The 43122-nt window shown below is 51.9% G+C and carries 34 protein-coding genes and 1 tRNA gene; 15 read left to right on the top strand and 20 right to left on the bottom strand.

The window, feature by feature from the left end; genetic code table 11:
- Positions 1-163: 163 nt before the first annotated feature.
- The 3 genes from hldE to BSPA111_RS21660 form a co-directional block, all read right to left on the bottom strand.
- Positions 164-1594 (bottom strand): bifunctional D-glycero-beta-D-manno-heptose-7-phosphate kinase/D-glycero-beta-D-manno-heptose 1-phosphate adenylyltransferase HldE, encoded by a 1431-nt coding sequence (hldE, locus tag BSPA111_RS21650; protein WP_183273209.1) that lies wholly within the window; start codon positions 1592-1594, stop codon positions 164-166.
- 55 nt (positions 1595-1649) lie between these two features.
- The gene (gene glnE / locus BSPA111_RS21655) at positions 1650-4502 is read right to left on the bottom strand and encodes a bifunctional [glutamate--ammonia ligase]-adenylyl-L-tyrosine phosphorylase/[glutamate--ammonia-ligase] adenylyltransferase (protein WP_183273210.1); all 2853 of its coding nucleotides are present in this window, start codon (positions 4500-4502) and stop codon (positions 1650-1652) included.
- Positions 4503-4720: 218 nt separating this feature from the next.
- Complete coding sequence (locus BSPA111_RS21660) at positions 4721-6019, bottom strand: inorganic triphosphatase (protein WP_183273211.1); 1299 nt, start codon at positions 6017-6019, stop codon at positions 4721-4723.
- A 243-nt stretch (positions 6020-6262) separates the two neighbouring features.
- Here BSPA111_RS21660 and BSPA111_RS21665 point away from each other — a divergent pair, with 243 nt between their 5' ends.
- Together BSPA111_RS21665 and BSPA111_RS21670 are read left to right on the top strand one after the other, a co-directional pair.
- Entirely contained in the window at positions 6263-6883 is a 621-nt protein-coding gene (locus tag BSPA111_RS21665) for a TIGR04211 family SH3 domain-containing protein (protein ID WP_183273212.1), read from the top strand.
- A 67-nt stretch (positions 6884-6950) separates the two neighbouring features.
- Positions 6951-8198 (top strand): multifunctional CCA addition/repair protein, encoded by a 1248-nt coding sequence (locus BSPA111_RS21670; RefSeq protein ID WP_183273213.1) that lies wholly within the window; start codon positions 6951-6953, stop codon positions 8196-8198.
- Positions 8199-8271: 73 nt separating this feature from the next.
- On the opposite strand, the gene ptsP is transcribed toward BSPA111_RS21670, so the two are convergent.
- The 7 genes from ptsP to folB form a co-directional block, all read right to left on the bottom strand.
- Positions 8272-10752, bottom strand: coding sequence for a phosphoenolpyruvate--protein phosphotransferase (gene ptsP, locus BSPA111_RS21675; RefSeq protein WP_183273214.1), 2481 nt, complete (start codon positions 10750-10752; stop codon positions 8272-8274).
- A complete protein-coding gene (locus BSPA111_RS21680) occupies positions 10746-13358 on the bottom strand; it encodes a glycoside hydrolase family 38 C-terminal domain-containing protein (protein ID WP_183273215.1) in 2613 nt (870 codons plus the stop codon). The genes ptsP and BSPA111_RS21680 overlap by 7 nt, the downstream gene beginning before the upstream one ends.
- A 177-nt stretch (positions 13359-13535) precedes the next feature.
- Entirely contained in the window at positions 13536-14663 is a 1128-nt protein-coding gene (locus BSPA111_RS21685; protein WP_183273216.1) for a PTS fructose transporter subunit IIC, read from the bottom strand.
- On the bottom strand, positions 14656-14970 hold the full coding sequence (locus BSPA111_RS21690) for a PTS fructose transporter subunit IIB (RefSeq protein WP_183273217.1): 315 nt from the start codon (positions 14968-14970) through the stop codon (positions 14656-14658). The genes BSPA111_RS21685 and BSPA111_RS21690 overlap by 8 nt, the downstream gene beginning before the upstream one ends.
- On the bottom strand, positions 14952-15452 hold the full coding sequence (locus tag BSPA111_RS21695; RefSeq protein ID WP_183273218.1) for a hypothetical protein: 501 nt from the start codon (positions 15450-15452) through the stop codon (positions 14952-14954). The genes BSPA111_RS21690 and BSPA111_RS21695 overlap by 19 nt, the downstream gene beginning before the upstream one ends.
- 148 nt (positions 15453-15600) lie before the next feature.
- Positions 15601-16425: an undecaprenyl-diphosphate phosphatase gene (gene bacA / locus BSPA111_RS21700; RefSeq protein ID WP_183273219.1), complete on the bottom strand. Its 825-nt coding sequence runs from the start codon at positions 16423-16425 to the stop codon at positions 15601-15603.
- Positions 16426-16531: 106 nt separating this feature from the next.
- Entirely contained in the window at positions 16532-16900 is a 369-nt protein-coding gene (gene folB, locus BSPA111_RS21705; protein ID WP_183273220.1) for a bifunctional dihydroneopterin aldolase/7,8-dihydroneopterin epimerase, read from the bottom strand.
- 107 nt (positions 16901-17007) lie between these two features.
- On the opposite strand from folB, the gene plsY reads away from it, so the two are divergent.
- Positions 17008-17625 carry a glycerol-3-phosphate 1-O-acyltransferase PlsY gene (gene plsY / locus BSPA111_RS21710; RefSeq protein ID WP_183273221.1) on the top strand — a complete coding sequence of 206 codons (618 nt, stop codon included), beginning with the start codon at positions 17008-17010 and terminating at the stop codon, positions 17623-17625.
- A gap of 34 nt (positions 17626-17659) precedes the next feature.
- On the opposite strand, the gene tsaD is transcribed toward plsY, so the two are convergent.
- On the bottom strand, positions 17660-18673 hold the full coding sequence (tsaD, locus tag BSPA111_RS21715) for a tRNA (adenosine(37)-N6)-threonylcarbamoyltransferase complex transferase subunit TsaD (protein WP_183273222.1): 1014 nt from the start codon (positions 18671-18673) through the stop codon (positions 17660-17662).
- A gap of 247 nt (positions 18674-18920) precedes the next feature.
- On the opposite strand from tsaD, the gene rpsU reads away from it, so the two are divergent.
- The 3 genes from rpsU to rpoD all read left to right on the top strand — a co-directional run bounded on the left by rpsU (position 18921) and on the right by rpoD (position 23040).
- Entirely contained in the window at positions 18921-19136 is a 216-nt protein-coding gene (gene rpsU / locus BSPA111_RS21720; RefSeq protein ID WP_001144069.1) for a 30S ribosomal protein S21, read from the top strand.
- Between the two features lie 165 nt (positions 19137-19301).
- Complete coding sequence (gene dnaG, locus BSPA111_RS21725; protein WP_183273223.1) at positions 19302-21047, top strand: DNA primase; 1746 nt, start codon at positions 19302-19304, stop codon at positions 21045-21047.
- 154 nt (positions 21048-21201) lie between these two features.
- The gene (gene rpoD, locus BSPA111_RS21730; protein ID WP_183273224.1) at positions 21202-23040 is read left to right on the top strand and encodes an RNA polymerase sigma factor RpoD; all 1839 of its coding nucleotides are present in this window, start codon (positions 21202-21204) and stop codon (positions 23038-23040) included.
- Positions 23041-23088: 48 nt separating this feature from the next.
- On the opposite strand, the gene mug is transcribed toward rpoD, so the two are convergent.
- Positions 23089-23577 (bottom strand): G/U mismatch-specific DNA glycosylase, encoded by a 489-nt coding sequence (mug, locus tag BSPA111_RS21735; protein WP_183273225.1) that lies wholly within the window; start codon positions 23575-23577, stop codon positions 23089-23091.
- Between the two features lie 147 nt (positions 23578-23724).
- Here mug and BSPA111_RS21740 point away from each other — a divergent pair.
- Positions 23725-23800, top strand: a tRNA-Ile gene (locus BSPA111_RS21740).
- A 258-nt stretch (positions 23801-24058) separates the two neighbouring features.
- Here BSPA111_RS21740 and BSPA111_RS21745 read toward each other — a convergent pair.
- Both BSPA111_RS21745 and BSPA111_RS21750 read right to left on the bottom strand, forming a co-directional pair.
- Positions 24059-25504: a tagaturonate reductase gene (locus BSPA111_RS21745; RefSeq protein ID WP_183273226.1), complete on the bottom strand. Its 1446-nt coding sequence runs from the start codon at positions 25502-25504 to the stop codon at positions 24059-24061.
- A gap of 13 nt (positions 25505-25517) precedes the next feature.
- Complete coding sequence (locus BSPA111_RS21750) at positions 25518-26540, bottom strand: zinc-binding alcohol dehydrogenase family protein (protein ID WP_183273227.1); 1023 nt, start codon at positions 26538-26540, stop codon at positions 25518-25520.
- 160 nt (positions 26541-26700) lie between these two features.
- On the opposite strand from BSPA111_RS21750, the gene BSPA111_RS21755 reads away from it, so the two are divergent.
- Both BSPA111_RS21755 and BSPA111_RS21760 read left to right on the top strand, forming a co-directional pair.
- Positions 26701-27615 (top strand): GntR family transcriptional regulator, encoded by a 915-nt coding sequence (locus tag BSPA111_RS21755; protein ID WP_183273228.1) that lies wholly within the window; start codon positions 26701-26703, stop codon positions 27613-27615.
- A 213-nt stretch (positions 27616-27828) separates the two neighbouring features.
- Positions 27829-29190: an MFS transporter gene (locus tag BSPA111_RS21760; protein ID WP_183273229.1), complete on the top strand. Its 1362-nt coding sequence runs from the start codon at positions 27829-27831 to the stop codon at positions 29188-29190.
- Between the two features lie 26 nt (positions 29191-29216).
- On the opposite strand, the gene BSPA111_RS21765 is transcribed toward BSPA111_RS21760, so the two are convergent.
- Positions 29217-30131, bottom strand: a complete 915-nt coding sequence (locus BSPA111_RS21765; protein ID WP_183273230.1) for a LysR family transcriptional regulator — start codon at positions 30129-30131, stop codon at positions 29217-29219.
- 152 nt (positions 30132-30283) lie between these two features.
- On the opposite strand from BSPA111_RS21765, the gene speB reads away from it, so the two are divergent.
- The 6 genes from speB (at position 30284) to nepI (ending at position 38407) form a co-directional block, all read left to right on the top strand.
- The gene (gene speB / locus BSPA111_RS21770) at positions 30284-31261 is read left to right on the top strand and encodes an agmatinase (protein ID WP_183273231.1); all 978 of its coding nucleotides are present in this window, start codon (positions 30284-30286) and stop codon (positions 31259-31261) included.
- 91 nt (positions 31262-31352) lie between these two features.
- Complete coding sequence (locus tag BSPA111_RS21775; protein WP_183273232.1) at positions 31353-32864, top strand: aldehyde dehydrogenase; 1512 nt, start codon at positions 31353-31355, stop codon at positions 32862-32864.
- Positions 32865-33007: 143 nt separating this feature from the next.
- Entirely contained in the window at positions 33008-34516 is a 1509-nt protein-coding gene (locus BSPA111_RS21780) for a cytosine permease (RefSeq protein ID WP_183273233.1), read from the top strand.
- Between the two features lie 36 nt (positions 34517-34552).
- Positions 34553-36241 carry a choline dehydrogenase gene (gene betA / locus BSPA111_RS21785; RefSeq protein ID WP_183273234.1) on the top strand — a complete coding sequence of 563 codons (1689 nt, stop codon included), beginning with the start codon at positions 34553-34555 and terminating at the stop codon, positions 36239-36241.
- Positions 36242-36358: 117 nt separating this feature from the next.
- Entirely contained in the window at positions 36359-37129 is a 771-nt protein-coding gene (locus BSPA111_RS21790; RefSeq protein ID WP_255459321.1) for a DUF2461 domain-containing protein, read from the top strand.
- Positions 37130-37222: 93 nt separating this feature from the next.
- A complete protein-coding gene (gene nepI, locus BSPA111_RS21795) occupies positions 37223-38407 on the top strand; it encodes a purine ribonucleoside efflux pump NepI (protein ID WP_183273235.1) in 1185 nt (394 codons plus the stop codon).
- A gap of 85 nt (positions 38408-38492) precedes the next feature.
- On the opposite strand, the gene tauD is transcribed toward nepI, so the two are convergent.
- From tauD to BSPA111_RS21820, 5 genes are all read right to left on the bottom strand, one after another.
- Positions 38493-39341, bottom strand: coding sequence for a taurine dioxygenase (gene tauD, locus BSPA111_RS21800; RefSeq protein WP_183273236.1), 849 nt, complete (start codon positions 39339-39341; stop codon positions 38493-38495).
- A complete protein-coding gene (gene tauC / locus BSPA111_RS21805) occupies positions 39338-40165 on the bottom strand; it encodes a taurine ABC transporter permease TauC (RefSeq protein ID WP_183273237.1) in 828 nt (275 codons plus the stop codon). Before tauC ends, tauD begins: the two co-directional genes overlap by 4 nt.
- The gene (gene tauB / locus BSPA111_RS21810) at positions 40162-40929 is read right to left on the bottom strand and encodes a taurine ABC transporter ATP-binding subunit (RefSeq protein WP_183273238.1); all 768 of its coding nucleotides are present in this window, start codon (positions 40927-40929) and stop codon (positions 40162-40164) included. Before tauB ends, tauC begins: the two co-directional genes overlap by 4 nt.
- 10 nt (positions 40930-40939) lie before the next feature.
- Positions 40940-41911 (bottom strand): taurine ABC transporter substrate-binding protein, encoded by a 972-nt coding sequence (gene tauA / locus BSPA111_RS21815; protein WP_183273239.1) that lies wholly within the window; start codon positions 41909-41911, stop codon positions 40940-40942.
- 269 nt (positions 41912-42180) lie between these two features.
- Positions 42181-42654, bottom strand: coding sequence for a VOC family protein (locus tag BSPA111_RS21820; RefSeq protein WP_183273240.1), 474 nt, complete (start codon positions 42652-42654; stop codon positions 42181-42183).
- Positions 42655-43122 lie beyond the last annotated feature (468 nt).

Raw genomic sequence — 43122 nt, forward strand, 5'->3', positions numbered from 1 at the left:
AGTCGTAACGTGAAACGAGATCAAGAGCCTGCCCGATATGCATAAAAAAATCCGGAAACGAAGAACATTTCCGGATTCTTACACAGCTACTGGATCGATCAACTGATCCTTAACTGATCGGCATTACCCCAAATTTGGGGCGTTTTTTATTATCCGTAACCGCTTATGCGTCGTGGCTTTGAATCTTCTTAATGATGTTGGTTGTTGAGCAACCATCTTCAAAATTCAGCACCATCACTTCACCACCGTTGGCCCAGACCTCTTTACTCCCGGCAATATCATCCGGTTTGTAATCGCCGCCTTTAACCAGCAAATCAGGCAGAATCTCGCCGATCAGGCGTTGTGGCGTGTCTTCTTCAAACAACACCACCCAATCCACGGCTTCCAGCGCGCCGAGCACGATCATGCGTTGATCTTGCGGATTCACCGGGCGAGTTTCGCCTTTCAGGCGTTTGGTTGACGCATCACTGTTGACCGCAACGATCAAGCGGTCGCCAAGCTTACGTGCATTTGCCAGATAAGAAACATGACCAGCATGAAGAATATCGAACACGCCGTTGGTCATGACGACCTTCTCACCGCGTTTACGCGCCGCAGCCACAGCCACTTTCAACTCAGCTTCGGTCATCACACCAAAACCTGAATCAGCACGCCCACGCACCGCATTTTCCAGTTCGATAGGTGAAACGGTAGATGTACCCAGTTTTCCCACCACAACCCCTGCTGCCGCATTCGCAAAGTAGCACGCTTCTTCAAGCGAGTTACCCGCCGCAAGCGTCGCCGCCAGCACGCCAATCACCGTATCGCCAGCACCGGTCACGTCATACACTTCTTGTGCCTGGGTTGGCAGATGGAACGGCTTAATACCCGGTTGTAATAGCGTCATGCCATGTTCAGAACGGGTAATCAGTAGCGCAGAAAGTTCGTATTCAGCAATAAGCTTCATACCACGTTCCACCAGCTCTTCGTCGTTCTTGCATTTGCCGACCACCGCTTCGAACTCAGACAGGTTGGGTGTCAGCAGCGTCGCGCCACGGTAACGGTTAAAGTCTGTGCCCTTAGGGTCAATCAGCACCGGAACATTGGCCTTACGCGCAAGGCTAATCATTTGCTGAACGCTCGCCAATGCACCTTTTGCGTAGTCAGAAAGCACCAACGCGCCAATGTGTGGCAGCGCCTGGCTAATGCGTTCATGAATTGGCTCTGGATCAACGCCTTCGAAACCTTCTTCGAAATCGAGCCGAATCAGTTGCTGATTGCGGGAAAGTACACGCAGTTTGGTGATTGTCGGGTGCGTCGGCACCGAGACGAAATCGCATTTAACGTTCACGCCAGCCAGTGTTTGGCTGAGTGCACGCGCCGCATCGTCAATCCCCGTCAGACCCACCAGACGCGAATTCGCGCCCAACGAAGCAATGTTCATTGCCACGTTTGCAGCACCGCCAGGGCGTTCTTCAATGGTATCGACTTTCACGACCGGCACCGGCGCTTCCGGGGAAATGCGGCTTGTAGGGCCATACCAGTAGCGATCCAGCATCACATCACCCACTACCATGACGCCTGCACGGCTGTATTCGGGCAGCGTTACTTTCATTCCTGACTCTCCAGAGAGGGATAAAATTTTGTCGCGAATAATATCACAATTAATCTTATGCGCGTGTTTGCGGCTCAATCAGCCACGTTTGCCAGCTTTTCATTACCTGCTCGCGCTCTTGAATGAAAGTATCCATTGCCACATTCCCGGGCAGCTCTTGCAATGCAAGGTGATGAAGTTCATCACGTAACGTGACATAAGCATGTGTCAACGCTTTCGCTTCGTCATCACTCATAATGTCGTTTTGCGCCATTAATTCCAGAATGCGTACATTGTCAGACCAACGCGTCAGTTTTGGAGCCTGCGCCGCATAACGCAAAACCAGATACTGGGTGATAAACTCAATATCGGTAATACCGCCTTCATCGGCTTTTATATCAAAGCGTTCACGACTTTTGCCACCCAAATGCGCGCGCATTTTTTCACGCATTTCTCGCACTTCGGTCTGGAGTTTTTCGCCTTCACGCGGAACACACAAAATGCTGCGGCGAATAGCATCAAACTCCTGCGTCAATTGCGGATCGCCATAGACAACACGCGCACGAACCAGGGCCTGATGCTCCCAGGTCCAGGCTTCATTCTGTTGATAATCGCCAAACGCTTCGGCAGTCGTGACCAACATGCCCGCAGCACCAGAAGGGCGTAAACGCATGTCCACTTCATACAAAATACCTGATGAAGTTCGGGTGCTAAACAGGTGCACTACTCGCTGTGCGAGCCGCAAATAGAACTGACGGCCATCGATTTCACGCTCACCATCGGTCATGACATCCGATGGGCAATCATGGAGGAACACGAGATCCAAATCAGAGCTATAACCCAGCTCCCAACCCCCAAGTTTCCCGTAACCGACCACGGCAAAACCGCGCCCTTCACGATTCTGTAAGTGTTTTGGCTGACCATAACGCGCCACCATTTGCACCCAGGCCTGCTGGACTACAGCATCTATCATCGCTTCAGCAAGCCAGGTGAGGTGGTCACTCACTTTCATCACCGGCAATGTACCTGTGATATCCGCTGCAGCAACGCGTAGCAGCTGCGCTTGCTTAAACTGGCGCAATGCTTCCAGTTGTTGCTCTTCATCGTCATCCGGCACTCGCAGCAAATACTGGCGAAGTTCGTCACGATAAGCATCGGTAGCGGTAGGTTGGTAGAGTGTATTCGGGTCGAGCAGTTCATCAAGCAACAGCGGGTAACGCGCCAGTTGGCTGGCAATCATCGGAGATGCCGCACATAACGTTATCAGATGCTTCAATGCGCCCGGATATTCCGTGAGCAGCTCAAGATAGGTCGTCCGCGTGACAATACCGAGCAGCAGCGGCGTTAAGCGTGACAACGGCAAAGGTGCATCATTGCGGGAGCAGGCTTCGCACAACAAGCGTGGCATGAGCTGATCCAACACCTGGCGGCCACGCGGGCCGATGGTGCGTTTGTCGGTATCCTGACGGAAATCGCTGATCAGGCGTAACACTTCGCTACGTGCTTCTGGCGTTAAATGTTCCAGAACTGGCGTGTTGGCATCTGCATCCAGCGCATCCTGCCACAGTTCGCGCCACGCTTCAGAAAGCTTATCTTCACCCGGTTCAGGTTCATCGTCGCCGATTAATTCGTTAAACACCTGACGCACTGCATTCATATGCTGTTGCAGGCTGACTTGCAGAGAATCCCAGGTTTGCTCGTTCATGCCCCACGCAAGGCGCGCACGGTTCAGTTCATCGCCAGGTAGCGTCTGAGTCTGCTCATCATTAATGCTCTGCAGGAGGTTTTCGAGGCGACGCAGATATAAATAGGCTGCATGCAATTTTGCTGCATCAGATTCCGACAGCAGATGTAATTGCTGAATAGCTTCAAGGGTTGGCAGTAACGAGCGGGATTGCAAAGCAGGCTCGCGGCCCCCGCGAATCAACTGGAATACCTGGACGATAAACTCAGTTTCACGAATCCCGCCCGCGCCGAGTTTAATATTATCGGTCAACCCTCTGCGGCGAACTTCGCGAGCAATCATCCCCTTCATGTTTCGCAGCGACTGAATGACGCTGAAATCGATATAGCGACGGAAGATAAACGGCCGCAACATGTTGCGCAGTTCCTGGCTCCACACGTCATCGGTATCACCCATAATTCGGGCTTTGACCATGGCGTAACGTTCCCAATCGCGCCCCTGCTCCTGGTAATAATCTTCTAACGCGGCATAACTGAGCACCAGTGGGCCACTGTCGCCAAACGGACGTAAGCGCATGTCGACGCGGTAGACGAAACCATCTTGCGTAGGCTGGTCGAGGACTTTAATCAACCGCTGGCCTAAACGGGTAAAGAATTGCGCGTTATCCAGTTCGCGCCGCCCGCCCTGCGTCGAACCGTTTTCCGGCCAGGCAAAAATCAGGTCGATGTCGGAGGAGAAATTCAGTTCGCCACCGCCCAGTTTCCCCATGCCAAGAATCATCAATGGCTGCGCGACGCCGTTTTGATTGCACGGCGTACCCCACTCGCGACAACAGGCGCTGTACAGCCAGTCACGGGCAGCAATAATGAGCGTTTCGGCAAGCTGGCTGAGCTGCTGAAGAGAGCTTTGAGTGGAGACCTTTTGCAGCGTTTGCGCCCAGGCAATTCTGACCATCATGCGGCGACGGAACAGACGCAACGCGGCCATTAGCGCAGATTCACTGTCCACCCCCTGCAATTCTTCTTGCAGCCAAGCCGCATAGTGTTGCCATTCGTCGGCTTGCGGTGGGAACTGTTCGATTTCCGCAATCCATGCGGGGTAAGCCGTCATGCTGTCACAAACAAAATCACTAAACGCCAACACGGCTTGAGCTTCGAGGCTCAGCGTTTGGCCGTCAATCTCTTGTGGCAGACGCGCCAGCGCCGCCTGCAAATGCTGCTGTAAAAGTGGCGCTTGCGACATCATGGTCGTATCCCTTATTAACGATATCCCCTAAATAATTCGAGTTGCAGGACTAAAACGCCAGTGCGTTTTTGAACAGCGCTTGCGCTGGCCCCAAAGGGGCGAGGCCACCGGCCGAGTAACGCGGCAAAGGAACGAATCCCCTGGAGCTTACAAGAGTAAGCGACTGGGGTGAGCTCCTGCGGCTAACAACCCTGCAACTTGAAGTATGACGGGGAAGATTATTTCCCGCTATGCAGCCAGAAAGGCGCCTGCGAAATAGCTTCATTGCGATAATGTTCAATTTCAACCTGTTGGCGTGTCACAATGGCATGACGCAGCCCTTGCCAGTTATCCAGCCATGGTTGTGTCTTCGTATCGTCGTAAACGCCCGCCAGCAGGCGGATAGAACCGGTTTCTCGTGCCAGACGCGGCAGTTGATCGGCATAGCTATCACCCAGTGGGCGCTGGAAAGTCTCTTTCAGTTCCGCCGCGTGACGAGAAAGATGAGTATCAGCAAAACGCTTAAACGAACCCGCCAATTTGGCGCTGGCTTTTTCGTCGGTGAATTTCTGCCACTGACGCCCGACCAACCATTCAGTCAGCGCCAGTTTTGCCTGGCTGCTTTGCGCGCTGAACGCGAGTTCAGGAGCTTTTAGTTCTTGCGGCAGCATCGCTTCATACGTTGCCAACAATTCACGCAGTTCAGTGCTCGCTTTACGTGGAATGATACCGCCGAACAGTGCCAGCGCGTGGCGCACAAGGCCAACCGCTTCCAGAACCTGAGCTTTCGCTTTGCCGTTACCACGCAACCACAACTCTTCGTGGTATTGCCAGTGGGAAAGCGCCAGTTCAACTGAACCTTCCAGTCCTTGCTCAACCGTTGCTTTCGCAGGCACTCGCAAAACCGTTAACGGTTTAATTTCTCTTTCGCTATTGCCCTGAGCCAGGCGGTAGCCGCGCGCCGCTTTGCTCAGGCTACCCTGACGCAGCCCCGGTTGTGCAACCAGTTGTTTGGCAAAGGCCAGAACATCTGCCGTTTCGCCTTCCAACAATTCAAGCTCCAGCTCGCACAACGGTTCACTGAGTTCACCGGCTTTCACTTCACCGAGATCCAATGCCAATTCGATGCGGCTTTTACCGTGCGTCACGACCCATTTCTCACGTACAAAGTCAGTGCTAAATAAAGGATTCAGTTGTGCCTGCAACGCATCGGCAGAAAGATCTTCCGGCCAAACCTCTTGCGGAAATAGCGACAAGGCAAGTTCCGGCCCGTTCAACTCGACGTTATATTCCGGACGCTGATGTAGCCCGCCCGTGACGCGGCCTGCGATTTTCATCGTCATTTCGTAATGACCGTTATCGCCGCGGATGCGCAGTCCCATATCATGACGGCGCAGTTGGTTATCAGCGGTTTCATAATAGATGTTGAGTAGCTGGCGAGGTTCGCTGTGTTGGCTTTCCAGCGAATTTAACGTGTTACGAAGGGAATCCAGTTCAGCTGGATTAACAATAAATTTGAGTTCGATTTCTTGAGTCATCGTCTTTTTACTTTTAGTTGGGTCAAACTGGGCTCACGCCCAGAGAACTTAATCGTTTAATGGGTGTCAGTAGATAATATTTTTCACCAAATTACCATGAGTGGCACGCATTTCGGCGGGCCCTAAATCACGAGTAAGTGGTCAAAATCACACCAGGATGATTCTCATTCAGGTTTACGGATTGCACCGTCAGACTGATGCCACTACTATCGTTCCACTATTTATGACAATAATGACGAAATCATGCACAAATTCCGCCTAATTTGCCTTACTTTGCTTTCTCTTAGCGTTTCTGTTGTGGCTCATGCCGATGAAAAACGTTATGTCTCTGATGAACTCAACACCTGGGTGCGTAGTGGTCCTGGGGACAATTATCGCCTGCAAGGAACCGTGAATGCGGGTGAAGAAGTGGTTCTGTTGCAAAGCAACGAAGAATCCAAATATGGCCAAATCCGTGACAGCAAAGGCCGTACCTCATGGATCCCTCTGGCGCAACTGAGCACCTCACCAAGCCTGCGCACCCGTGTGCCAGACCTGGAAAACCAGGTTAAGACCCTGACTGATAAGCTGACTAATATCGATACCACCTGGAATCAGCGCACCGCTGATATGCAGCAAAAAGTGGCCCAAAGCGACAGTGTCATCACCGGTCTCAAAGATGAAAATCAACAGCTTAAGAACCAATTAATCGTCGCGAAGAAAAAAGTTGAAGCCGCGAATGTTCAGTTGGATGACAAGCAACGCGCCATCATCATGCAGTGGTTTATGTACGGCGGCGGCGTTGCAGGTTTCGGTCTGCTGCTTGGCCTGTTACTGCCACACATGATCCCAAGCCGTAAGAAGAAAGATCGCTGGATGAACTGATCGCCAACCCTGTATCCTACACTTACGTATTATCGTAATTGGTTAACAGATGCAGGGGCTTTAAAGCGTGAAGATTTATCTGGTCGGTGGTGCAGTACGCGATGGGTTATTGAGATTACCGGTCAAAGATAAAGATTGGGTGGTTGTCGGTGCAACACCGCAAGAAATGCTTGATGCGGGTTTCCAGCAGGTTGGGAAGGATTTCCCGGTTTTTCTGCATCCTAAATCGCGGGAAGAATACGCATTAGCGCGCACCGAGCGTAAATCAGGCCAGGGATATACAGGTTTTACCTGCTATGCCGCGCCTGATGTCACGCTTGAGCAAGACTTGCTGCGCCGCGATTTAACCATCAACGCCATTGCCCAGGACGAACACGGCGAGTTTATCGACCCGTATCATGGGCGTGCTGATATCGAAAAACGCCTGCTGCGCCATGTCTCTCCTGCTTTCAATGAAGACCCGCTGCGTGTTTTACGCGTCGCGCGTTTTGCTGCGCGTTACGCCCATCTCAATTTTCAAATTGCCCCTGAAACGCTCTCCTTGATGACCGCAATGGCGGCAAACGGTGAGCTGGCGCATCTCACGCCAGAACGCGTGTGGAAAGAGACAGAAAACGCCCTCACCAGCCGCAATCCGCAAGTTTATTTCGATGTCTTACGCAAATGCGGTGCGCTGGCTGTGCTCTTCCCGGAAATCGATGCACTGTTTGGTGTTCCGGCACCAGAAAAATGGCACCCGGAAATCGACACCGGTATTCACGTACTGATGACGCTGTCGATTGCAGCACAACTCAGCCCTGATGTTGACGTCCGTTTTGCCACGCTATGCCACGATTTAGGCAAAGGATTGACGCCAAAAGAGTACTGGCCACGTCACCATGGGCACGGTCCAGCCGGGGTAAAACTGGTGGAGCAATTGTGCCAGCGGATACGTGTGCCAAATGACATTCGTGACCTTGCCAAGCTGGTCGCCGAATATCACGACCTGATTCACACATTCCCGATTTTGCAGCCGAAAACCATCGTCAAATTATTCGACAGTATCGATGCCTGGCGCAAACCGCAGCGCGTCGAACAAGTGGCGTTGACCAGCGAGGCGGATGCTCGCGGGCGCACCGGTTTTGAAGCCAGTGATTATCCTCAGGGAAGGCTGCTTCGTGCCGCGTGGGTTGCGGCACAAAGTGTCACCAACAAAGAGGTGATTTATGCTGGATTTAGCGGCCCGGCGATTCGCGATGAGCTCAATCGCCGCCGTATTGCCGCCGTAGAAGCGTGGAAGAAAACAGCCGGGCTGGTGACACCTCCCGCTAACTGACAGACACAGGTGGTTTGATCCCCGAGATTGCGCACGCTTTGGGAGAAAATCACCGGATACATCAGCGAATTCGCTAAAGTGCCAGTTCAGTGGATAACAGAGCCGTGATTGCCGCTGAGTCTGACAGCATGTAGAGCTTTTCGCGAAAGTCGCTGTGCATGAGTTTACGAGCCAGGCGCGAGAAGATCTTCATGTGATCCTCCTGTTCCTGCTCATTGACCGTCAGCATAATGACCAGTTGTACATCCACATCTTCGCCCCAACAGAGCGGCGTCGTAAGACGTAAAAGCGAAATACTGCTGTGCAGTATGTGCGGTGATTTACAGTGGGGAATCGCCACCGAAAAACCCAGCGCGGTGGAGAATACCGCCTCGCGTTCCCAGATAGCCTTTTCCACCAACGACCCCGATACAACCCGCTGCTGTACTTCAAGGTTGTCGGTCAGCAATTTGATGGCTTCCTCTTTGCTGCTCACGGTTTTATCCAGTAACAGCAAATCCGCATCCAGAACCGGTTTTTGCATTTGTACTCGCATGAATTGCTCTACATGCTCCGATACGTCTTCACTGCTTTCGCTTAAAATAGCCGTTTCAAGTAACTGCTGGCATTGCTGAATATTCAGTGACATCAGCGCTTCCTTGCATGAAGCGATCGTCCCTGCAGCCATACTCAACTGCGTTAACCCCATGCCCACTAGCAACGGCAACATCTGCTTATCTGCCGCCATTTCCCCACACAGACTGATAGCCAGCCCTGCCGCCTGCGCACGCTGGGTTATATCGCGCATTAACGCTAAAAACGTCGGGTTACGGTAATCATACAGATGCCGGACATAAGGATTACCACGATCGCAAGCGAAGAAATACTGCGCCAGGTCGTTACTCCCGATAGAGACAAAATCGAGATATTTCGCTGCTTTTTCGAGGAGATAGAGGGTCGATGGTACTTCAACCATGATCCCGAGGTGCCATTCGCCAACGGGAATTTCTCCTTGTTGCAAGGTGTCTGCGATCTGATGGAATTGGCTGTGCAACCACTGGATTTCTGCAAGCGTTGCCACCATCGGCACCATAATATTCAGCGGCCCAGCGACACTCGCTCTGAGCAACGCGCGCGCTTGTGTGGTGAAAATATCGTGAAATTGCGGATACATGCGCACGGCGCGATAACCCAAAAAAGGGTTTTCCTCTTTGGGTAAATCGAGAAAATCACAGGGTTTATCGCCGCCAATATCTAACGTTCGAATCGTGATTTTTTTACCCGCAGCACATCGCAATACCTCGCTGTATGCCTGATATTGCTCTTCCTCATCGGGTGCCTGGCTGCGTTCACAGAACAGCATTTCGGTGCGGAACAGTCCGATACCATCGGCCCCCTGAGCAAACACGCCTTGCGCTTCAACCGCTAGCGCAATGTTTGCCAGAACGCTGACGGGTGTTCCATCAGCTGTCAAAACCTGCTGCCCACGCAGCGGCGCACTACGGGCAGAAATCCGCTGCTGTTTTTCGCTTTCCATTCGATACCAGCTTTCCATCGCCGCATTGGGATTTGCCACCAGCACGCCGTGGCGGCTATCGAGAATCAACATGCTGGCCGTGCGCATTATCGAGTCGCATTGAGTCACGCCACTCAGCAATGGAATGCCAAAAGAGCGCGCCAAAATAACGGTATGCGAGGTTTCACCGCCGTCGCCCATCACAATGCCTTTTAAATGCGGATTCCGCAGCCGCAGGAACTGCCCCGGCGTCAACGTTCCGCTGCTTATGACAATGCTGTCCTGATTGAGGGTTAATGGTGGTTCCAGCGCCCTGCCCAGCAGATTAGCGGCGATGCTCTGACAAAGATCGCGTATGTCGATGACGCGCTCCCGCAGATACTGGCTGCTGCTTTTGAGCAACGGTTCACTTAACGCCTGTGCCGTCAGCGCAATCGCCTGCAATGCGTTACGCGTCGTGGTATGCGAGAGCAAGCATCTTTTAAAGGCAGGATCACTCAACAATTTCAACTGCGCCGCCAACACCGGTGCAGCCCCTGTATCGGCATCACCGAAGTTTTTTTGCGTTAACGCCCAGGCATCTTTCAATTGCTGCTGCTGGCGTACTGCGTCAGTTGCAGGCTCAAGGCGGGATAACTCAAGGAGATCAACTGCATCAATATGAACCGGAATACCGCGCCCAATCCCCTTGCTGACGCCATTGCCACGCACATAATCAGGGTTGGCATGCTCAATAAAGACCGGCAGCGGCAACGTGTGGTTGTCCGGTGAGACTGCCAGCGGTTCGTCGCAATCTTCAAATTCATCGCGTAAAAACGCATGCAGAAGATCAAAGGCCGCCTGCTGATCGCGGCCTTCAATCAGAAACTGGCACAGGTCGCCATGAGTGATATCCGCACCAATCATCCCCAACACACTTTTCGCATCGGCCTGGGTCTTTTTACTCAAATTGATCAGTGTGATCGATGCGCTAAAGGCTTGTGCGCGTTGTTCAATTTCACTGGCTGGCCGCGCATGAATGCCATTGGGCAAAGTACATGTAAAGTCGAGGGTTAACATGTTTTATCGCCCCCAAAATTGATAACACATGTCGCCGGCGCACACGTCGGCACCGACTCTTGATGGAGGTCTGTTTGCAACGTGGTTTCCGCAAGCGTTGCTGCCGCGACTTCGCCATTTGCCGTAATACTTCCACGCGCTAAAGTCCGTGCAGTCGGGTTCCAGGCTCGAACCACCAGAGCATCACTATGCTGGGCTTTTTTCAGGGTGCTGAAATGCAGCTCAGTATCCCAACTCAATATGCTGAAATGAGGCGGAAATACACGTCCATGGGGATTGGTGCGAAAGCGTGACCAACCGGTAGCCAGCCATGCGTGAAGGTTGCCACGCGCGCGTTCAACATCACGCCAGAACGCGCTATCCGCGCCGTTATACATTGCCAGGAGGCTGAGTTTAAAGTGATGCATTCCCTGAATCTGCGAATCCGGTGATGGCAATACCATTCCGGAGGCCCGCCCAGGACGATAAGGCATATTGGCCTGTCCGAGCCAACCGACACTGCGCAGCAATGTCACCGCCATCACATCCTGCTGGTTTTCAGGAATTTGATACTCGCGCAGCCCTTCGGTTAACACGCACAAGCCACGTTTTTCGTCATACATCATGACCTGACTCTGCATCGGATAAAGTGCAACCGGTGCTTCGGTCCATTGCTCGTCTTGCCAGACCGCCATTTCTGGAGGCATATTCTGGCGCTCAATCAGACCAAATGGCTGATCGGCAAAGTGAATATGTTGTTGTACGTTGGTCGGCAGCAATACCTGTAAACGGTGGTCGCAAACCGTGTTGTTGACACTGATCGCTACCTCAAGCCAGGCGTTAGTATGCGCAAGCGTGATGGTCATCGTGACATCAAGTTCACTGTTGGCGCGGCGCGCATTGCGCGCAGCCAGATCCTCAGGCACCGCCATTTGCCAGTTCAATGTCAAACTGCTTTGTAACACCCCTTGCTGCCCCGTCACTGAAGTCAGGAAATCATCGCTATTGATAAGCCAGTCATTGAACGGTGGCGAATAGTTGTAGTTGTCCCCCGCATCCCCACCATCCACCAACTGCAAAACATGATGATAGGTCTGTTGATTGCGCTTGTCGGTTAAGGTGAGGACCCCTTGTTTATTCGCTTCCAGCAGCAGCCATGGGTTTTCTAGTTTCACCACCGATTCAACCTGATGATCACACTCCGCGCGGACGCCCTCTTGCAGATACAAGGTTTGATAGCCACACGCCGGAATATCCGCGACCTCCAGCAACAAACGGCATTTGCGATACCAGGTGGTTTCGGTGCTATTTGACAGTTCCTGCACGATTATCGACATGTCCTGACGACCTTCTTCGACAATCTGCCAGCGGCATTCGTTGCCGTCCCCATCGACCACACGGAAATCTTGTTCTGGCGTGTATATCGTCAGTTCGACCAGGCCCCCGCTAATTTGCGGGCGAGCGTTGAAGATAATGATTTTCTTGCCGTCAAGCTGTGCAGAAATCCCTTCGGCCAACATCTTCATATTCAGATCAATAAGTTGCTGAGCCATTTCCAGACCCGATTCAAGGCGGTTTTTTACCATCGCATTCACGCGATCGGAGTTGCATCCGCCAATGCTGTCATGAGCGTGAGATTTCATCGCTTCCCGCCAGATGTTGTCCACGGCGTGTTGTGGATACGGCAGACCCAGCCGCCAGTTGAGTGCGAGCAGCGGCTCCAGATGCTGACTCAGGGTCTGTTCAAGGCGAGCATTCAGTTGCTTAATGTCGACGCGGGTTGAGAAAATCCCGCGATGAATACGCATGTATTTCGGGCTTATCAGCTCACCCTGATAAATCGGCAGAGTCACATTGGTATTTTCCAGCGACTGGAAAAACTGGCTGAAACTGCTGCGTACAAAACGATACTCATCTTGCTGTTGATTGAGTTGGTCGAGCAGTTGCGGGACGCGATATTCAAACGGCGACTGGTCATTTCCATTGGGCAGCAGCACGTTCCCGGTGAGGGAAAAACGCGTCTGTTTTTCCAGAATCGGTTGCAGCGCTGCCAGGCATGCGGATGGAGAATCTGGCAGCCATTTCGCACAACCATAACCCCAGGGGAGCACGGCGGTTGTCACTTTACTGCCGTCCGCTGCCTGCCAGCTAAACTCACTGAACGGCACGTTGTGTTCACTCCAACCGCGCCAGATAACGGCATGGTCGATAGCAAATTGCTGCAAGAACATCGGCAGTTGCGCGCTTTGTCCAAAAGAATCAGGGACATAACCCACAGGCATCGCGTCACCAAAACGCTGGTAATCCGCCTGCCCGAGCAGCAAGTTGCGGGTTATCGACTCCGCACCGACCACCAGAAAATCGCTCTGCGTATACCAGGGGCCAATGACAATTCGCCCCTGCTCGATTAATTGCCGCAGCCGGGTTTCCTGTTGGGGCGCCACACTTAAATAATCTTCGATTACAACCGTTTGCCCATCAAGTACAAAGGGTCCTAAGGTGTTATCGTCCTCAAGACGCTGCAATAAATCATCCATAAAATAATAGAGCACGGCTTTTGAATCATTCTCAGTGAAATACCACTCGCGATCCCAATGAGTGTGTTGTACCAGATGAACAGTTTTCATATATCGACCTCATCACGATGCGCGAGATAATATTAACACCAGCATCATGCCTTTATTTTAAGTGTGGAAAACTCTGAGACTAATAAGCCTCATTAATATTTATTAGCACCTTATAAAACCGCCCAAAAATACTTCTAGCCACAGTCAACGAACCTGCAATTTGAAGTATGAGGGATATTATCGGCTCACTTTAAATTTCGGTGCAGGTGCACTCGCTTTTTCTACTTTGTTGCCAGAAAGTGTCGACTGACGGAAAACCAGCAACGACCCCAAAGCAACAATCGCTGAACCCACAGCAATAGACAGAACGTAAACCGGCCAACCATCGACGGCCAACCAGCCGTAGAAACCGGAAATCGGCGCATGGTTTACCGCACCTAAGCCCACCGCCATCGCCGCACCTGTTGCAGTCCCTACCACGTTGATAATGATGATTTTTGGATTTGCTAAGGCAAAGGGAATCGCCCCTTCAGAAACGCCAATCAAGCCCATTAATGTTGACGCTTTTCCCGCTTCTTGCAAAGACTCAGGGAAGCGATGATTCCAGATAAGTGTTGCGACGCCAAGGCCTATCGGCGGGATAATTATCGCCACTTGCGCCGCCGTATTAGGGTCGTATATGCCCGAAGCCAGCAGCGCCATCGCTGTTGTCACCGCGGCTTTGTTTACCGGGCCGCCAAGGTCAAAGCCCACCATGCCACCCACAACCGCTGCCAGAATGATTTTGTTAGTACCGGACATCGTCAGCAACCACGCTTCCATGCCACGATTGAGTGCTGCAAGCGGTGTACCAATAACAAACGCCATGATGATACAAGTCAGCAGCGTCCCACCGACGGGCAGGATGAAAATCGGCCCTGCTGAGGCGAGCGAGCGCGGCAGTTTAATTTTTGCCGTCAGTAAGCGAACCACATAACCCGCGACAAAACCTGCCGCCAGCGCGCCCAGGAACCCGGTCCCCAGGTTACTTGCCAGCAGCCCGCCGACCATCCCAGGCGCAATCCCTGGTTTGTTGGCGATGGCAAAGCTGATGTAACCCGCCACAATCGGCAGCATTAATGACAGCGCCAACCCGCCAAAGCCATCGAACTTATGCAGCATTTGCACCACCAGGCTTGCGGCCTGTTCATGGCTGGCATCCCAAATATTATCAATGCCATACATCGAAGCACCAATACGGGCAATCCCCATAATCACCGCTCCGGCGATAACAAAGGGCAGCATGTAGGAGACGCCAGTCATGATGGCGTTTTTCACTTCCGTACCCGTGGAGGACTTCGGCCCGCCACCCTGAAATTTAGCCATGATTGATCTCCTGCTCGATGGCTTCAAAGACGGCTTCACCAAACTTAATCGGGTCTGCCACGCTGCATTCCAGCTTCAGCATGCCATCGAATCGTTCTTTGTTGTTGATGGCAACATCCGCGGCAATGATAACCCCATCAGCACGTGCCAAATCGTCAGCAGTTATTTCGTTTTCCACTCCCATACTTCCCTGGGTTTCGACTTTAATTTCGTGTCCACGACTTTTGCCCGTGATTTCCAGTGCTTCAGCGGCCATAAAGGTATGGGCGACGCCCGTTGGGCATGCAGCTACACAAACGATATACATAGTGACTTCTCTCTCGGGTCGGATTTGGACAATAAAAAAAGCACAATGGCGATGAAGCGCATTGTGCTTTTTAAGCAATAAAACAGCATGTTGGGTAAATCTGAATTCGCATCTGACTCGCCGCTCAAACGATGGCAAACCAGCAACTGGTGAACACTGCGGGTGGCATAACTAAACGCCAGTTCCTGGCGATGTTGCGCCACCAGACGAACCTGAACAGCGGTGTCTACGGCGTTGGAAACGTGTGGAATAAGCAGAGGCTTCGATGTGATAAACAGGCTTTGACTTGCGCAGCCCCATAAACGCGACCATCCGCCAGAAATGTCATCTTCGTTATTTTCCTGCGGGCATCCGTCATCCGCACTCAGCGACTGAACCGAGTTGAAACAGCACAATCCACTCAGCAATGTCTTCACGCTGCTGAATTTCCCCAGCAGGCAGTAGAAGCAGTAGCTGATTAATCGGTGGACTATGTCGCGCATATTTCCTCCAGGAGTGAACGAATAATAATAGTCATTAACCTGATGAGTGAATGTGATTATTCGCACAATTCCTGGCATTCTAATTAACCCAATAGCAGAAATAAAAAAGCCACTCATTTCGAGTGGCTTTTATTATTAGTGGCTAATGCTAGAAGAAAACGAAATACACCACCGCCGCGACCGCAAAACGATAAATTGCGAACGGAATAAAGGAAATGCGTTTGATGATATGTAAGAAAGTTTTAATCGCGACCAGTGCAACAATAAACGCGGTAATAAAACCAACAGCAAACATGGGCAAATCTGCCATGGTCAGGAAGCCGATGCTCTTATACACATCCAGCACGGTTGCACCCATCATCATTGGCACAGCCAGCAAGAACGAGAACTCAGAGGCGGCGTAACGGCTAACCCCCATGAGCATCCCACCGGAAATTGTGGCTCCAGAGCGAGAAAAGCCCGGCCACAGCGCCAGGCACTGGAAACAACCAATCATAAATGCCTGACGATAAGTAATGTCGTCGACACCCACCGCACGGGGTTCTTTCGGCTTCAACAGCTCTGCGGCAATCAGTAACACACCGCCAACCACCAGCGCATACATCACGTTTATCGGATTAAAGAGTGACTTGATGGTGTCGTGGAAAATCAGCCCCAGAACAACGGCAGGCACCATACCCAGCAGAATATGGATAAGCGTCAAACGCCCTTTGCCTTCCCCTTCATGAGGCAGAGGCTTGCGGCCAAAATGAATTCCGATAAGCCCAAACAGGCGGCGCCAGAACATCACCACAACAGCTAAGATCGAACCGAGCTGAATAACCACTTCAAATGTTTTCGCCGTATCACCTTCAAATCCAAGAAGATGGCCGACAATAATCATATGTCCGGTGGACGAGACAGGTAAAAACTCCGTTAACCCCTCAACAACACCCAGAATCGCGGCTATCGCCAGCGAGTGTAGATCGCTCATCAATAAATCCTCTAACCCCTAAAACGAACACAAAAAAAGCGGCGACTGCCGCGAAAAGATGACAGTTATGACCAGGTTACACATATTTGGTTTAACAAATATGAAATTAATTATTAGCTTTCAGATTACTGCCACGCTCAATGATAACGCCTACATTCGTGGCGTGTGCAACAGCACCAGGCTTGCTCACTTTTAAACGCACCCAGGGTGAGTTAAAACGGGCTAATAATAGCTGTGCCACCTCTTCTGCGACACGTTCTACCAGTGCAAAACGCCCGCCAGAGACATGGTTTATCACCGCTTCGCTGACATCAGCATAACTTAAACAGTCATTAACATCGTCGCTACTGGCGGCCTGGCGGTTATCCCATGCCATTTCGATATCGAATACCAGCTTCTGGGAAATCGTTTGCTCCCAGTCATAAACACCAATTGTTGTGATTACAGTAAGTTGCTCTATAAATACAATATCCATCACGCCCCGCCCGGTTTTTAGTCACGCCAGATACCACTTCTGGCGAAATATGCGTATTATCCACAGATGCAGAGAATACAACGACACTTTCAAAATGGAACAGCGTTATGAGTGCAATCGCGCCTGGCATGATCCTGCTTGCGTATCTTTGCGGCTCAATTTCTAGCGCCATCCTGGTCTGCCGAATCGCCGGTCTTCCTGACCCGCGAGAGAATGGTTCCGGTAATCCAGGTGCGACCAATGTCTTACGACTTGGCGGCAAAGGTGCGGCCGTAGCGGTACTGATTTTTGATGTTCTCAAAGGAATGCTACCCGTCTGGGCGGCTTACGCACTCGGCGTGACGCCATTCTGGTTAGGGCTTATCGCCATCGCCGCCTGCATTGGTCATATCTGGCCTGTCTTCTTTAACTTCCATGGTGGCAAAGGCGTTGCGACGGCCTTTGGTGCTATTGCCCCTATCGGCTGGGACTTAACCGGCGTTATGGCTGGAACCTGGCTTCTGAGCGTTTTACTGAGCGGCTACTCGTCACTGGGTGCGATTATTAGCGCACTGATTGCCCCGTTTTACGTCTGGTGGTTCAGACCGGAATTCACTTTCCCGGTTGCGATGCTTTCCTGTCTGATTTTGATGCGCCATCATGACAACATCCAACGTCTGTGGCGCGGCCAGGAAACCAAAATCTGGAAGAAGCTGCGCAGAAATAAAGACAAAAAAAAGGAGTGATTTCTCACTCCTTCTTAGCCTGTTCACTGAGCAATTACGCCGCAGGTAACTCAGCCAACGGCCAACGCGGACGCACAGTCACGCTCAACTCCCCTGCTGTTCCCGCTTTTAAACGAATCATACCTGCGTAAGCAATCATCGCACCGTTATCGGTACAGAATTCAGGACGTGCGTAAAATACTTCTCCACGACGCTTAGCCATCATCTCAGCCATTCGCGCTCGCAACGTGCGGTTTGCACTCACACCGCCCGCCATCACCAGACGTTTAAAACCGGTTTGATCCAACGCGCGCTTGCACTTAATTGCCAGCGTATCAACAACGGCGTCTTCAAACGCTCGGGCGATATCAGCACGGGTTTGAGGATCTGCATCATTGCCACGAATGGTGTTAGCCGCGAAGGTTTTCAGGCCAGAGAAACTGAAATCAAGGCCGGGGCGATCTGTCATTGGACGCGGGAAAGTAAAGCGCCCTTCAGTGCCTTCAGATGCCATTTTTGACAGCATCGGGCCACCAGGATAATCCAGCCCCAATAGTTTGGCTGTCTTATCAAAGGCTTCACCTGCAGCATCATCAATAGACTCACCCAATAGCTCGTATTGCCCGATTCCCGTCACGCTAATCAGTTGTGTATGACCGCCAGAAACCAGCAGCGCCACAAAGGGGAACTCTGGGGGATTTTCTTCCAGCATCGGCGCCAATAGATGCCCTTCCATATGATGGACGGGCACAGCAGGGACATCCCAGGCGAACGCCAACGAGCGGCCAATAGTTGCCCCCACTAACAGGGCACCAACCAGTCCAGGGCCTGCCGTATAGGCGACGCCATCAATATCTTTGGCGGTTAATCCTGCTTCTTTAAGAGCAGCCTGAATCAATGGTACGGTTTTGCGTACATGGTCGCGGGAGGCAAGCTCCGGCACCACACCGCCGTAATCAGCGTGTAATTTCACCTGACTATACAATTGATTAGCTAATAACCCTTTTTCATCGTCATAAATGGCGATGCCAGTTTCATCACAGGAAGTCTCTATACCCAGTACGCGCATGGCTTTCTCTACCTCAAAGTCTTGCGGCGAAGTTTAAGCCCCTGAGCGCTTATTGTAAAACTTTGCTCACCTATTGCGCGCAGGTGGTGTATAATCCGCACCCCTGGAAGATTCCGGCCTTAAAAGCCAGGTTTCTGGTTGTCCGGTGCTTTACAAAGCAGCAGTAGTTGCAGTAAAATTCCGCACCATTTTGAAATAGCTGACGCCTAAGTCAGCGGCAAACCGAATTTATCAAAGGTGAGAGTTAATGCCGGTAATTAAAGTACGTGAAAACGAGCCATTCGACGTAGCACTGCGTCGCTTCAAGCGTTCTTGTGAGAAAGCAGGTGTTCTGGCGGAAGTTCGTCGTCGTGAGTTCTATGAAAAACCGACTACCGAACGTAAACGCGCTAAAGCTTCTGCTGTGAAACGTCACGCGAAGAAACTGGCTCGCGAAAACGCACGCCGCACTCGTCTGTACTAATTTTCTGGAGGTTCAACCCTCCAAAACAGACCAGTAGTAGTTGTAAAGGCCGTGCTTCCGAAAGGAATGCGCGGCTTATTTTCGTTCATGAACTGACATACTTCTGCTCTTTCATCGCGCTGTTATATCGCAAGATTGAAAGAAAGCGAGTACCAAACGGGGCCTATGGCTGGACGAATTCCACGTGTTTTCATCAACGACTTGCTCGCTCGCACCGACATCATCGATCTGATCGATGCGCGTGTTAAGCTTAAAAAGCAGGGCAAGAACTATCATGCGTGCTGTCCGTTCCATAACGAAAAAACCCCCTCTTTCACCGTAAACGGTGAAAAACAGTTTTACCATTGCTTCGGCTGTGGGGCACATGGCAACGCCATCGATTTTTTAATGAACTATGACAAGCTTGAATTTGTCGAAAGCGTTGAAGAACTGTCGGCAATGCACAATCTTGAAGTGCCTTACGAAGCAGGTAGCGGACCAAGCCAGATTGAACGTCATCAACGGCAAAGTCTGTATCAATTGATGGACGGCCTGAACGCCTTTTATCAGCAATCCCTGGCTCAACAATCAGCAGAACCTGCTCGCCAGTATCTGGCACAGCGCGGTTTAAGTACTGAAGTTATTCAGCATTTCGCCATCGGCTATGCCCCTCCCGGCTGGGACAACGTGTTAAAGCGTTTTGGTGGCAATAGTGAAAACCGTCAGGCACTGACGGACGCAGGCATGCTGGTAACTAACGATCAGGGGCGCAGTTACGACCGCTTCCGCGAAAGGGTGATGTTCCCCATCCGCGACAAGCGTGGCCGGGTAATTGGTTTTGGTGGCCGTGTGCTGGGCGATGCCCTGCCAAAGTACCTGAACTCCCCGGAAACCGATATTTTCCATAAAGGCCGCCAGCTCTATGGCCTGTATGAAGCCCAACAGAGCCAGCCTGAACCCTCGCGTTTGCTGGTTGTGGAAGGCTACATGGATGTAGTGGCGTTGGCACAGTACGGTATTTCTTACGCCGTTGCCTCACTGGGTACCTCAACCACCGCTGACCACATCCAACTGCTGTTTCGGGTTACTGATACCGTTGTCTGTTGTTATGACGGGGATCGCGCAGGACGAGACGCCGCATGGCGCGCGCTGGAAACTGCACTACCTTATATGACAGACGGGCGCCAGTTACGCTTTATGTTCCTGCCTGACGGTGAAGACCCCGACACGCTGGTGCGTAAAGAAGGTAAAGAAGCATTTGAAGCGCGCATGGAACAAGCCCTGCCGCTGTCTACGTTTCTTTTTAATAGCCTGATGCCGCAGGTCGATTTAAGTTCTCCTGATGGACGTGCGCGCCTGAGCACCCTTGCATTACCCCTGATTAGTCAGGTGCCTGGTGAAACTTTGCGTATTTACTTACGCCAGGAATTGGGCAACAAACTGGGTATTCTGGACGATAGCCAGCTTGAAAAGCTGATGCCTAAGCTTGCGGAAAACAGTACGCCGCGCCCGGCTCCACAGCTAAAACGCACAACCATGCGTATACTGATAGGACTACTGGTTCAAAATCCAGAATTGGCACCGAGTGTTCCGCCGCTAAATGGTCTGGAGCAGGCAAAGTTGCCAGGGTTGAAACTCTTTATCGACCTGGTGAATACCTGTCTGGCGCAACCGGGTTTAACCACCGGGCAGCTTTTAGAGCTATATCGCGGCACAAATGAAGCGGCCACCCTTGAAAAACTCTCTTCATGGGACGATATAGCAGATAAGGACATTGCAGAAAAAACGTTCAACGATGCACTGGAACATATGTTTGATTCCGTACTGGAGTTGAGGTTTGAAGAATTGATGGCACGTTCCAGAACAACCGGGCTAACGCCTGCGGAACGTGAGGAAGTCCGTGTGATAACAGAATCACGCGCGAAAAAGTAAATATTCGCGGCTTAAGTGCCGAACATTAGTCGGGTCAAACCCGAACGCCGCAAGGATGGGCAGCGGCAATAAAATAAGTCAGCCCTCGTTACGTTATTGTTGGCGGTTTCGCCGACCGACACCAACCCTAATACTGAAGTGTGGATACCGTCTTATGGAGCAAAACCCGCAGTCACAGCTTAAACTTCTTGTCCAACGTGGTAAGGAGCAAGGCTATCTGACCTATGCTGAGGTCAATGACCATCTGCCGGAAGATATCGTCGACTCCGATCAGATCGAAGACATCATCCAAATGATCAATGATATGGGCATTCAGGTGATGGAAGAAGCACCTGACGCCGATGACCTGTTGCTTGCTGAAAACTCAAACAACACAGACGAAGATGCGGAAGAAGCTGCCGCTCAAGTACTGTCCAGCGTAGAATCTGAAATCGGGCGTACAACTGACCCGGTTCGCATGTACATGCGTGAAATGGGTACCGTTGAGCTGTTAACCCGTGAGGGTGAAATCGATATCGCTAAGCGTATCGAAGACGGTATCAACCAGGTTCAGTGTTCCGTTGCCGAATATCCGGAAGCGATCACTTATCTGCTTGAACAGTACGACCGTGTTGAAGCAGAAGAAGCACGCTTGTCTGATTTGATCACAGGTTTTGTTGACCCGAACGCAGAAGAAGATCTTGCCCCAACCGCCACTCACATTGGCTCTGAGCTGACTAGCGAAGAAAACAGTGATGATGACGACGAGGAAGAAGATGAAGACGACGCGGACGATGACAACAGCATCGACCCTGAACTCGCTCGTGAGAAATTTGGTGAACTGCGCACGCAGTACGAAAGAACTCGCGATACGATCAAAGCGAAAGGCCGTGCACACGCAGATTCCGCTGCTGAAATTCTGCAACTGTCTGAAGTCTTCAAACAGTTCCGCCTGGTACCGAAGCAATTCGATTACCTGGTAAACAGCATGCGCGTCATGATGGACCGCGTTCGTACGCAAGAACGTCTAATCATGAGAATGTGTGTTGAACAGTGCAAAATGCCGAAGAAAAACTTCATCACACTGTTCACCGGCAACGAAACCAGCGAAACCTGGTTCAATGCCGCCATTGCAATGAACAAGCCATGGTCTGAAAAACTGCATGACGTCGCAGACGACGTGCATCGTAGCTTGCAGAAACTGCAACAAATTGAAGAAGAAACCGGCCTGACCATCGAGCAGGTTAAAGACATCAACCGTCGTATGTCCATCGGTGAAGCGAAAGCCCGCCGTGCGAAAAAAGAGATGGTTGAAGCAAACTTACGTCTGGTTATTTCTATCGCTAAGAAATATACCAACCGCGGTCTGCAATTCCTGGATTTGATTCAGGAAGGTAACATCGGTCTGATGAAAGCCGTTGATAAGTTTGAATACCGCCGTGGTTATAAGTTCTCAACTTATGCAACCTGGTGGATCCGTCAGGCTATCACCCGCTCGATCGCTGACCAGGCGCGCACCATCCGTATTCCGGTGCATATGATTGAGACAATTAACAAACTCAACCGTATTTCGCGTCAGATGTTGCAAGAGATGGGCCGTGAGCCAACTCCTGAAGAATTGGCTGAACGTATGCTGATGCCGGAAGACAAAATCCGTAAAGTGCTGAAGATCGCTAAAGAGCCAATCTCCATGGAAACGCCAATCGGCGACGATGAAGATTCGCATCTGGGTGATTTCATCGAGGATACCACCCTCGAGCTGCCACTGGATTCTGCCACTTCCGAGAGCCTGCGTAACGCCACGCATGACGTGTTGGCTGGCCTGACTGCTCGTGAAGCGAAAGTACTGCGTATGCGTTTTGGTATCGACATGAATACCGACCACACGTTGGAAGAAGTGGGTAAACAGTTCGACGTCACCCGCGAACGTATCCGTCAGATCGAAGCGAAGGCACTGCGCAAACTGCGCCACCCAAGCCGTTCTGAAGTTCTGCGTAGCTTCCTGGATGACTAAGTTTTATTAGCATCAACAAGAACCCCGGCTCGCCGGGGTTTTTTGCATCTATTTCAATGCCAAAAACAGTTCGCGGTAACTCGCAACAAGTTGTTCCAGAGTGGCACGATTCAAGCCGCTGGGGTTGGGCAAAACCCACACTTCGGTTTCCCCCAACTTCAACTCCTGCCGTCCCCACGGTGGATTTCTCAGCCCAAACGCACTGCTGAACGCTTGTTTCCCTAGAATCGCTAACGCTCGCGGCTGATAGCGCAAGACTTTCTCTTTTAACACTTCCCCGCCGTCCCGCAGCTCATAACGCATCAACTCACTGGCCGCTACGGTCGGACGTGCAACCAGAGCCGTAATACCGCAGCCATAGTCCTGTAATTGCTGCCACTGCTCTGGTGCCAACTGATGCTCGGTAAAACCAGCCTGATGGATCACCTTCCAGAAACGATTACTGGCGTTAGCAAAAGGATAACCTTTATGGGCAGAGGACAAGCCGGGATTGATACCACAAAACACCACCTGCAGGTTGGGTACTAAGAGTTCCATAAGCGTTGTAAGTCTAATAAAGTGATTAACCATGGTTATCGCAAAATCTACCTGCAATTACAACAAACTAGAACTGTGCATAAAAGCATCATATGGTTTTATGGCTGTAGACCTGCATCCCCTGATTACCGTATAATCCTGCGCCACGGCCCCTTAGCTCAGTGGTTAGAGCAGGCGACTCATAATCGCTTGGTCGCTGGTTCAAGTCCAGCAGGGGCCACCAAACATATCAAGGACCTGGATAAGAAATTATCCAGGTCCTTTTTGTTTTGTTTCAATCTGGATGCTGTAGCTCAATTGCAGGTGCCGTAGTCAGAGAGATTGCCAGCAGCCAGCATTGGCGCTCACTCCACCCGGCCCGAAAGCGACCCAGCAGAATGAAATAAGCCTTGGATCGGCATGGTCGAAATCAAAGTGCTGTTGCTGAAGGGTAAAAAACAGCGCCCAACACAACTCCGGGCGCTGCAAAGGCAAGGTAACCTTAATCCAGTGCTTTTACCGCCTGGCGCATCCCTTGCACCAGAATATTTTCCAGACATACAGTCACCTGGGCTGCAAGCCCCGGTAACAACGTTAAATCTTCACCCCAATGCGTGTTATCGCTGAGCACAGCATCCACCAGTTCGCGCAATGTCAGATCCGCCCCCACGCGCGGCCACATCTGCTGATAGAGCGTGAGCCACTGTTCATCGTCCTGGAGTGGATATGTCCCCCCCGCGCGCTCACCACGGTAAAAAGCAATCAGTGCAGCAAGCGCAAACGTCAGTCGCACGGGATACGCGCCATTCTGTTGACCCGCCAGTAACTGAGGCAAAATACGCGTGCGGAATTTCGTCATACCGTTGAGTGCGATAGAAAGTAGCTGATGGCGGATGTATGGGTTCTGGAAACGTCCTGTCACCGCATCGGCAAATTCACGCAGCTCGCCGGCGGGGAGATCCAACACCGGAATAATCTCCTGGTTAATCGCCTTTTCCACAAAGTGGCGAACATCATCGTCCTGCATCGCCTCGCCGACGGTATCTAGCCCACACAGCAACGCCACTGGCACCAGTGCGGTATGCGCCCCGTTGAGGATGGCGACTTTACGCTCTTTATACGGTTTGATATCAGCAACAATGCGGATATTCAGCGAACACTCCGCCAGTTTTAACTCATCTGCCAGCCAGGCCGGCCCCTGAATCACAAACAGATAAAAATGCTCGGCGGCGACGAGAAACTCATCGTGATACCCCAACTGATCTTCCAGCGCTGGCGCCTCCTCGCGTGGATAGCCGGTCACGATTCTGTCCACCAGCGTAGAGCAGAATGTGTTTGCCGTCTCCAGCCAGTCGAGAAACGCCGGAGACAGTTGCCACTCCTGTGCATAACGCTGAATTAAGGTCTTGAGCGCATCGCCGTTATAGTCAATCAGTTCGCAGGGAATGATCACCCAGCCTTTGTCTGGTGCGCCGTTGAAGTGGTTAAAACGTTCCAACAGCAGGCGCGTCAGTTTGGCCGGAAAGCTCACCGGTGGGGCATCATTGATACTGTCACCTGCGTGATAGCTAATCCCGGCCTCAGTGGTGTTAGAAAAAACAAAGCGAATATCGGGGTTATGCGCCAGCGCCAGATATCCGGCAAAATCCTGATATGGGTTAATCTCGTTATTCACCGAGCGGATCAGCCGTGCGTCACTGACGGCCTCGCCCTGTTCGTTCAGGCCACGAACCACCGTGGTGTACAGGCCATCCTGGGTATTTAACGACGGCGGAAAATCAGTATTAATGGGGCGAACAAGGGTGACTCCCGCCTGCAAATCGGTGTTCTCATTAAGGATATCTATCTGCCAGTCCACGAACGCCCGCAGAAAGTTACCTTCACCAAACTGGATCACTTTCGTTGGATAGCTCGCACCAGGAAAATCATTCCGATTCAATGTGTTCATGGTCATATCCTTATCAGAAAGTAATCACGCCTTTGATCAGATCACGGTTGTTAATCACATCACTTTCATAGATTTCCGCCAGGGTGGCGAAGGGGTAACGATGCGTCAACATCATGTCTGCGGTCAGTTTGCCCTCAGCCATCAGACGTCCCACTTTGGCGAAATCCTCCGGTGTGGCATTACGGCTGCCCATCATCGTGGTCTCTTTCTTGTGAAAATCGGGGTCAGAAAACTGCAAATCGCCCTTAAACAACCCAACGAAAACGATACTGCCGCCATGGCGAATCAGATTGATGGTGTTGTTCATCGCGTGTTGATTCCCCGTGGCATCAATGACTTTTTGTGCCAATGAGCCGCCGAATTGCGCGCGCAGTTGGAGGTCAAAATCCTCGGCTGACGGGTCGATAACCGGTAGTGCCAGACGAGATATCACATGCTCCCGACGAGAGGGACTGGTATCGGCGACGACGACCTGCGCGCCATCAGCTTTGGCGATGGCTGCCGCACCCAAGCCAATGGGGCCGGCGCCGACAACCAGTACCTGTTCACCGGGTTCAATCGCCGCCCGGCGTACCGCATGTGCGCTAATGGCATATGGCTCAATCATCGCTGCCGCCAATGGATCAATACCGTCAGCAACCAGTAGGTTCGTCACCGGAACAGACAAATACTCGCTGAATCCGCCATCCTGATGTACACCAATCACCGAAATTTTCTCGCAGCAGTTGGTACGCCCGCTTTTACACGCTGGACATTGTTGACACGCCACGTAGGGAATAACCGCAACCTGCTGACCATTTTTCAGCTGCTGGGTATTTTTTCCCAGCTCAACAATTTCACCGCATATTTCATGACCCAGAACGCGGGGGTAACTGAAAAAAGGTTGATTACCTCCCCAGGCATGAATATCTGTCCCGCAAATCCCAACGGATTTAATTTTTATTAATGCTTCACCTTCCCCTGGAATAGGAATTTTACGTTCATTCCAGACTAATTTTTTCGGTTCCTGACAAATCAGTGTATTCATCGTGGACATAATTCTATTCTCCTGTTTTCTGTTGCATCAGATATCAATGAAAATAAAAACATCGGAGAAACAGGAATCGTAATCTGTGAATACAGACGCATAAAAATGTTCTAAATGTGGTTTTAATACACCAAAATCGGGTTTTAATTCGCCAAAAATGGAGAGTCCAATGAGCCGCTCGCAAAATTTACGCCACAATGTGATTAACCAAATGATCGATGATATGGCTCGCGACCATATCCCTTCCCCACTCCCTTCGCAGAGTGCTCTGGCGGAGATGTACAACATCAGCCGCACCACGGTGCGCCATATCATGGGTCATTTAAGTGAGTGCGGCGTACTGACGCCAGTCGGCAGCGACTACGTGATCGCCCGTAAACCCAGCCATGACGACGGCTTCTCCTGCATCACCGCCTCACTGGCTGAGCAAAATCATATTTTCGAGCAAGCTTTTTTCACCATGATTAACCAGCGGCAGTTGCGCGCTGGTGAGACATTTTCCGAACTTCAACTGGCGCGTGCCGCAGGCGTCAGCCCGGTCGTTGTGCGGGAATATCTTTTAAAATTCGGGCGTTACAACCTCATTCAAAACGAGAAACGCGGCCAGTGGAGCATGAAACAGTTTGATCAATCCTGGGCAGAGCAACTGTTTGAACTGCGTGAAATGTTGGAAACGCACGCTCTGCAACATTTTCTGAATCTACCGGATAGCGACCCTCGTTGGTTAAGGGCTAAAACCTTGCTGGAACGCCATCGGATGCTACGCGATAGCATCGGCAGCAGTTTTCGCATGTTCTCCCAGCTTGACCACGAGTTTCACGCCCTGCTGCTTTCAGCTGCTGATAATATCTTTTTCAATCAATCCCTTGAGATAATATCCGTCATCTTTCACTTCCACTACCAGTGGGATGAGCGGGATCTCAAGCAGCGAAACATCATTGCTGTCGACGAACACATGACCATTCTCAGCGCCCTGATTTGCCGCAGCGATCTGGATGCGACGCTGGCGCTACGTAACCATTTGAATTCAGCCAAACAATCGATGATTCGTTCAATAAACCAGAGTCTTGAAAGTGCCCATTAAATGCCGATTAAAAACAGATAATCATTAACGGCAACACGATTTTATCAAATTTAAACACCAGAAAATTGTGCCTTACCTATGCTCACGTCAAGTCGACTGCATTAGAAAAACTCGTGAGTGGTGGTGAATAACATTTATCACTTGTCGTTTAAATAAATTCTGCTCAGCATTTTGTTGAGCAGAAAATAAAATCATAAGGTTCAGGAGTCCGGTGTGGAAAGAGAAAACATTAGCCTAGACCCGCGTTCTTCATTTGACGCGCCCTCACCTGCGGATATTTCCGCCCCGCCAGATGGGATGATTCAACGTAGCAGTAGAATAAAAAGAATACAGACTACGGCAATGATTTTGCTATTTTTTGCTGCTGTAATTAATTACCTCGATCGAAGTTCACTGTCGGTAGCGAATTTAACCATTCGTGAAGAATTAGGACTCAGTGCAACTCAAATCGGTGTCCTGCTTTCCGTCTTTTCACTCGCTTATGGTATTGCACAACTTCCCTGCGGCCCGCTGTTAGATCGCAAAGGTCCGCGCATTATGCTCGGCCTGGGAATGTTCTTCTGGTCACTGTTCCAGGCGCTCTCCGGCATGGTGCATACCTTCACTCAGTTTGTCCTGGTCCGCATCGGCATGGGGATTGGCGAAGCGCCAATGAACCCGTGCGGCGTGAAGGTCATCAACGACTGGTTCAACATCAAAGAACGGGGTCGCCCGATGGGGCTTTTTAACGCCGCCTCCACTATTGGGGTAGCGATAAGCCCGCCAATTTTGGCCGCAATGATGCTGGTGATGGGTTGGCGTGGGATGTTTATTACTATCGGCGTATTAGGTGTTTTCCTCGCCATCGGTTGGTACATGCTCTATCGCAACCGTGAACAGATTGAACTGACTGGCGTGGAACAAGCGTATCTGAATGCCGGAAGCGTTAACGCACGCCGCGATCCGCTGAGTTTTGCAGAGTGGCGCAGTTTATTTCGTAACCGCACCATGTGGGGCATGATGCTTGGCTTTAGCGGCATTAACTACACCGCGTGGCTGTATTTGGCCTGGCTGCCTGGCTATCTGCAAACGTCTTACAATCTGGATCTCAAAAGCACTGGGCTAATGGCCGCGATTCCGTTCCTGTTTGGTGCTGTGGGTATGCTGGTGAACGGCTTTGTCACTGACTGGCTGGTGAAAGGTGGGATGGCACCGATTAAAAGCCGTAAGATCTGCATCATCGCCGGGATGTTCTGTTCTGCGGCATTTACCTTCGTGGTTCCTCAGGCCACAACGTCTATGGAGGCCGTCTTACTGATTGGTATGGCGCTGTTCTGTATTCATTTCGCCGGAACTTCCTGCTGGGGACTGATCCATGTGGCTGTTGCGTCACGCATGACCGCGTCAGTCGGCAGTATCCAGAACTTTGCCAGTTTTATTTGTGCGTCTTTCGCACCGATTGTCACCGGCTTTATTGTTGATACGACCCACTCGTTCCGTCTTGCGCTGATCATCTGCGGTTGCGTCACGGCTCTGGGTGCGCTCGCTTATATCTTCCTGGTCCGTCAACCCATCAGTGACCCACGTACTCATTGATCACTGGCAGCCCGATAACACAATGCTTATCGGGCTAAGCCGGGACTGCAATGACTCATCAACGCCTCCATAAACACACGAAGAATAGCGGGTTGTGTTGCTGCACGTTTGGTGACTGAAGAGAACGGCCATTTAGAACCAAATTGCTTCGGCACAATCTGGCGCATCTGACCGGACTCAACCCATTGGCGGGCGTAATGTATGGGAAGGAAACCGATGTACGCCCCGGTCAGGATCAGAATGGCCTGTGCTTCGACATTGTCTACGGTCGCCGCCGCACTTCCTGATTTGAGCATTTGCAGATCGCGTTGTTGCAGGAAGCCACGCGCCACGATTTGACTATCCCGCACCGCTGCAATCAGGTCATCGCCCTCAGCCCGGTTTTCGAATAACGGATGGTAGCAACTGCAGTACAAACCATCTTCTTCGTCGTATACCGGCTTGTAGTCTAACCCTGCCACCTCGAACGGAAAATGTCCTATGGCGACGTGCAACCGTCCATCCAGCACGCGCTCCTCCAGCTCAGCAGGCGTACCAATGTAGATATCCAGTTGTACATCGTGTCCATGCGAGACGAACTGTCGCAAAGTGCGTGACAGTATGCTGCCGCTATCGGTAACGGTGTTGTCGATGATACCCAGATAGAGTCTGCCAGAGATGTGCCGCTTGAGTGACGAGGTATCCATACAAAATGTATCTACTGCCAATAACAAACGTTGTGCTGCCTCGTAGGTAGCCGCGCCATGTTCAGTCAACCGAAAGCCACTTCGTCCGCGTTCGCATAATTTGACACCGAGCCGTGTCTCAAGGCTGGTCATCTGTTCACTGATCGTGGATTGACTGACATTCAGGGCTGCCTGAGCGGCCGAAAAGCCTTTGCATTTCACAATTGTCATGAAAATTCTCAGCAGCTTCAGGTCAATATTGTGCAGTTGATTCACTTCTTTTTCCTCTTACGCTTTGCTTCGGAAATGGCGATATGAACATCTGATATTTTCTATTTTTATACTGCGAATTGTTGACCATAGTCATTGTTAAGGCAAATAAACCAGTGCCTGCCCTTTACCAGAAAATCCACAGATGGGGAGTGAAAATGGGGAACAATAACTATGAGTCTGGACGATTAAACTTGCCGTTTGTCGGGCATTGTACTTTTGCAAAATCGCCGGTGTGCCTCAACTGGGAAGAGATTGATGCCGACGTGGCAATTCTGGGTGCCCCTAACGATATGGGAACCCAATGGCGTGCTGGCGCCCGCTTTGGACCACGCGGTATTCGCGAGGCATCGACTCTGTTTTCATTTGGTCATGCCGGTGCTTATGACCATGAAGATGATGTGCTCTACCTGACTCAAGATCAGGTACGCATGGTCGATGTGGGTGATGCTGACATTGTGCATACCGATATGGTCAGTAGTAACGCCAACATCGAACTGGCAGTACGCAAAATTCTTGACTCCGGCGCCATGCCGGTGGTGCTGGGAGGCGACCATTCGATACACGCTCCGGTCATCAAGGCGTATGCCGGACGAGGGCCGATTCACATCGTGCACTTCGACGCCCACCTCGATTTTGTCGACGAACGCCACGGTGTGCGCTACGGACACGGCAGCCCACTACGCCGCGCGTCAGAAATGGACCATATCGTCGGTATGACGCAGCTTGGTATCAGGAATGTCTCCTCATCCAACCGCAGCGACTATGACGCCGCCCGCGCAGCAGGTTCAAACATCTTGTCTGTGCGTGACGTGCGCCGACTAGGTACCGAGGCTGTGCTGGCGCAGATCCCCGAAGGTTGTAACTACTATCTCACCATCGATATCGACGGTTTCGACCCGTCTATCGCGCCAGGTACCGGCACGCCGAGCCACGGTGGCTTCCAGTACTACGAGGTACTGGAAATCATTCAGGCACTGGCCAAACGCAGTGGTGGAAACATTATCGGCATGGATTTGGTCGAAGTGGCCCCTGCCTACGATCCCACCGGTGTGACCTCAATTCTGGCGGCCCAATTGCTGATGAACAGCATTGGTTTCATTTTCCACGAGCGTAAGCAAGCCCTGTCTCGCTGAACATAATCCGGGTGGCGCTGCCACCCACATGACCCTACATCCATAACCCGGAAGCCAAAATCCGGGTAATAAAAAAAGAGAGGATGATCAAATGGATGCAACCGTAAAACACTATCTTGACCAATACGGTATTTCCGAGGCAACGCAACGCTTCCTGGCTAAGCCGCAGAAAATGTTTATCGGTGGCCAGTGGATTGATGGAAGCGCAGGGGAAGTGAGTGCCGTTATTGAGCCGTCCACGCAAGGCATACTGACCTCTATTCCATTGGCGAGCACCGCAGACCTTGACCGCGCCGTGGCTGCTGCCCGCCACCAGTTCGACCACGGTGAATGGCGTCGCCTGAAGCCGCTGGAGCGCGAGCGCCTGATGCACCGCCTGGCTGACCTGATAGAAGCCAACGCTGATGAACTGGCTGAGATCGAATCGATTGATATGGGGAAATCGGTGTCACAGGCACGTGATGTCGACATTCAGGGCACCATCGACACCTTCCGCTATTTCGCAGGCTGGGCTTCTAAGCTGCATGGTCGCACCGTCGAGCCATCCCTGCCGGGCAATTATCTGGCGTATACCCGCAAAGAACCGATTGGCGTCGTTGCCGCGATTGTTCCGTGGAATTTCCCACTGCAAACCATGGCGTGGAAACTGGCGGCTGCACTGGCGGTAGGTTGTACTGCCGTGATTAAACCCGCTGAACTGACATCGTTGTCGACGCTGCGTTTTGCTGAATTAGTCCAGGAAGCCGGTATTCCTGACGGCGTGGTCAATATCATCACAGGACACGGCAATGTGATTGGCGCAGCTATGGCCAACCATCCGGGGATCGACAAAGTCACCTTTACCGGCTCCACTCCTGTTGGCCGTAAAGTCGGGCATACCGCCGTTGAGAACATCAAGCGTGTGACCCTGGAACTGGGAGGCAAGTCCCCTGTTCTGGTACTGGAAGATGCGGATATTCCTGCTGCGGCTCAGGCTGTCGCCAACGGTGTGTTCTTTAACTCCGGCCAGGTGTGCGATGCCGGTACCCGCGCCTATATTCACCGCAGTATTTATGATCGCTTCCTGACCGCACTTGCCGACTACACCTCAACGCTGAAGGTTGCTCCAGGGCTGGATCGGGAGTGTTTCATCAGCCCACTGGTATCAGCCAGGCAGAAGGACTCTGTTCTGTCCTACATTGATGCTGGAGTGCGCGAAGGTGCGAAACTTTACTATGGTGGAAAGCCTCATAAGGGCGAAGGGTTCTTCGTCGAGCCAACCATCTTTGCTCACTGTCGCAACGATATGCGTATCGTACAAGAAGAGATCTTTGGCCCGGTATTGGTGACTGCCCCATTCGATACCGTCGAGGAAGCTATTGAGCTCGCCAATGATTCGCCGTTTGGCCTGGCTGCCGCTATTTATTCTAACGACCTCGCCCGCGTACACACGCTGATTCCTCAGCTACGAGCCGGCTCAGTGTATGTCAACGCGCACAGCACAATCGACCCGGCACTGCCGTTTGGTGGTTTCAAGGATTCTGGTTTTGGTAAAGATCTGGGTCCTGAGCAGCTCGACTACCTGATGGAAACGAAAACGGTGTGGATCACCCTGCCTTCGTAATCCCACTCGCCTGTCACTTCCGAATTAGCTTGCAGCGGTTCGGAAGTGACCAGATTGCACGCAACACACTGAACTAGCGAGCCGGTCAGCGCCTGGCTTAACGAATTCTTATTGCTTCACCCTTATAGCTCACGGGGTACATCATGCAAACAGAATCAACAGCAGTTAAAGGGAGCAGCAACGAGCAAAGCACCATCGAAGGACGCTCAATAGACTTTGTGCCAGAACATGAACGTACTGACAAACTCTCCAGTCAGGGGCCTTTCTGGTTCGTCGGCAACTTTACTTTTTTTACCATGACCATCGGCTTTGTCGGGCCGAGTGTCGGGCTTGATTCAATATGGACCACTGTCGCCGGTACCCTGGGCATCATGTTTGGCACGCTGTTTATGGCCTTCCATGGTTCACAAGGGCCGCATTTGGGGCTTCCGCAGATGATCCAATCACGCGCCCAGTTTGGCTATCGTGGCGTGGTGCTGGTATTGATCGCGACCCTGTTTGTGTTCGCAGGCTTCAATATCGTCAACCTGGTGTTGATGATGCAGGGGCTCAAAACGCTGTTCAGTTGGGATCCGATGCAAGTTGCGCTGGCCGTGACTTTACCGGCCACGATTCTTGCCATACTCGGCCACGACTGGATGCACAAAACCTTCAAATGGTCACTGTACCTGTCGCTGCCTTTATACGGCCTGGTCACTCTGGCGGTGCTGATGGGCTGGGTTCAGGATGCTCCGGTGATCAAAGGGGTTGTTCCGGAAACACCTTTAGGCTTCAACTGGACGGGATTTATTGCCCAGTTCGCAGCGGCTGCCAGTTACAACATCGCCTATGCACCGTATGTTTCTGATTATTCACGCTACCTGCCGAAAAACACGTCGAGCAGCAAGCTGATCACAGCGGTATTTTTGGGCGCATCGTTGTCGGGTGCATGGATGATCTCGGTAGGAGGCTGGTTGGCGTCCCATCTGCACACAACAGATGTGCTGGTGGCACTTAACGCGGTCGGCGCAGGTTTTGCCCCTCATCTGGGTACGGTTGTGGTGGCGATTACTATCCTGGCTTTCCTGCCTGTTATCGCGATGAATATTTACAGCGCCAAACTCACCGCGATTACCAGTATCGACTCCTTCAAGAAGATAGAACCGACTGCCAAAGCCCGTGTTGTGGCCATCATCTTCGTGGTGTGCTTGCAACTGGGTGTGGCGATGAGCATCTACAACTCTGGCTCTGGCCTGTCAGTGCTCAACATCTACCTCGTCGTGATGCTGTACTTCCTGGTGCCCTGGACTGCGGTCAACCTCACGGACTATTTCTTTGTGCGTAGAGGCCGTTATGCCATCCCACATTTCTTCTTGCCACACGACAACATTTACGGCCGCTGGGGGACGCGTGGCTTGCTCTCCTACCTGGTGGGTTTCATGGCGATGGTCCCGTTCTTCTGCATCTTTGATGGGAGTCGCGAGGTGTTTGTCGGCCCGATTGCGCAGGCAATGGGCAGCGTGGATTTAGCCTGGCTGGTGGGGCTTATCGTTTCAAGCATCGTCTACTACCTGTCTTGTCGTTCGCTGAATCTTCATCACGAAGAAGCGGTTATCGCGCATATCGAAATCAATATGCCGGAATACACCACCGGGAATAAAAGGCGCGCCTGAGGCGGTTGTCCAGAATAAAAATGGAGCAAGAATATTATGTCTACCAAACAATATGACTACATCATCGTGGGTGCCGGATCGGCAGGTTGTGTGCTGGCAAATCGTCTAACCGAAGACCCTAAAGTCAGCGTGCTGGTGGTCGAGTATGGCGGAAGTGATAAAAGCGTCATCATTCAGATGCCCAGCGCATTCTCGATACCGATGAACACCAAAAAATACAACTGGCACTATGAAACCGAACCCGAGCCACATCTGGATGGCCGCCGCCTGCACTGCCCGCGCGGCAAAGTGCTTGGCGGTTCGTCGTCGATCAACGGCCTGGTTTACATTCGTGGCCATGCCTACGACTTCGATGAATGGGAGTCATTAGGTGCCAAAAACTGGGGTTATCGCAACTGTCTGCCGTATTTCCGCAAAGCGGAAAACTTCAAATTTGGCGGCGATGATTATCGTGGATCAGAAGGCCCACTGAGCACCAACAACGGCAACAATATGCAAAACCCGCTGTACGGTGCCTGGATTGAGGCTGGCGCGCAGGCGGGCTACATCAAGACCGAAGATACCAACGGATACATGCAGGAAGGTTTTGGTGCGATGCATATGACGGTCAAGAATGGTGTGCGCTGGTCGACGGCGAACGCCTATTTACGGCCTGCGATGGAGCGCCCAAATCTGACCGTCGTCACCCATGCGATGACCCGTAAACTGGTGCTCGAAGGCAAGCGTGTGGTGGGCGTCGAGTATGAGCAAAATGGGGAAGTACACACCGTACGCTGTACACGAGAGGTGTTGGTGTCTTCTGGCCCTATCGGCTCCCCTCACCTGTTGCAGCGTTCTGGCATCGGCCCGGCTGAAGTGCTGCGTAAAGCCGGGATTGAGGTGAAACACGACTTGCCCGGTGTCGGTGAAAACTTGCAGGATCACTCCGAGATTTACATTCAATTCGAATGTAAGGAACCGGTGTCGCTTAATAGCAAAATGGGGTTGTTCTCTAAGGCGCTGATTGGCCTGCGCTGGTTATTGTTCAAAGATGGTTTGGGCGCGAGCAACCATTTTGAAGCCGGTGGATTCATCCGCTCAGGGAAAGGGTTGCGCTGGCCGGATATCCAGTTCCATTTTTTACCTGCGGCGATGCGCTATGACGGTGATAAACCGTTTAAAGGACACGGTTTTATGGTGCTCACAGGCCCGAATAAGCCCAAAAGCCGGGGTTATGTGCGTGTGCGCTCAGCCGACCCGTATCAACATCCGGAAATCCGTTTTAACTATCTTGAGCGCGAAGAAGACCGCGAAGGCTTCCGCCGTTGTGTGCGCCTGACGCGTGAGATAATTGGCCAGCAAGCGATGGACAGCTTCCGTGGTGTGGAACTGGCCCCCGGCCCTAATGTGAAAACAGACGAAGAAATTGATGCGTTTGTGCGTGCCAACATGGAAAGCACCATGCACCCGTGTGGTTCTTGCCGGATGGGTGAAGACAGCCTCGCCGTGGTGAATTCCGAATTGCGCGTACATGGCCTGCAAGGTGTGCGAGTGGTTGATTCATCGGTGTTTCCAACTGAGCCGAACGGCAACCTGAACGCACCGACTATTATGCTGGCAGAACGTGCGGCTGATCTGATTCGTGGCAACACTTTGCTGGCACCGTCCGATGCGCAGGTCGGCCTTGCCGATAACTGGGAAATTCAACAACGCACCAGCATCCCTCGTCGCGACGTTGCCGTCTAGGTCTGCCTGTTTCGATAAATTATTGATTAATCCCGCAAGCCACCAGCCCAAAAAGCGGTTGGTGGCTTCGTGCATATACCCTGTTAGTTGCACTGGAAATAGTGTTGAATAATACCTTTGGCGGCTGGCATCCGCTTAATTGGTACTCATAAGGGTCAATCAATAATGAATGCTCAAACACCGAAAACCCCAACGTCTTCTGTATCAACAGGTGGGATATTTAGCGCGGCTTGCCTGCAATTTCTAAAACAACTTGCGCAAAACAACTCCCGCGAGTGGTTCAAAGCCCATCAGGATGAATACGAAAATAGCGTGAGAACGCCAGCTCTACGGTTTATTGAGCAGATGCAGCCCAGTATTCTTGCTCTATCACCGAAGCTCACCGCCGTGCCGAAAAAAGTCGGTGGTAGCCTTATGCGCCCGCAGCGGGATAGCCGCTTCAGCAAAGATAAAACACCTTACAAAACCAATGTTGGCATTCAATTTCGCCATTTTCAGGGCAAAGATGTCCATGCACCGGGGTTATATCTGCATATAGCTGAGGAGGGTTGTTTTATTGCGGCGGGGATCTGGCACCCTGAATCTAAAGCCTTAAATGCTATTCGCAGGTGTATTGATGAAAACCCAAACGCTTATCAAAAGGCATTACAAGCATTGCAAAGTCAGGGATTTATCATGGATGGTGATAGCTTAAGTCGCCTACCAAAAGGCTACGACAAGACTCATCCTTTGTTACAGGAATTAAAACGCAAAGACTTCATCGCGGTGAAAAATATCGACTTTGAAGAGCTGTGCAAGCCTGGGTCCGTCAATTTCTGTGCCGAACAGTTTCAACATTGCAGTCAACTGATGGCCTACCTGTGCTTTGCTCTGGAACTGGATTTCTAGAACACGCCGGAACAGTTGCCAAAATGTTAATTACGTCACAAATATGGTGCTACACTACGCGGCTTTATCGCAGAAACGACGCCAGGTGACGAAATGAGTGAGCATATTGAAGGGACAATCGAAGCAAGGGCCAGAACGCGGCCTAACTGGTCAGCGGTATTTGCCGTAGCGTTTTGCGTAGCCTGTCTGATTACCGTGGAGTTTTTACCGGTAAGTTTGCTGACACCAATGGCACAAGAGCTGGGAATTTCTGAAGGACTTGCTGGGCAGTCCGTCACCATCACCGCTTTTGTCGCCATGTTCGCGAGCCTGTTTGTGACCAGTATTATTCGCACAACCGACAGGCGCTATGTGGTAATCCTGTTCTCCGTGCTGCTCACCCTCTCCTGCCTGCTGGTTTCCTTTGCGAATAGCTTCACCATGTTGTTGATTGGCCGCGCGTGTCTGGGTATCGCGCTGGGCGGATTCTGGGCGATGTCAGCGTCCCTGACTATGCGACTGGTTCCGACGAGCAAGGTGCCAAAAGCACTCTCGGTGATCTTTGGCGCCGTCTCAATCGCACTGGTGATTGCCGCCCCGCTCGGCAGTTTTTTAGGCGGTATTATTGGCTGGCGCAATGTGTTTAACGGCGCGGCACTGATGGGTGTTGCCTGCATCATTTGGGTGTGGAAAGCGCTACCTTCGCTTCCTGGCGAATCGACCCAACATAAGCAAAACATGTTCGGCCTGCTTAAACGTCCCGGCGTGCTGGCAGGTATGACGGCAATCTTTATGACATTTGCCGCCCAGTTCGCCTTCTTTACTTACATCCGCCCGGTTTACATGACGCTCGCCGGATTCGACGTTGATGGCCTGACGCTGGTGCTGTTGAGCTTTGGTATCGCCAGTTTTGTCGGCACATCGCTTTCCGCAGTATTCCTCAAGCGTTCGCTGAAACTGGCGCTCACCTGTGCCCCGCTCATATTGGCACTGAGCGCGGTAATACTGGTGTTGTGGGGTTCGGACAAAATTGTCGCCTCAGCCATTGCCATTATCTGGGGCTTCTCGTTCGCGTTGATCCCAGTCGGTTGGTCAACATGGATAACCCGTTCACTTGCGGATCAAGCTGAAAAAGCGGGATCAATTCAGGTTGCGGTGATCCAGTTAGCGAACACCTGCGGTGCCGCAATTGGTGGGTTCGCGCTTGATAACCTCGGCTTGCTTTCGCCGCTGGTGCTGTCTGGCAGTTTGATGCTGCTAACGGCATTGTTGGTGGCGGTAAAGGTTCGAGTAAAGTAGTGGTGCCGGACGGTGCGTTGCTTTTCGGAACGACCGTCCTTTAAACGTAGAGTGGGTAAGCGCCAGCGCCACCCACCAAAAACAGTCAGCCCCGCCAGAAAGGTTTATCCCCAAGAATCGTCGCGCGATGCATTATGCGGCGAGCCGGCAGGTAGTCGGCATTCGCATAATGCTGTGTCACACGGTTATCCCAGATGGCAATATCGTTTTCAGCCCAGCGCCAGCGCACCTGAAACTCCGGCTTTGTAATGTGCGCGAACAAGAAGGCGAGCAGCGCATCACTCTCTTTTTGTGAGAGATCGACAATCCGCGTGGTGAACCCTTCATTAACAAACAGCGCCTGTTTGCCGCTCACTGGATGAGTGCGGATAACCGGATGAAGCAGTGGGGGATTTTTAACAACGGCCTCGCGCCAGCGCTGATGCTCTTCCTCACTTCGCAGATGCTTATACTCCGGGAATGACTTCTTAAAATCATGCTCCGCATGAAGACCAGACAGCAAACGCCTGAAGGGTTCCGAAAGCGCTTCATAGGCCGCAATGCCGCTGGTCCACAACGTATCGCCACCGGTTTCAGGAATCAGCTTCGCTGCCAATATTGCCCCGGCTGGCGGCGTTTCAATAAACGTGACATCGGTATGCCAGTTATCGTTATCCGGCGGATTATCGTTGTGCGTATCCAGCACGATTATCTCTTCCACCCCTTCCGCGTGTGGATAAACCGGGTGAATGTGCAGATCGCCAAAGCGCTGCGCCAGTGCACGTTGCTGTGCGGGTGTAATAGGCTGATCGCGCAGGAACAGCACCTGATGGCGGATCAGCGCATGATAAATCTGCTCAAACTGGTTATCGGTCAACCCTCGGCTCAGCGTCACACCGCTGACCTGCGCACCAATGTAAGGCCCCAGAGGCGTAATATTCACTTTTTCACTCATTGCCCTTCTCCATGCCATGGGGTTAAACGACGCTGCAAAGCACGCAAACCCAGCTCTAAACAAAATGCGATTACGGCAATCACACCGATGCCTGCAAGCACCACGTCTGTTGCCAAAAACTCACCTGCAGATTGCACCATGAAGCCCAGCCCACGCGTGGCGGCGATAAGCTCAGCGGCAACCAGCGTTGACCAGCCCACGCCAAGTCCAATGCGAAATCCAGTCAGGATTTCCGGCAGCGCACCAGGCAAAATGACATGCCACACAACCTGGAGGCGTGATGCCCCAAGAGCCTGGGCGGCACGAATGCGAACCTGTTTTGCACTGCGAACCCCAGCCATGGTCGACATCGCGACAGGGGCGAAAATCGCCAGGTAAATCAGCAAGATTTTCGAGGTTTCACCAATGCCGAACCAAATCACCATCAGTGGTAGATAAGCCAGCGGAGGTACCGGGCGATAAAGCTCAATCAGAGGATCGAGAATGCCTCGAACCGTTGGGCTAAGCCCCATGGCGATGCCTACCGGAATGCCAATCAATACTGCGGCTAAAAGTGCTGTGAGGATACGCAACAGGCTGGCGGCAAGATGCTGCCAAAGTGTTGCATCCATAAACCCCTGCGGCCCGGCAATGCTAATCAGCTTTACCAATACCTGGCCTGGAGGAGGCAAAAACAGCGGGCTTACCCATTGCTGTGCGGCCACCCACCACCACAGCAATACGATTGCCGTGACCGTTGCGATGCTCAGCGTTAGCTGGCGCGAGAATGGCCAGTGCACTGCCAGCCTTTTGCGGCGGGCTTTATCCTGAATAACGATGCTCATAGGAAGCCCTCGCGTTGCTCAAACACTCGGCTCAACACGTACTCGCGTTTAGCAATAAACTCAGGGTCGGATTTGATACTGCGGCATGGCTCGCCTTCTGTGAAACGGCGGCCAAAATCGAGCGGTAAACGCTCCAGTACACGCCCAGGTCCGGGTGACAACAACACCAACTCAGTCGCCAGGAAAACCGCTTCTTCAATGTCATGCGTAATCAGCAGCACCTGACGGCGGCTTTCGTGCCACAGCTTTAAAAGCAGCGTCTGCATTTGCTCGCGGGTGAAGGCGTCCAGTGCGCCAAAGGGTTCGTCGAGCAATAAAAGTTGTGGCCGTGTTGCCAGCGCTCGGGCAATCCCTACTCGCTGACGCTGTCCACCAGAGAGCTGCCAGATGGCTCGTTTCGCCTTATCTTCCAGACCCACTTTGCGCAGCATATCGAGCGCGATTTCCTCACGCGCTGGCTTTGGCTCCCCTGCAAGTTGCAGGCCAAAAGCGACATTTTCCAGCACCGTACGCCACGGCAGCAGCCCTTCATGTTGAAAGACCACGCCGCGCTCAGCGCCCGGTCCCGTCACCGGTTTGCCTGCAAGCGTGATGCTCCCGGAATGATAAGGAACAAAGCCAGCAATCAGGTTCAACAGCGTGGTTTTCCCGCAGCCGGATGGGCCGAGAACGACCAGTAACTCGCCCTCATCCACGGTCAGATTGATGTCGTTGAGAACAGTTTTACCGTCATAATCCACGCTTAAATGCGAAACCTGTAACATGACTTACCCCTTACTGCGCCAGCGTTTTCACGAAGCGGTCAGTGACGAACTGGCTGTAATCCGTCTCAACTGCCGGGACTTTACCCTGCGATTTTAGGAACTGCGCGGTATCGACAATCGCTTTATTCACCGGGCCACTGAGCTGCTCTGTTTGCTGGCTCGCGGTGAGATAGGTATTGCCCTTCACCAGCACAGGAACGTCGCTTTCAGGCACGCCGCTCAAACGTGAGAGCTTGCTAAGGTTGTCCGGTTGTTTAAGCCAAACATCTGGGTTATCGATGTAACTTTTCTGTGCCGCAAGTGCACTTTTGGCAAAGGCTTCAACCACTTCCGGATGCGCTTGAGCAAAATCTTTACGCACGACCCAAACATCCAACGTCGGAGCTCCCCACTTGCCGACTTGTGCAGAATCCGTCAGCACGGTGCCCTCTTTTTCCAGCTCGTTAACCGCTGGCGCCCAGACATAAGCACCATCAATATCGCCACGTTGCCAGGCCGCGATAATCGCTGGAGGTTGAAGGTTAAGGATTTCCACCTGGCCAGGCTTAATACCCCAGTGTTTCAGAGCTGCCAACAGGCTGTAATGCGTGGTGGAGATAAACGGCACGGCAATACGCTTGCCGATAAGATCTTTTGGACTGGTGATGCCTTTCTTCACAACCAGCGCTTCGGAGTTACCCAACTGCGAAGCAAGAAGGAATACTTCGATAGGTACATTCTGGCTTGCAGCCACTGCCAGCGGGCTGGAGCCAATATTACCAATCTGCACATCGCCCGATGCCAACGCGCGCACAACACTCGCACCGCTGTCGAATTTGCGCCATTCGACTTTTGCGCCACTATCTTTGGCAAAAGCATTATCGGCCTGCGCAACTTTGGCCGGTTCAGCGGAAGTTTGATACGCGACGGTCACATCCACCGCGAAGACAGGCGTTGCAATAAGAGCCAGAGCGGCCAGCCAGAGAGAATGTCGTTTTGCCATGATGAGTGCTCCTGTATTGATGATGGGAGCAGTATTTCTAACGGCGACGATTACATAAAAGAATTAAAAATTATCGCTAATGCTTTTATGTTTTTAGATGAATTTTGGGGAAGGATAGCTGGGGAATGGGATATGGATAATGATCAGAAAATCGAATCTTTTAGCGGCCTGTAGGTCTTTGGAGATCCAAAGACCTGGTGTGATCGGCGAGGATCCTCGCGTCCAGTCACATTCTTTCCTTTGCGACAAACACTGGCTCCAGGTACTCGTCAGCCTCGTATCGCGGCTTCGATAGCAGCAACGTCTATTTTCTTCATCGACATCATCGCACCAAATGCACGCCTGGCGGTGTCACCACCCGTGGCCAGAGCATCGGTTAGTACACGTGGAGTAATTTGCCAGCTAACACCCCATTTATCCTTGCACCAGCCGCACTCACTTTCCTGGCCGCCGTTACCGACAATAGCGTTCCAGTAGCGGTCTGTTTCCGCCTGATCGTCGGTGGATATCTGAAAGGAAAAAGCTTCATTATGTTTGAAATGCGGCCCGCCGTTGAGGCCAATGCATGACACGCCCGCGACGATAAACTCGACAACTATTGTGTCGCCAGCCTTACCATTCGGATAGTCGCCTGGGGCAGGAATGACGGCTCCAACACTGCTGTCTGGAAAAGTCGCAGCATAGAAACGTGCGGCCGCCTCCGCATCATGATCGTACCAAATGCAGATTGTATTCTTAGCCATAAGTTAGCCTGCTTGTCATGTTTCTTACCGGGTGGCACCGATACCTGTGCGCTCAATTCCGGTAACCGTACCCGCAGTGCCTTACCGGCATTACGCCTTTTGTGTTTAACCAACCATAAGTATGTACCGGATCTGGATCATGTGACTGTAAGAGGTGTAATTTGTGGTCTGTATCGCTTAACTGACGGGAAACTTACCCACGAAAACAGTGAATAAATAGAGTCATTCTACGAGGGTATTAAGGGTATTTTCACAGGTTGGCTTGCATGAGAGCGGATATGCAGGAGCGGTTCGGGTAAATCGCAGACAGCAAAAAGCCCTGTACGTCAGTACAGGGCTTTTACTCGTATCATCCTGATACTCGCCCCTCCGGGGCCGCCGTGACCGGCGTGCAAAATTGTTCCCGACAGTTTATTGCAGACAGCAAAAAGCCCTGTACGTCAGTACAGGGCTTTCCACTTATTTGGA

The sequence above is a fragment of the Buttiauxella sp. A111 genome, from assembly GCF_014189855.1.
In the GTDB taxonomy this organism is placed as follows: Bacteria; Pseudomonadota; Gammaproteobacteria; order Enterobacterales; family Enterobacteriaceae; genus Buttiauxella; species Buttiauxella selenatireducens.

What these genes read in the sequence shown, in the direction of transcription:
- hldE (WP_183273209.1), bottom strand. Translation starts at nt 1,594, where the DNA reads ATGAAAGTAACGCTGCCCGAATACAGCCGTGCAGGCGTCATGGTAGTG.
- glnE (WP_183273210.1), bottom strand. Translation starts at nt 4,502, where the DNA reads ATGATGTCGCAAGCGCCACTTTTACAGCAGCATTTGCAGGCGGCGCTG.
- BSPA111_RS21660 (WP_183273211.1), bottom strand. Translation starts at nt 6,019, where the DNA reads ATGACTCAAGAAATCGAACTCAAATTTATTGTTAATCCAGCTGAACTG.
- BSPA111_RS21665 (WP_183273212.1), top strand. Translation starts at nt 6,263, where the DNA reads ATGCACAAATTCCGCCTAATTTGCCTTACTTTGCTTTCTCTTAGCGTT.
- ptsP (WP_183273214.1), bottom strand. Translation starts at nt 10,752, where the DNA reads ATGTTAACCCTCGACTTTACATGTACTTTGCCCAATGGCATTCATGCG.
- BSPA111_RS21680 (WP_183273215.1), bottom strand. Translation starts at nt 13,358, where the DNA reads ATGAAAACTGTTCATCTGGTACAACACACTCATTGGGATCGCGAGTGG.
- BSPA111_RS21685 (WP_183273216.1), bottom strand. Translation starts at nt 14,663, where the DNA reads ATGGCTAAATTTCAGGGTGGCGGGCCGAAGTCCTCCACGGGTACGGAA.
- BSPA111_RS21690 (WP_183273217.1), bottom strand. Translation starts at nt 14,970, where the DNA reads ATGTATATCGTTTGTGTAGCTGCATGCCCAACGGGCGTCGCCCATACC.
- BSPA111_RS21695 (WP_183273218.1), bottom strand. Translation starts at nt 15,452, where the DNA reads ATGCGCGACATAGTCCACCGATTAATCAGCTACTGCTTCTACTGCCTG.
- bacA (WP_183273219.1), bottom strand. Translation starts at nt 16,425, where the DNA reads ATGAGCGATCTACACTCGCTGGCGATAGCCGCGATTCTGGGTGTTGTT.
- folB (WP_183273220.1), bottom strand. Translation starts at nt 16,900, where the DNA reads ATGGATATTGTATTTATAGAGCAACTTACTGTAATCACAACAATTGGT.
- plsY (WP_183273221.1), top strand. Translation starts at nt 17,008, where the DNA reads ATGAGTGCAATCGCGCCTGGCATGATCCTGCTTGCGTATCTTTGCGGC.
- tsaD (WP_183273222.1), bottom strand. Translation starts at nt 18,673, where the DNA reads ATGCGCGTACTGGGTATAGAGACTTCCTGTGATGAAACTGGCATCGCC.
- rpsU (WP_001144069.1), top strand. Translation starts at nt 18,921, where the DNA reads ATGCCGGTAATTAAAGTACGTGAAAACGAGCCATTCGACGTAGCACTG.
- dnaG (WP_183273223.1), top strand. Translation starts at nt 19,302, where the DNA reads ATGGCTGGACGAATTCCACGTGTTTTCATCAACGACTTGCTCGCTCGC.
- rpoD (WP_183273224.1), top strand. Translation starts at nt 21,202, where the DNA reads ATGGAGCAAAACCCGCAGTCACAGCTTAAACTTCTTGTCCAACGTGGT.
- mug (WP_183273225.1), bottom strand. Translation starts at nt 23,577, where the DNA reads ATGGAACTCTTAGTACCCAACCTGCAGGTGGTGTTTTGTGGTATCAAT.
- BSPA111_RS21745 (WP_183273226.1), bottom strand. Translation starts at nt 25,504, where the DNA reads ATGAACACATTGAATCGGAATGATTTTCCTGGTGCGAGCTATCCAACG.
- BSPA111_RS21750 (WP_183273227.1), bottom strand. Translation starts at nt 26,540, where the DNA reads ATGTCCACGATGAATACACTGATTTGTCAGGAACCGAAAAAATTAGTC.
- BSPA111_RS21755 (WP_183273228.1), top strand. Translation starts at nt 26,701, where the DNA reads ATGAGCCGCTCGCAAAATTTACGCCACAATGTGATTAACCAAATGATC.
- speB (WP_183273231.1), top strand. Translation starts at nt 30,284, where the DNA reads ATGGGGAACAATAACTATGAGTCTGGACGATTAAACTTGCCGTTTGTC.
- BSPA111_RS21775 (WP_183273232.1), top strand. Translation starts at nt 31,353, where the DNA reads ATGGATGCAACCGTAAAACACTATCTTGACCAATACGGTATTTCCGAG.
- BSPA111_RS21780 (WP_183273233.1), top strand. Translation starts at nt 33,008, where the DNA reads ATGCAAACAGAATCAACAGCAGTTAAAGGGAGCAGCAACGAGCAAAGC.
- betA (WP_183273234.1), top strand. Translation starts at nt 34,553, where the DNA reads ATGTCTACCAAACAATATGACTACATCATCGTGGGTGCCGGATCGGCA.
- nepI (WP_183273235.1), top strand. Translation starts at nt 37,223, where the DNA reads ATGAGTGAGCATATTGAAGGGACAATCGAAGCAAGGGCCAGAACGCGG.
- tauD (WP_183273236.1), bottom strand. Translation starts at nt 39,341, where the DNA reads ATGAGTGAAAAAGTGAATATTACGCCTCTGGGGCCTTACATTGGTGCG.
- tauC (WP_183273237.1), bottom strand. Translation starts at nt 40,165, where the DNA reads ATGAGCATCGTTATTCAGGATAAAGCCCGCCGCAAAAGGCTGGCAGTG.
- tauB (WP_183273238.1), bottom strand. Translation starts at nt 40,929, where the DNA reads ATGTTACAGGTTTCGCATTTAAGCGTGGATTATGACGGTAAAACTGTT.
- tauA (WP_183273239.1), bottom strand. Translation starts at nt 41,911, where the DNA reads ATGGCAAAACGACATTCTCTCTGGCTGGCCGCTCTGGCTCTTATTGCA.
- BSPA111_RS21820 (WP_183273240.1), bottom strand. Translation starts at nt 42,654, where the DNA reads ATGGCTAAGAATACAATCTGCATTTGGTACGATCATGATGCGGAGGCG.